Here is a 55,551-nt window from a genome sequence, read left to right on the forward strand (position 1 = left end):
GCGCCTGGCCCCGCGCCTGGGCTACCTGCCGGGAGAACTTCGCCTGTACCCGGAGCTGACCGGTGCTCAGACACTGCGACTGCTCGGCGACCTTCAGGGCGCCGCGACGTCGCGGCGCGCGGAGCTGTGCGAGCGGCTCGGGCTGACGGTCGCCGACTTGGCCCGGCCGGTGCGGGAGTACTCGCGCGGTATGAAGCAGAAGCTCGGCCTGGTCCAGGCGCTCCAGCACGATCCCGAGCTGGTGGTGCTGGACGAGCCCACCGAGGGCCTGGACCCACTGGTCCAGGAGGTCTTCTTCGCGCTGCTGGCGGAGGCGTCGCACGCGGGACGTACGGTCCTGCTGTCGAGCCACGTGCTGCCCGAGGTGCAGCGCGCCTGCGGCCGGGTGGCGCTCGTGCGGGCGGGGCGGCTGGTGGCGGTGCGGGCCGTGTCCACCCTGCGGCAGGAGCGCGCCAGGCGGGTGCGGCTGGTGCTGGCCGACGGACTGGGTGCCCGGGGGCTGGGGTCGGCGGAGCGCTGGTCACCGCGCTGGCACGGGGACGAGGTCGAGTTGCTCGTCCCGCCGGCGGAGTTGGTCGCGGGACTCCGCGAGCTCCTGGTCGCGCTGCCGGTGGCGGACCTGTCGGTGGAGGAGGCCGGGCTGGACGAGGCGTTCCTCGACCTGTACCGGCAGGATGTCGAAGCAGCGGAGGTACGGTCGTGAGAGCCCGGTTCCCCTTGTTCTGGCTGGCTCTGTACCGGCGCCGCCGAATGGTGGCGTTCCTGGTGGCGGGCATGGTCGTCTTCGAGGCACTGATCGTGGCGGTCATCCGGGCGGTGCCGCCGACGCAACTGTTCGCCGGGGCCGGACCGGCCGGACCGGGGGCGTTGAAGGCGTTCTCCGGTTCGACCGGCGATGTCTCCATCGCCAGCTACGCCGGACTGCTCGGGGCCGGTCTGGTGCACCCGTTCTGGATCGCCATGCAGCTGACGGCGATCGGCTCGTTCGCGGCAGCGGCGGTCGCAGCTGACGTCGAGTCCGGCACCGTCGAGCTGCTGATTGTCCGTCCGGTCTCGCGCCTGCGGCTGCTGGCCGAGCGGACCTTCGCCGTGGGCGAGGCCTCGCTGGTGCTCAACGCCGCCGCCACCCTGGCGGTCGCCGGTGGCGTGGCACTCTCCCCCGACCTTCACCACGCGGTCCCGCTGCGCGGCGTGCTCGCGGCCGGCCTGGCGGGCTGCGCTTTCACGCTCTGCCTGTCCGGGCTGGCCCTGGCCGTCTCCGCCGCAGCTCGCCACCGGGCCCAGGTGATCGGCGCAACCATCGGGCTGGGGGCCGTCGGCTTCGCCGTCAACTTCATCGCCATGGCCTGGCATCCGGTCGCACCGCTGCGGTACCTGAGCCCGTTCCACTACTACACGCCCGGTGACGCACTCGCCCACGGGACGATCGCCTGGGGCCCGTTCGCCGTCCTGGTCGCCGTCGGGGCCGCCGGGATCGCCGCCGCGCTCCCGCTGCTGCAGCGCCGCGACTTGGCGCCCTGACGGCCGACCTGCCCGAGCTGCCGGGACCGTTGTTCCGCCACCGGGACCAATGGCCCACAGACCCGCACCTCAGCCGGGAGCAGGCTGGGGTCCACACCCCGATCGGCGCACCGCCGCGGCCGACCGATTCCGAACACCACAGCAGAACAGCAGAGTTGAGGAGCATTCCCATGGCAAAGGCATACCTGGTCGGCGGCGGCATAGCCGCCCTGTCCGCAGCGGCGTTCCTGATCCGCGACGGCGGCTTCACCGGCAGCGACATCCACGTCTTCGAAGAGCAGGAGGAGGCCGGCGGCAGCCTGGATGCGGGCGGCACGCCGGAAGCGGGCTACACGATGCGCGGCGGGCGGATGTTCGAGGCCCAGTTCCGCTGCACGTACGACCTGCTGTCCGGCATCCCGTCGCTGGACGACCCGGCGATCTCCGCCACGCAGGACATCATGAACTCCCACGAGGAGTCCCCGTGGGACGACGCCACCCGACTGGTCGGCGCAGGAGGGGCGATCCGCGACGGCCACACCATGGGCTTCTCCGAGCGCCACCGCCTGGAGCTGGTCGCCTGCCTGGCCACCCCCGAGCGGATGCTGGACGGCAAGCGGATCACCGACTGCTTCAGCGAGGGATTCTTCACCACCGACTTCTGGTACATGTGGTGCACCACCTTCGCCTTCGAGCCCTGGCACAGCGCGATCGAGTTCCGCCGCTACCTCAGGCGCTTCGTCCACCTGTTCCCGGAATTCGAGACCATGTCCGGAATCTACCGCACCCGTTACAACCAGTACGACTCGATCGTCCGCCCGCTGACCGCCTGGCTGCTGGAGCGCGGGGTGCGGATCCACACCGGCCACCGGGTGACCGACCTGTCCTTCCGAGCCGGGCCTGGCACGAGCGTCGAGCGCATCCACTTCACGGGTGCCCACGCCGACCTGCCGGTTGCCCCGGAGGACCTGGTGTTCGTCACCAACGGCTCCATGACCGCCGACTCCACCCTCGGCTCGCACACCGCCCCGCCGGAAGGCCCGCGCACCTCGCGCAGCCCCTCCTCCTTCCTGTTGTGGCACCGACTCGCCCGGGGCCGCGAGGACTTCGGCCGCCCGGAGGTGTTCGACCGCAGCGTCGCCGACTCCACCTGGGAGTCCTTCACCGTCACCGCCAAGGACCCGGCCTTCCTGGACTGGATGGAGACGTTCACCGGCCGTGCCACCGGTCGGGGCGGCCTGCTCACCCTCACCGACTCCCCGTGGCTGCTCACCGTCGTGGTCAACCGCCAGCCGGTCTACCAGCAGCAGCCCGAGGGCGTGTCCGTGTGGTGGGGCTACGGACTCTTCCCCGACAAGCCCGGCACCTACGTCCGCAAGCCCATGCGGGAGTGCAGCGGGGAGGAGATCCTCCAGGAGGTCCTCCACCACCTGGCCGTGGACGCCGCCACCGCGGAGCGCGTCGTCGAGGCGTCCACCGTCATCCCCTGCCTGATGCCCTACATCACCAGCCAGTTCCTGGTCCGCAGCCACGGCGACCGTCCGCAGGTCGTCCCGGAAGGCTCCACCAACCTCGCCTTCATCGGCCAGTACGCCGAGGTCCCCGACGACGTCGTCTTCACCGTCGAGTACTCCGTGCGCACCGCCTGGACCGCTGTGGCGCAGCTCCTCGGCCTGGACCGGCAGCCCCCGGCCGTCCACAAGGGCCACCACGACCCGCACGTCCTGGCTCAGGCCCTGCACACCATGCACCGCAAGTGACGGTGGGAGGTCCGGGCCCCGGGCCCGGACCTCCCACCGAGCCGCCCGCGGCCTCGCGCCACCGCAGCACACTCGCACATCACCAACTCACCATTCCGGCAGCGGAACGAGCGAAGGAACCCACCATGGCCGTCCACCACGCCCGCACCTCCCGGATGCCCCGCCGCTTCACGGCCAGGCTCCACCGCCTCACCGCACAGCCGGCCGACAAAGCCGCCGCCGGCACAGCGACAGCAAGCACGGCCCTGGCCGCCACCCGGGTCGGCCTCGGCTTCGTGTTCCTGTGGGCCTTCCTCGACAAGGCTTTCGGCCTCGGCTACGCCACCACCAGCACCGCCGCCTGGGTCAAGGGCGGCTCACCCACAAGGGGCTTCCTCAGCCACGTCTCGGCCGGCCCGCTCCAGTCCACCTTCCACCACTGGGCCGGACAGGCATGGGCCGACTGGCTGTTCATGCTCGGCCTGCTCGGTATCGGTCTCGCTCTCATCGGCGGGATCGGCCTGCGGATCGCGGCGGCGAGCGGGACCCTGCTGCTGGCCATGATGTGGGCCGCCGAGTGGCCGCCCGCTCGCCACCTGGCGAACGGCGCCGCCAGCGGCTCCAACAACCCCATCGCCGACTACCACCTCGTCTACGCCCTGCTGCTGATCGTGCTGGCCGCCGCCTCCGCCGGCGACGGCTGGGGGCTGGGCCGCCGCTGGGCCGCTCTCCCCGTCGTGCGCGACCACCCCTGGCTGCGCTGACCGCCCACCGCAACGCAGTGGCCGACCGCGACACGATCGCGGTCGACCACTGCGTTTCTCTCCGGCACAGGTTCACAAGCGTCCCGCCACCCGGATCGGCGCTGCCCCGAGCACTGGCACACGCCACGAGCACGACGAAGCTCCCAGGTCGGTCGAGAGTTGTTGGTCTCGACCAACCGGGGAGCGAATGTGGCTTGCGCGATCAGACGGCGTGCAGCCCATGGGCGGCGAACACGGCTCGGGCCGCGGTCAACTGGTCGCGGGTCGGCGTCGGGGCGTCGGCGAGGGCGAACTCCAGGTCGAGCGCGCGCCATTTGGCAGCGCCGAGCCTGTGAAAGGGCAGGATGTCGACCCGGGTGACGTTGCCGAGGGAGGCGGTGAAGGCTGCGACGCCCTCGATGTTCTCGGCGAGGTCGGTAAGCCCGGGAACGAGGACGAAGCGGACCCAGACCTCTGCGCCGAGGCCGGCCAGCCGGCGGGCGAAGTCCAGGGTGGGGGCGAGCCGCTGCCCGGTCAGGTGCCGGTAGAGCCCACGGTCCCAGGACTTGATGTCGAGCAGGACGAGGTCGGTGTCGGCGAGCAGCGTGTCGGTGGCGCGGGCGCCGAGGAAGCCCGAGGTGTCCAGGGCGGTGTGCAGGCCGAGTTCGTGCTTGAAGCGGTGGAGCAGCTCGCCGGTGAGAGCCGGCTGGAGCAGCGGCTCGCCACCGCTGATCGTCGCGCCGCCGCCGCTGGCGTGGATGAACTCGGTGTACTTGGCGGCCTCCTGGACGATCTCGTCGGCGGTGGTGCGTCGGCCGTCGCGCAGGTGCCAGGTGTCGGGGTTGTGGCAGTACATGCAGCGCAGTGGGCAGCCTGCCAGGAAGGCGACGAAGCGCGTGCCCGGGCCGTCGACTCCGGTCGACAGGTCCCAGGAGTGCAGCATGCCGGTCACCGGGCACACCCCCGTCCTGCCCGCGGGCGGACAGGACGGGGGTGTGGCGACGCCGGCCGATCCGGGGACGGAGGCTTCGGTCATTCCGGTTCTCCTTGCGCAAAGGCGCGGTGCCGACACCCGTGGTCGGGGAGGGTGTCGGCACCGCGTGCTGGTGGGCGCGGCTACAGCGCGCCGTGGAAGGTGCGGCCGATCACGTCGAGCTGCTGCTCGCGGGTGAGGCGGACGAAGTTGACCGCGTAGCCGCTGACCCGGATGGTCAACTGGGGGTAGTTCTCCGGGTGTTCCATGGCGTCCAGCAGGGTCTCGCGGTTGAGGACGTTGACGTTCATGTGGAAGCCGTGGCATGTGGTGTACCCGTCGAGCACGCCGACCAGGTTGGCGATCCGCTCCTCCTGCGTGCGCCCGAGCGCGTCGGGGGTGACGGTGTTGGTGAGCGAGATGCCGTCCTCGGCCTGCTGGTAGGGGAGTTTGGCCACGGACAGGGCCGCGGCGACGTACCCGTGGCGGTCGCGTCCGTTCATCGGATTGGCGCCCGGGGAGAACGGTTCGCCGGCCTTGCGGCCGTCCGGGGTGGCGCCGGTCTTCCCCCCGTAGACGACGTTCGAGGTGATGGTCAGGACGGACTGGGTGTGCTCGGCTCCCCGGTACGTGGGGTGCTTGCGCACCTTCGCCATGAACTCCTCGACCAGCCGGACGGCGATCGCGTCGGCCCGGTCGTCGTTGTTGCCGTACGCGGGGTAATCCCCCTCGACCAGGTAGTCCACGGCGAGCCCGGTCTCGTCCCGCACGGGCCTGACCTTCGCGTGCTTGATGGCGGAGAGCGAGTCTGCGGCCACCGAGAGCCCGGCTATCCCGCAGGCCATGGTGCGGCGGACCTCCCGGTCGTGCAGGGTCATCTCGATCCGCTCGTAGGCGTACTTGTCGTGCATGTAGTGGATGACGTCGAGCGCGTGGACGTAGGTCTCGGCCAGCCACTCCATCTGCTGGTCGAGCTTGGCCAGCACGGCGTCGTAGTCGAGCACCTCGTCGGTGAGCGCGCCCGTCTCGGGGCCGACCTGGGCGCCGGACTTCTCGTCCCGGCCTCCGTTGATCGCGTAGAGCAGGGTCTTGGCGAGGTTGACCCGGGCGCCGAAGAACTGCATCTGCTTGCCGACGGCCATCGCGGAGACGCAGCAGGCGATGGCGGTGTCGTCGCCGAAGCGCGGGCGCATCAGTTCGTCCGACTCGTACTGGATGCTAGAGGTGTCGATGGACACCTTGGCGCAGAACTCCTTGAAACCTCGCGGGAGTTGCGTGGACCAGAAGACGGTCAGATTCGGCTCGGGGGCGGGGCCGAGGTTGTAGAGGGTCTGCAGGTAGCGGAAGGAGGTGCGCGTCACCAGCGGCCGTCCATCCGTCGCGATACCGCCGATGGACTCCGTCACCCAGGTCGGGTCACCGGAGAACAGCTCGTCGTACTCTGGGGTGCGCAGGAAGCGCACGATCCGCAGCTTGATGACGAAGTCGTCGATCAGCTCCTGCGCCTGCTCCTCGGTCAACCGACCCGCGTCGAGATCCCGTTGCAGGTAGATGTCGAGGAAGGTGGAGGTGCGGCCGAGCGACATCGCGGCGCCGTTCTGCTCCTTCACGGCGGCCAGATAGGCGTAGTAGAGCCACTGGGCCGCCTCGCGGGCGGTCGTGGCCGGGCCTGAGACGTCATGTCCGTAGCTCGCGGCCATCTGCTTGAGCTCGCCCAAAGCCTTGATCTGCTCGGCGAGTTCCTCGCGCTCCCGAATGGTCTCCTCCAGCCGCGACGGGTCTCGCGGCAGCTGGTCTCTCCCGGGTCAGCGGCTCGGTCGGCCCGACCCGCTCCGTGTCCACCAGGATCACCGAGGTGTCTGCCGGTACCTCGAACCCTGCCGATGCGGCGATCTCCTGGGCGCTGCGGCCCACCACGTCGGCGTTCAGCCGCTCCCCCGCGCAGGAAGTCCCGTCCCCGGCTCCGAACAGGTACCGCTCCAGCAGCGACTTCTCCTCGGCGCTCGCGTGGTACGCCTTCAGCGTGCGGAACTCGGCGAGCGCCGCGTCGCGGATCTCCGCGTCCAGGATGACGGCCTGCTCGGAGGCGCAGATCATGCCGTTGTCGAAGGTCTTCGACAGCACGATGTCGTTGACGGCCCGCCGGATGTCGGCGCTCCTCTCGACGTAGGCGGGGACGTTGCCGGCGCCGACGCCGAGGGCCGGCTTGCCGCAGGAGTACGCTGCCCGGACCATCGCGTTGCCGCCCGTCGCCAGGATGGTGGCCACGTCCGGGTGGTTCATCAGGGCGTGGGTGGCCGCCATCGACGGCTCCTCGATCCACTGGATGCAGGAGCGCGGCGCTCCGGCCGCCACCGCCGCGTCCCGCACGATCCGGGCCGCCTCGGCCGAGCAGCGCTGGGCGGCGGGGTGGAAGGCGAACACGATCGGGTTGCGGGTCTTCAGCGCCAGCAGGCACTTGAAGATGGTGGTGGAGGTGGGGTTGGTGACCGGGGTGATGCCCGCGACCACGCCGACCGGCTCGGCGATCTCCACGATCCCGTCGATCTCGTCCCGGTGCACCACCCCGACGGTCTTCGTCCGGGCCATCACGTGGGTGACGTTCTCGCAGGCGAACACGTTCTTCACGGCCTTGTCCTCGAACAGGCCGCGCCCGGTCTCCTCCACCGCCAGGGCGGCGAGGCCGGTGTGCTGGGCCAGTGCGGCCAGGGACGCCTTCTTGACCATGTGGTCGACCTGCTCCTGGGTGAAGTCGGCGTAGTCCCCAAGAGCCGTCAGCGCGTCGGTGACCAAGGCGTCGACGGCAGTGGCGGGTGCCGGGGCGGGGACGGGAAAAGCCGGCTCCTCGGTCTGCGGGCGGCGGGGCATGGCGGGACCACCTTTCGGTTCTTCGTCCGGGGATCGAGCGCCGGCGGGCGTCGCCCGCGCTTCCACTGAGAGCCTTCCCGAGCGGCGCACCACGGGGAGGCGGCCGTTGGGGTACACCTGCGGGCCGAAGGTCCCTCGTTCACAGGCTGCCGGGGGCCGGCCACGCCCCGGGGCCCACACGCAGGTGGCCGTGGCAGGACCGGGTGTCGGTCCTGCCACGGCCACCATGGCGTCGTCGATCAGTCGTGCGGCACCACCGCGACCGGGCCGTGCGTGTGGTGCAGCACCGCGTGGGCCACGGTGCCCAGCCCGGGCACGGCCGGCCGGTTCCTCGGGGTCCGCCGGCCCACCACCACCAGGGAAGCGCTGCGAGATGCCTCCACCAGCGCCTTTCCGGCCGGCCAGCCGGTCACCTCGGCTTCCACGCTCACCTCGGGGAACTTCTTCTGCCAGGGCGTCAGCGTGTCCTGGAGCCGGACCAGCGCTGCGGCTGCCAACGCGGCCGTGATCTCCGGCGGATCCAGCGGAGCCGCCGTCACGTACCCCCCGGTGGGCAGATCGCGGCTCTCCAACACCCGCAGGTTCGCTCCCCGTTCGGCGGCCTCCTCGAAGGCGAAGGCGAGTACCTCGGCGCCGGGCCGGCTGCTGTCCACCCCGACCACGACGTCACCGGGCGCGCCGCCCTGGCCGTCCGCGCCCGCCCTGACCAGGATCACGGGGCATGCGGCGTGCGCGGCCGCGCGCAGCGCCACCGAGCCGACCACGAGCCCGGTGAGCCCGCCCAACCCTCGCGAGCCGAGCACCAGCTGCCCCTCGCGTTCTCCGGCGGCGATCAGTGCGTGCACCGGGCTGCCGGGGACGTGCTCGCAGGAGACGTCCAGGCCCGGCAGCACCTCCACGAGGTGGCCGCGCAGGGCGAGCACCGCCCGGGGCAACGACTGGGTCTGGTCCACCGGCGCCGCCGACAGCTCCGGCTCGGCTCCACCGGCGTGGATCATCCGCAGCGCCATGCCGCTCCGGTGGGCCTGGTAGGCCGCCCACTCGGCCGCGGCCGCGCTCTGCGCCGATCCGTCGACTCCCACCACCACGGCATGGGACATGATCACGACCTCCTCCGTTCAGCGGCCGCGGCACCGATGCGCCCGACCTCGGGTCTGACAGACAGCCTCGCGGCCGACGAGGGTCGGCCACAGGGGCCGACCAGTCCCCGGCCGGTACCGAAGGTCCCGGCCGGGGCCGCGCTCACGCCTCGGGCACGACCGCCACCGGGCAGGCGGCGTGGTGCAGGACGGCGTGGGCCACCGGGCCGAGGACACCGAACCCGTCCGCCGCCCGGCGGCCCACCACCAGCAGCCGAGCCTTCGCGGACGCCTCCACCAGCACCTGACCCGGTGCGCCGCCCACGGCGTCCTCGACGACCTCGACGCCGGAGTGGGCCGCCTTCCAGGGCTCCAGGACCCGGGCGAGCAGGGCCGCCTCGCCATACCGGCGCTCGCCGGCCCCCACCACCGCCGGACCCGCCCCGGCGTGCACGACCCGCAGCGGCAGGCCGTAGCGTCGCGCGGCGAGGAGGGCGAAGTGGAGTGCCGCCTCGGCGGGGCGGCGGGCGTCCAGCCCCACCACCACGTGCTCGCGCGGGTGCGCGCCCGGCTCCTCCACAGGGAGCAGCACCGTGGGACAGCCCGCCCGCGCGGCGATGTGCAGTGCGGTGGAGCCGACCCGCAGCTCCGGGAAGCCGCCGCTGCCGCGTGCCCCGAGGACCAGCAGTTCGGCGTCCTCGCCTGCGGCGACCAGTGCCGAGGTGACGGCGTCGTGGACCTCGTCGGTGCGGACCGGCAATTGGGGGTGGCGCACCGCGAGGACGTGCCGGACCTCGTGGAGGAGGTCGCCGCTGGGCCGGGCCGGCCGGCTCCAGCTGGGGAGCAGGTGCGGCATCAGGGGAAGGGCGTGCAGTACGCGCAGCGGTCGGTCGCGCAGCAGTGCCTCGCGTGCGGCCCAGTCGGCGGCGGCCAGGCTGGCTTCGGAGCCGTCGACGCCGACGGTGACGGTCAGGTCCATGGTGCTCATCTCCCTTTGGTGGGGGTGCCGGCCGGGCCGGGTCAGCTGCCCGGCTGCCAGTCGGCGATCTCCGGCAGGTCGGTGCCGTGTTCGCGGATCCAGTCGTGGTGCCGGCTGCGCTGGTCGGTCATCGCTTGCCGGACGGCGGCGGCGCGCACCGCGAGGTCAGGGACACGGTCGATGACGTCCATGACGAGGCGGTAGCGGTCGAGGTCGTTGCGGACGACCATGTCGAAGGGGGTGGTCGTGGTGCCGGACTCCTTGTAGCCACGCACGTGCAGCTGCGGGTGGACGGCGCGGCGGTAGGCGAGGCGGTGGATCAGCCACGGGTAGCCGTGGTAGGCGAAGATCACCGGCTTGTCGCGGGTGAAGAGGGCGTCGAACTCGGCGTCGGGCATGCCGTGCGGGTGTTCCTCGGCGGGCATCAGCCGGGCCAGGTCGACCACGTTCACCACCCGCACCGCCAGCTCGGGCAGGTGACGACGCAGCAGCTCGGCTGCGGCGATCACCTCCTGGGTCGGCACGTCCCCGGCGCATGCGAGCACGACGTCGGGCTCGCGGGTTCCGTCGCCGCTGCCGGCCCACTCCCAGATCCCCACGCCGCGTGCGCAGTGCGCCCGGGCCTCGTCCAGGGTGAGCCAGTCGAAGCAGGGCTGCTTGCCGGCAACCACGACGTTGACGTAGTCGCGGCTGCGCAGGACGTGGTCGGCGGTGGCGAGCAGGGTGTTGGTGTCCGGCGGGAAGTAGACGCGGACGGCCTCGGGGCTCTTGTTGAGGACGTGGTCGACGAAGCCGGGGTCCTGGTGGGAGAAACCGTTGTGGTCCTGACGCCAGACGTGTGAGGTGAGCAGGTAGTTGAGCGAGGCGATGGGAGCGCGCCAGGGGATCGTCCGGGTGGTGCGCAGCCACTTGATGTGCTGGTTGACCATCGAGTCGACGATGTGGACGAAGGCCTCGTAGCAGGAGAAGAGGCCGTGGCGGCCGGTCAGCAGGTAGCCCTCAAGCCAGCCCTGGCAGGTGTGTTCGGAGAGGATCTCCAGCACGCGGCCGTCGCGGGCGAGATGTTCGTCGACCGGCAGTGTGGCGGCCTGCCAGGCCTTTCCGGTAACGCCGTAGACGGCCTGGAGGCGGTTGGAGGCGGTCTCATCCGGGCCGACCAGCCGGAAGTCGCGGCGCTCGGCGGTGTCGGCCATCACCTGTTCGAGCAGGTCGCCCAGCACCCGGGTCGGCTCGTGCAGCGTTGCGCCCGGCTCGTCGACGGGAACGGCGTAGTGCTCCAGCTCGGGCAGGGGCAGCTCGCGCAGGAGCAGGCCGCCATTGGCATGCGGGTTGGCGCCGAGCCGGTGACGGCCCTCGGGGACGCAGTCGAGGACCTGGGCGGTGGGCCGACCCTGCTCGTCGAAGAGTTCCTCGGGCCGGTAGGAGCGCAGCCACGCCTCCAGCTGCGCGAGGTGCGCGGGGTTGGTTCGGACCTGGTCGAGCGGCACCTGGTGGGCCCGCCAGGTGCCCTCAACCGGCACACCGTCCACCTCGTGCGGGCCGGTCCAGCCCTTCGGGGTGCGCAGCACGATCACCGGCCACGCCGGGCGCTCGGTGGCCCCGTCCTCGCGGGCGGCTCGCTGGATGGCGGCGATCCGCTCCAGGGCGGTGTCCATGGCGGCGGCCATCGCGCGGTGCACGGCCGTCGGGTCGTCCCCGGTGACGTACAGCGGATCGTGGCCGTAGCCGCGCAGCAGCGCGTCCAGCTCGGCCTCCGGCAGGCGGGCGAGCACCGTCGGGTTGGCGATCTTGTAGCCGTTGAGGTGCAGGATCGGCAGGACCGCGCCGTCGTGCACCGGGTCGAGGAACTTGTCGCTGTGCCAGGAGGCGGCCAGCGGCCCGGTCTCCGCCTCCCCGTCGCCGATCACGCAGGCGACCAGCAGGCCGGGGTTGTCGAAGGCGGCGCCGTAGGCGTGCGAGAGCGCGTAGCCGAGCTCGCCGCCCTCGTGGATGGAGCCGGGCGTCTCGGGCGCGACGTGGCTGGGAACTCCGCCGGGGAAGGAGAACTGCCGGAACAGCTTCGCCATGCCCTCGCCGTCGCGGGTGACGGACGGGTAGGTGTCGCTGTAGCTGCCCTCCAGCCAGGAGCCGGCCAGCACCGCCGGGCCGCCGTGGCCCGGGCCCCAGACGCAGATGGCGTTCAGGTCATGCCGGGAGATCATCCGGTTGAGGTGGGTGTACACCAGGTTCAGGCCCGGTGAGGTCCCCCAGTGGCCCAGCAACCGGGGCTTGATGTGCTCGGGGCGCAGCGGCTCGCGCAGCAGCGGGTTGGCCATCAGGTAGATCTGGCCCGCCGCCAGGTAGTTGGCGGCCCGCCAGTGGGCGTCGAGCGCGTGCAGCTCCTGTTCGGGCAGCTCGCCGGGCGCCGGGCTGACGATTGCGGACATGGCTGGGTCTCCTCGGGATCGGTGGGCTTCGCCGGCCGCCGACGGCGGACCATCCCATCGTCACGCCACGCGTTCGGCCGGGCCCAGGGCCGACCGGGCCACAATCCGGCCGCGTGGGAAGGACGTGCGACCCACCCCGCCGCCTATGTCACCCGGACGGCCGCAGCGTGACGGACCGGGCGGGACCTGCGGCACCGGGGATGTGGTCTGTATGGCCCTGCCCGGATCACTCCGGGTGCCGGAGGCTGGGCGGCGCCTGCCGAGGAGCGTAGGCGAACGCCACAAGGACGGGGAAAGAGCCATGATCGACAGTGGGCGTCACGCGAAGGCCTACCTGGTCGGCGGCGGGATCGCCGCCCTGGCCGCCGCGGCCTTCCTGATCCGGGACGGCGACGTCCCCGGCGAGAACATCCACATCCTGGAGCAGCTGCCCCTGGCGGGCGGCTCACTCGACGGCCGGAGCTCACCGGACCAGGCGTACGTGACCCGCGGCGGGCGGATGCTGGAGGATGAGGCGTACACCTGCCTCTGGAACCTGCTGGAGACGATCCCGACCCTGGACGACCCGGGGGTGTCCGTCCGCCAGGAGATCATCGACTTCAACCGGGCATGGCCGACCGACGCCAGGGCCCGGCTGATCGACCGCGACCACCGCATCCTCGATGCCGCCCGCCTCGGCCTCGACGCGCACGACCGGCTCGAACTGACCCGGCTGCTGGTCATGCCCGAATCGGTGATCGGCGCGCGCCGGATCGACGAGCTGTTCTCCGAGCACTTCTTCGCCACCAACTTCTGGGCGATGTGGCGCACCACCTTCGCCTTCCAGAACTGGCACAGCGCCATCGAGCTCAAGCGCTACCTGCTGCGCTTCCTCCAGGAGTTCCCCCGTATCCACACCCTGGCCGGTGTGCGCCGCACCCGCCTCAACCAGTACGACTCCATCGTCCGGCCGCTCACCGCGTGGCTGCTGGAGCACGGGGTGCGCTTCGAGCACGGCGTCACCGTCACCGACGTCGACTTCACCGAGCGGGACGGGATCCGCCGCGCCAGGCGCCTGCACCTCGACCGCGAGGGCCGCCATGACGAGGTCGAACTCGCCGACCTCGACCTGGCGTTCATCACGCTCGGTTCGATGACCGCCGACGCCGCCTACGGCGATGACCACACCGCGCCCGAGCTGATCCGGGACAAGCGCGACGGCAGCTGGACGCTCTGGGAGACCCTCTCCCGCAAGGCGCCGGACTTCGGCCGACCGGCCGTCTTCAACGGCAGCATCCCCGAGGCCGCCTGGGAGTCGTTCACCCTCACCATGCGCAGCCCCACCCTGCTGAAGCGGATCGAGGAGTTCAGCGGGAACGCCCCTGGCACGGGCGCGCTGATGACCTTCAAGGACTCGCCCTGGCTGATGTCGATCGTCGTTCCCCGCCCGCCTCACTTCGACGGCCAGCGGGACGACGTGTTCACCCTGTGGGGCTACGGCCTGTTCATCGACACGCCGGGCGAGCACACCGGCAAGGCCATGGCCGAATGCACCGGGCAGGAGATCCTCACCGAACTCCTGGGCCAGCTCGGCTTCGCCGACCTCGCCGACGAGGTCCGCGCCACCACGACCGTCACCACCGTGATGATGCCCTACATCACCAGCCAGTTCGCCCGCCGCGACGTGCACGACCGCCCGCGCGTGATCCCGCACGGCGCCCGCAACTTCGCCCTCCTCGGCCAGTACGTCGAGATCCCCGAGGACGTCGTCTTCACCGTCGAGTACTCCGTACGCGGCGCCATGCACGCCGTCCACCAACTGCTCGGCCTCAGCCTGCCCATCCCGCCGGTCCACCACGCCCTGGCCGAACCCGCCACGGCCCTGCGGGCCCTGCGGACCGCCTTCGCCTGAACACCAGGGCCGAGCTGGCGCCTGGTACGGGACCTTCGGGCCGCCCGCCGGGCGCCGGTCGGCCCTGGCCGGGCAGCTCGCGCCCGCGAAGACCGGCCCGACACGATCACCGCATCCCGCCCGTCCCGGAGAGGAAATCCCCCCATGGCCGACTACCTGCTCGCCGCCATCGACGGCTCGGCGCCGAGCATCGCCGCCGCCCGCTGGGCGGCCGACGAGGCCACCCGCCACGACCTGCCGCTGCGCCTGGTCCATGCCCAGACCTGGCTCGACGACCTCCACGCCGACCCCGGCCAGCCGGCCGACGTCCGTGCCCTGACGACGCGCATGCTCTCCGACGCCAAGCAGGCGGTCCAGGTCACCCATCCGAGCCTGGAGATCCGCGCCGAGCTGATCGGGGGTGGCGAGCCTGTCGACGTGCTGATCGACGCGGCCGCCGACGCGCGCACGCTGGTCCTCGGCTCCCGCGGGCTCGGCGGCTTCGGAGGGCTCATGGTCGGCTCCATCGGCCTTGCCGTCGCCGCCCGCAGCGAGGCCCCTACCGTGCTCGTCCGCGCCGGCGAGACCGAGCGCTCCGCCGGGCCCGACGGACCCGAGGTGGTCGTCGGCATCGATACCCGCGAGCCCGCCGCGGACGTCCTCGACTTCGCGTTCGGCGAGGCCGCGCGGCGCGGGGCGGTGCTGCGCGCCGTACACGGCTGGACGCCGCCGCCGGTGTGGGGCTACGCCGGGTGGGTGTCCCCGCAGCCTGAGGCCGAGCAGTTCCGGGCGATCGAGGACGAACTCCTCACTCTGGCGATGACCGGCTGGCGGGAGAAGTACCCCGAGGTCGCGGTGATCCAGGACAGCCGGATCGGCAGCGGCGCCGCAGCACTGGTCGACGCCTGCGCCGACGCGGACCTCCTCGTGGTGGGCCGCCGGCGCCGCCCGCACCACCACGCCGGGATGCGGCTCGGGCCGGTCGCCCACGCCGTAATCCACCACGCCCAGTCACCGGTCGCTGTCGTCCCGCACGACTGACCCGCCCACCACATCGAGGGTGATGAGGATGGTCGGAATTCACCAAGGATCTGGTCGCCTCAGCTCGTCCACTGCGCAATGAAGTGAGGAGTCTGGGCAACGGGCAGCGGCGTGCTGAGGGCAGGACGACCGGAGGTCGTCGCGCCCTGGTGATCGGTGCGCTGGGGAACATTCCGGCTGCTCGGTGCGTCTGATCTCCCTGCCTATGGCGTCGATGCTTGTCGCTTGGCCGAAACTTGGACGGCGGCTGGTCATTGCCCGCCGCCGTCCGTCGCGGCGTCTTAGGGGACATCTCATTTGGATGAATGAGTAGGCTTCACGTGTGACGATCGTGGAGCGTCTCGTCCCAGACCTATGCCGAGACCGCGACTATGCCGAGAAGGATGTGGGCGAGCGTGATCGTGGGCAGCGTGACGGCTGTTCTGCTCGGCATAGTCGACGGCGGGGAGGGTCTATCCGGCCCAGGGGGTCGGTCCCTGCTTGAGGACGTCGAGCTCGCGCGTCTGGTCGGTGGGCCAGAGGTCGATCTGGTAGAGAAAGTGATCGCCGGGGCCGCCGTTGGTGTCGCCGGCCGGTGGGTCGGAGGGGATTGTAGGACACCCGGACTCGCAACAGCCCTGCGGGGACAGTGATGCTTGGCCCGTCCTCCGGGTGGACTCCCGGGCTGGAGACGGCGAGTTGGCCAGTCGGGGCAGCCAGGTCCGCCTCCACGATGTGCTCAGCCGTCGGCTCGATCATGGGCGCGGACGTGTGGATGCTGATCAGCGATTCGACCATGTCGTCCCGCGCGGTGCCGACGGAGATGGAGTGCGGTTCCACCCCGATGCGGTGGATGTGGACTGCTTCCTCGGTCCAGCCGGCTGGCGGGAGATCCGGGTCTGTCGCGTGTTCAGCCATCCACGCGTCATAGGGCTCAAGATCTTGGACATAGAACTGCCCGTGATCGGCATCGATCAGGAACTTCAACGAATCATCAGCCACCACTGCAGGCTATCGAAGCGGACTGTCACTGCCGGCTGGGCTCGCGGCTCACAGGCGGTCGAGGAACGCAAGGACCTTGTCGGTGGGCTGGTAGCGGCCGGGGCGGGCGGTGACCGGTGCGGTCAGGGAGAGTGCCTTCTCCTTGATGGTCATGTCGGCGTGGACGTAGGCGTCGGTGGAGCGGACGCCAGCGTGGCCGAGCCAGAGCGCGATCACTGTGGTGTCGACACCGGCCTGGAGCAGGGACATCGCGCAACTGTGGCGTAGGACGTGGGGGTGGACGCGCTTGTCGAGGAGGGTCGGGCAGGTTGCGGCGGCAGCCTGGACATGGATGGCCAGGCGCTGGGCGACGGCGTCGCGGGTGAGGCGCCGTCCGGTCCGGGTGCAGAACAGCGGTTCGCCGCGCTTGCCGGAGCGTTCTCCGAGCCAGGCCCCAGCAGGTCCTGAACGCTGCGGTCCAGGGGGACGGCGCGGTGCTTGCGGCCCTTGCCCTCGCAGCGCACGGACGCGCCCTCGCCGAGCGTGACGTCGTCGCAGTCCAGGCCGGTGAGTTCGGAGACCCGCAGGCCGGTCTGGACGGCCAGGGCCAGCATCGCCTTGTCCCGTCGTCCCTCCCATCGCCGCGGATCCGGTGCCGCGAGCAGGGCGTCGACCTCTGCTGCCGTCAGGGAGGTGACGTTCCTCTTGTCGCACCGTTTGGGCGGGATGTCCAGGACGCGCTGGATCAGGAGGGCGTGTTCGGGGTGCTGCAGGGCGGCGTAGGAGAAGAGGGAGCGGATCGCAGTCAGCCGGACGTTGCGGGTGCTGTTGCCGCGTTCGTCCTCCAGGTAATTGAGGAAGGCGGAGACAGCGTCGGCGTCCAGGTCGCTCCAGCCCAGTCTCTCCGGGGCGATGCCCGTGCGTTGGTGGACGAACCCGAGGAGGAGGCGGAGCGCGTCGCGGTAGGCGGCGACGGTACGCGGGCTCACCTGGCGCTGGCGGACCAGCCGGTCGGTGAAGAACGACTGGAGAGTGGGGGCGATCGAGGTCACGGCCGTGCCGCCTTTCCGATGCCTTCGCGGCGGTCCGCCGCCAGGGCCAGCAGTTCCGGGGCCGCTGACATGTACCAGTAGGTCGAGGACGGTTCCCGGTGCCCGAGGTAGGTGGACAGGGACGGGATCCTCGCCTGAACATCGGCGCCGTCGCGATACCACGCCAGCAGGGTGCGGACGGCGAAGGTATGGCGGAGGTCATGCAGCCGAGGCGGGTTGGGGGCGTGGGTCCCGACGCCGGCACCGGTCACCATCTGTCGGAACGTGGGGGCGACGACGGCGTAGATCAGACGCTTCCGGGTGCGCGAGACGAAGAACGACGGGTCCGCGGGACGCGGCACGTCCTGGTCGCGGAGGGCGTCGTAGCGGCGGAGCGCGTCGACGCCGCTGGCGTCCAGGGGAACCAGCCGGGACTTGCCGAACTTGGTCTCCCGGATCCGCAGCACGCCCTCGGCCCAGTCGATGTCGTCGTGGTCGAGCTTGATGGCCTCTCCGACCCTCAGGCCGGTGGCGGCGAGCAATCCGACCAGGGTGCGGTAGGTGGCCGCGCGCAAGGGCGGGCCGAGCCTGTCGGCCTGCCCCGTCACCGCGGTGACGTCGGCGTCGGAGTAGATGAACGGCTGCCGCCAGCGCTGCCGGTGCGGCAGCAGGCCCAGCGGCGGGACCTCGGTTGCCGGGTCGATGCCACTGAGATAGCGGGCGAAGCCGCGGACCGCAGTGATCCGGCGCGGGCTCACGGTCGTCACCGCCTCGCCTTCCCGCGCCCGGACCCAGGCCAGCGCGGCGGCGACGGTCACCGTGCTCTGCCCACGTTCGTCCAGGAAGGCGACGAAGTCCGGCAGCAGCCAAGCCGCCTCGGCCAGCTTGTGCCCCAGCGACCGACGGAGCCGCAGGTAGTCATCGAGTGCCTGACGCAGTCCGGTCACGCCGCCTCCGTCCCGGGCCAGGGGCGGGCGACCGCGCGGAGCGCGGTGAAGTCGACCTTCGCGTAGAGCGCGGTCGTGGCCAGGTCCTGGTGGCGCAGGACCTGGCTGATCGCCGTCAGCCCGGAGCCCTGCCGCAACATCTCCCCGGCCAGGGCGTGCCGGAGCCGGTGCGGGCCGACCGTCGGCAGCCCGGCCCGCTTGCAGGCCCGTTCCACCACGTCGCCCACCAGGTCGGCGCGGATCGGTCCGCGCGGCGCCCGGTCGGTGACGAACAGGCGACGGGTGTCGACCTGGGGACGGGCTTCGGACAGGTAGGCGACCAGGGCCTCGCCGACATCGACCGGCAGGGGCAGCCGGTCCTCCCGCCGCCCCTTGCCGCGAATCGCGATCTCCCCCGAGCGCCAGTCCACGTCCTCCAGTCGCAGCCGCGACACCTCGACCGAGCGCAGGCCCAGTCGGGCCAGCAGCGTCAGGATGGCGTAGTCACGGACACCGACACCGCCCGAGCGCGGACAACAGTCCAGGAGCCTCTGGACATCGGCCGCGGACATCGTCGGCGGGACCGCCGCCAGGCGCCAGCCTCCGACCGGCGGCACGGACGCTCCGAGCTTCATCGGGATCAGCCTCCGCAGGTGCAGAAACCGCATCAGCGAACGCAGTTCGGCGACCTTCCCCTTCGCCGAGCCGGCCGAGACCCGCGCGCACTCCCGCAGCAGGAACGCGCTCAGGTCCGCGCCGCTCAACCCGGCCGGGGAGAACACCCCGCCCGGCATGGCCTGCTCGGCCAGGAAGCAGCGGGCGGTGTTCGCATAACGCAGGACGGTGGTCGGCGACAGCCCGCGCTCGCCGGTCATCCAGTCGCGGAACTCCTCCAACACGCCATCCAGTGGCGACACTTCCGCCCTGGGCGGCGGGACGAGCCCGGCCTCACGCAGATAGGCGAGCAGGGGCCGCATCCCACGCGGTCCCGGGAGCCGACGGCGGCCTGCCTGCCTGCCGCTGGTCGGCCAGGAACCGCTCCACGGTTGCCTCGCCGAGATCGCCGATCTCAAGCCCCAGCCCGGACAGCCACACCCCGACCTGGCCCAGATCCTTGAGCATGTTCCGGATGGTCAACGTGGTGTATCCCCGCGCCGTCAGCCAGGACCTGTACCCCTCGACATACGGCGCGAGAGCACCGGCCTTCCTGCGTGTCCCCGCCATTGGGACCCCCTTCCCGCAAGGCGCCCTGCCTCGCGGTCAGGTGCTGCCCACCCTCGGCACTATGCAGAGATCCGAAGGCCCGGATTCACGCGAACGAGGGCGTGGCGTGGCAATCTTCGGCATAGTCGCGGTCTCGGCATAGGTCGATCTATGCCGATATCCGCATAGATCGACGAGTTGTGGGAGCTGTTCCAGTTGGTGGTGCCGGAGGCGCCAACCCGGCCGCAGGGAGGTGGCCGACGGCGCTACGGCGACCGGGAGGTTCTGGCGGCGATCGTGTTCGTCGCCACCTCGGGGTGCACCTGGGCCCAACTGCCGCCCTGTTTAGGCCCGTCCGGGCCCACCGCGCACAGGCGTTTCACCGAGTGGAGCAGGGCGCGGGTGTGGGCCAAGCTCCACCGGGTCGTCCTGGACGAGCTCGGCGCGCGCGGCGAGCTGGACTGGTCGAGGTGCGCGGTCGACTCGGTGAACATGCGGGCCCTGAAAAGGGGGAGCTGACAGGCCCGAATCCTGTTGATCGGGGCAAGTATGGGTCGAAGATCCACCTGCTCACCGAACGTGCCGGTTTACCCCTGTCACTCGCGGTCTCCGGGGCCAACGTCCACGACAGCCAGGCCCTGGTCCCACTCGTCGACGCCATTCCACCGATCCGCTCGCGGCGAGGCCCGAGACGGCGCAGGCCCGGCAAACTACACGGCGACAAAGCCTACGACCACCGCTTCATACGTTCCTACCTGCGTCGCCGGCAGATCCCCGCCCGCATCGCCCGCCGCGGCATCGACTCGTCCAGTCTTCTCGGCCGGCACCGCTGGGTGATCGAGCGCACCGTGGCCTGGCTCGGTGGCTTCCGCCGCCTCCATCGCCGCTACGAACGCAAGGCCGACCACTTCGCCGCCTTCGCCAGCATCGCAGCAGCCATCATCTGCACCCGCAGACTCCCCAAATGAGATGTCTTCTTAGTGGAATTCGGCTGCGTGTTCCTGGCACCACTGGCGGAAGGTCCGCGGGGCGATGCCGGTGAGGTTGGTGATGTCGTCGCTGACGACTCCGGCGCGTCCGGCGCGGAAGAGTTCGTTGAGGTTCTGCACGGCGACGGCCATCTCGGGCGGGGTGCCCTGCTCGATGCTCTGCCGGGCGAACTGCTCGGGGGTGACCGGAACGAACTCGACGGGCCGTCCCAGGACATCGGCGAGGATCTCCACCTGCTCGCGGGCGGTGAGTGCCTGGGGGCCGTTCAGGATGTAGGCGCAACCGGCGTGGTTGTCCTGGGTGAGGGCGACGGCGGCGACGCGGGCGATGTCGAAGGGGTCGACGGGCACGGTCTTGCCGGGGTCGCTCGCGTCGTAGACGCGGCCTTCGTCGCGGATGGTGGGCAGCCACCACGTCGCGTTCGACATCAGGGCGTTGGCGCGCAGGTAGGTGACGTCGAGCCCGGAGTCGCGGAGGATCTGGTCGCGGGCGGCGATCCTGGCTCCGATCACGGGCAGCGGTTCCAGGACGGTGCCGACGGAGGACAGCACCACGAGCTTGTGGACTCCGGCGGTGCGGGCGGCCTTGATCATGTTCTCGGCCTGCGCGGGCAGCGAGGCGAGCTGCATGAAGAAGACGCCGTCGATGTCGCGGGCGGCCCCGGTCAGGCTCTCGGCGTCGTCCAGGTCGCCGACGGCGATGTCGATGCCGGCCGGGAGAAGTTCGGCGCGCGAGGCACTGCGGACCAGGGCCCGCACGTGGTGGCCCTGCTCGTGGAGCTGGCGTCGCCTCCCGCTACCCGGCCGACCGCCAGCTGGCCGCCATGATCCGCGACTTGCGCCGGTCGAACACCGACTTCGCCCGACTGTGGGACGGCTCCGCCGTCGCGCACCACGCCAGCGGACGCAAGACCATCGACGACCCCCAGGTCGGCGCGATCGAACTCGACTGCGACGTTCTCTCCCTCCACGGCGCGGACCTGCGCATCATCGTCTCACCGCCGCCCTCGGCAGCGAAGCCGCCGACAAACTCCGCCTCCTGTCCGTCATCGGTCTCCAGGACATGACCTCGCCAACCCCCAGCCCACCCGCCCACGCGAAGGATCGCGGCCTGGAGACCGCCTGAGCCTTGGGCACCGCGTCACCACCCGAAGGGTGAGGAAGTCAAAGCGCCGTCAAGGGCGGTGGACCCCGGAAACCCCAGGCGTTCACCGCCCTCTTCGTCTGCCCGGCTCGTAGAGGACGGTGGACCCGACGCCTCGGCCGCACTCCGCGGCCCTGTCGGCAGGGCAGGTGGCGCCGTGTAGCCGTATCTCACCGGGCAACCCCAGCACCCGAGTTCGCCACCACGCGCACCCGAGAACGCGAAAGCCGGGGACGGCCCCCACACCGTCCCCGGCTCCGCACTTCCCCCGGTCGAACCCCCACAGCCGCCGGGCAGGCCCGCGCCCCCTACAGCACGGGAGTGATGAGGCCGTAGTGGCCGTCGTAGCGGTGGTACAGCACGTTGCCGCGGCCGGTGGCCGCGTCGGTGAAGAACACGAACGGCAGGCCGCCGAGGTCCAGACGAGCGACCGCCTCGGCGACGGCGAGCCGCGGTGCGCCGAGCGTGCTCAGCGGCAACCCCGGCACCGGTTCGGCATGAGGCTCCGTGGTCGCCAGCCGGTAGCCGCCGTCGGCCGGGTCGCGGTGGACCACGCTGTCGCGGCCGCTCACCGCGTCGGTGAACAGGTGGAAGTCGTAGTCCATGGCTTCGAGTTCGAACACCGCCTCCCAGGCGGTCTGCCGCACCAGGCTGTAGGACTTGTGCCGCACGATCCGCCGCTCCTGCGCGCTGCCGGCGTGGCGCTGCGGGCGGTGCTCGTGCCGAGCGCCGTCCGGCGGGCCGACCGGTGCGGTCGCGTGGTGGCGGTGGTGGTCCCGGTGGTGGCGGACGCGGGCGATCCGGGCGTTCAAGCGGTCCTGGAGCAGGTCGACGGCCTCCTGCATGGTGGCGGCGGCCACGTGGGCGCGCACCGGCCTGCCGTTGAGGTCGACGACGGCTTGGGCGAGCGAGGGCTTCGCCATCGCGTGGTTGGCCTCCTGGATGAGCTTGACCCGGGCGGCGAGGACCGGCTCGTCCAGCCGCTCCAGTACGGCGAGCATCTTCGTCCGTGCGTAGTCGGGCGCGGCCAGGGTGACCTCGCCGCGGGTCTCCACCAGGACGTCGGTGGCGGGCCCGGTCTGCAGACGGTTCATCACAGTTCTCTTTCCTGATGAGTTCAGACTGTCGCGTGCGGTGCGGCCGGACCGTGGGCCGAGTGTCCCGTCGGCAGGGCCGAAGGGCCCCGGTCGCCCGGTGCGGGCAGCGCGCGGACCGTGGTGCCGGTGGTGCCGAGGAGCGCGCCGAGGGCGTTGTCCAGCGGGCCGATGGCGGCGAGGTTGCCGGTGTGTTCGGCGAAGGCGGCGGCGGCTTCGGCCTTGGGCCGCATCGAGCCGACCGGCAGGTCGAGTTCGCGCAGCCGCTGGGGAGTGACGGTGGTCAGCGCCCCCGGGTGGGCGGCGCCGAAGCGGGTGAACACGTGGGTGACGTCGGTGAGGATCAGCAGGGCGTCGGCGTCGAGCTGTTCGGCGAGCAGCGCGGCGGTGCGGTCCTTGTCGACGACGGCCTCGACACCCCGCAGCAGGCCGGTGTCCGGGTTTCGCACGACCGGCACACCGCCACCACCGGCGGCGATCACCACCGAGCCGGTCGCCAGCAGGGCGCGGATGGCGGGCAGCTCGACGATGGCACGCGGCTCCGGCGACGGCACGACCCGGCGGTGGTGGGCCCCGTCGCGGGCCGTCGTCCAGCCGCGGTCGAGTTCCATCATCCTGGCTCGGGGTTCGGTCAGTTGACCGCCGATGAACTTGTCCGGGCGCTGGAAGGCGGGGTCATGGGAGTCGACCTCGGTGTGGGTGACCAGGGCGGTGACGGCGCGGCCGGGCAGTCGGCCGGCGAGCTCCCGGACGAGCAGGGTGCCGATCATGCCCTGGGTCTGGGCGCCGAGGACGTCCAGCGGGTAGGGGACGGTCAGGGCGGGGTCGCTCTCGCTCTCGACGGCGAGCATGCCGACCTGTGGGCCGTTGCCGTGGGTGATCACGAGTTCGTGTCCGGCGAGGACGAGTTCGGCCAGCGAGCGGGCGGCGTCGTGGACATGGTGCTGCTGGACGGCTGCGTCGGGGTGCTCGCCCCGCTGGAGCAGGGCGTTTCCGCCGAGGGCGGCGACGATGCGCATGGTCAGTTGCTCCCGAGGGTGGCGACGAGGATCGCCTTGATGGTGTGCATGCGGTTCTCGGCCTGGGTGAAGACGAGGGAGGCGGGCGACTCGAAGACCTCGTCGGTGACCTCCAGGCCCTCCAGCCCGCGTTCGGCGGCGAGTTCGGCGCCGAGGTCGGTGCGGTGGTCGTGCAGGGCGGGCAGGCAGTGCAGGAAGGCGGTGTCCGGGTTGCCGGTGGCGGCCATGGTCCGGGCGTTGATCTGGTACGGGAGCAGCAGGTCGATGCGCTCCTTCCACCGGTCGTGGTCCTCGCCCATCGAGACCCAGACGTCGGTGTAGAGGTAGTCCGCGCCGCGCACGGCGTCCTCGACCTGGTCGGTGAGGGTGAACCGGGCGCCGGTCTCCTGGCCGAGCAGCAGACACTCGGAGACCAACAGGGGGTCGGGCCACAGCTCCCGCGGGGCGGCGATCCGCACGTCCATGCCGAGCAGGCTGCCCATCACCATCAGGGAGTTGGCGGTGTTGTTGCGGGCATCGCCGAGGTAGCAGAAGGAGATTTCCTCCAGCGGTTTGCGGCTGTGCTCGCGCATGGTGAAGACGTCGCACAGGCTCTGGGTCGGGTGGCACTGATCGGTCAGGCCGTTGTAGACCGGTACGCCGGCGTGGGCGGCGAGTTCGGTGACGGTGTCCTGGGCGAAGCCGCGGTACTCGATGCCGTCGTACATCCGCCCCAGCACCCGGGCGGTGTCGGCGACGGACTCCTTGTGGCCGATGTGGGAGCTGTCGGGGCCGAGGTAGGTGGTGGTGGCGCCCTGGTCGGCGGCGGCGACCTCGAAGGCGCAGCGGGTGCGGGTGGAGTTCTTCTCGAAGATCAGGGCGAGCCGGCGGCCCGTCAGGTGCGCCGCCTCGGTGCCGGCGCGCTTGGCGGTCTTGAGCTCGGCGGTGAGGTCGAGCAGGTAGTGGATCTCGTTGGCGGTGAAGTCGAGTTCGCGCAGGTAGTGGCGGCCGTGCAGGGGGCTGGTCATGGTGGTTCTCCCTTTTCCGGGGGGTCAGTTGGCGGGGTCGCGCTGGATGGGGCAGCTCATGCAGCGCGGGCCGCCGCGGCCGCGGCCGAGTTCGGAGCCGGCGATGGTGACGATCTCGATGCCCTGTTTGCGCAGGTAGGTGTTGGTGGTGGTGTTGCGCTCGTAGCCGACGACGACGCCGGGTTCGAGGGCGAGGAAGTTGCTGCCGTCGTCCCACTGCTCGCGCTCGGCGGCGCGGGCGTCCTGTTCGGCGGAGAGGAAGCGGACTTTGTCGAGGTCGAGGGCCTCGGCGAGGGAGGCGGCGAGGTCGGTGTCGGGGGTGACGTTGAATCCGGCGGGGCGCTCGGGGGCGGGGGTGAGGGTCCAGGAGCGCAGGGCGTCGGCCAGGCCCGGGTAGAGCGCGAAGGTGTCGCGGTCGATCATCGTCATGACGGTGTCCAGGTGCATGAACGCCCGGCTCTCCGGGAGGCGCACCGCGATCAGCCGGTGCGCGGTGCCGGTCAGGAACAGCTGCTGGGCGAGGGCTTCGACGGCTTGGGCGGTGGTGCGCTCGCCCATGCCGACCATCACCACGCCGGGGGCGATCACGTGGACGTCGCCTCCTTCCAGGCTCAGCCCGGGAGCCGTCGTGGTGCTGTCCAGCAGCGGTGGAGCGGTTTCGGCGAACAGAGGGTGGAAGCGGTAGATCACGGCGGTGTGCAGGGTCTCCCGGCGGCGCGCGGCCTTCGCCATCGGGTTGAGGCTGTAACGGGCGCCGATCCAGCAGGAGTTGTCGCGCGGGAAGAGGTGGTTGGGCAGCGGCGGAAGGGCGAAGTCCTGGTCTCCGAGTGTGTGCCAGGCCAGGCTGTGCGGGCTGCGCAGCGGCAGATCGGTCTTGAGGACGCCGCCGATCAGGTATTCGGCCAGCGTCTTGCCGTCGAGCTGGCGGCAGAGCTCGTGGACCGGCTCCACCAGGGCCGGGCCGACGGTGGCCGGGGTGACGACCTGGCCGAGCAGCCAGGACCGGGCCGGCGCCAGGTCGAGGGTCTCGGCGAGCAGGTCGGCGTAGTGGTGGACGTGCACGCGGTGGTCGCGCAGCACCTGGGCGAAGGCGTCGTGCTCCTCGCGGGCGCGCTTGGCCCACAGGATGTCGTCGAAGAGCAGCTCGTCGACGTTGCGTGGGGTCAGCCGGGACAGTTCCAGTCCCGGGCGGTGCAGGATCACCTGGTGCAGGCGGCCCGCCTCGGAATCGACACGCAGGGTGGACATGGGTGGGTGCTCCTTGGGGGTCAGTGCTGGTGACGCGTGGTCAGTGCGCGGCGCAGGATGGTCGGCAGGCCCACTGGGCGGGCGGTGCGGGCCGCCTTCGGCAGTGGCGCGGCGGTGGGGACCGTGGGCTCGACATCGGTGGGTGCCCCCGAGGCGGTGGCCCTGGCCGCGGTGTTGGGGCGCTTGAGCCAGATGTAGACGGGGATGCCGAGCAGGATGGTGAACAGGCCGTAGTAGACGGTCTGGTAGCCGCTGCCCTGGATCGACCAGTACGAGAAGGCGAGGGCGAGCAGCGCGACGGTGACATCGCGGGCGAAGCGCCGCCCTTCCAGCTCCTGGCGGCCGCGCACCACCAGCCAGTACAGCTGCGCCGCCGCCGAGACCAGGTACGGGATGACGGCGGTGAGCACGCTCAGCAGCACGATCTCGGTGAAGACCTTGGTGAACCGTGTGTAGCTGACCACGGTCAGCACCGAGGCCAGGATGGTGGCCGAGACGATGCCGAACGCGGGCACCTCGCTGCGGCCCCGGGTGCCGGTGAAGGCGGCCGGGAAAAGCCCGTCGCGGGCCGCCGCCATCGGCATCTCGGCGCAGATCAGGGTCCAGCCGTTCAGTGCGCCGAGACCGGAGACGATCGCCGCGGCGGCGACCAGGTTCCCGGCCCAGTGGCCACCCGCGATGTTGTTCATCGCGTCGGTGAACGGCGCGGTGGAGGAACCCAGTTCGGCGTGCGGGACGGTGCCGAAGACCGCCAGGGTGCCGAGCAGGTAGATAGCGGCGCAGGCCAGCGTGCCGTACACGGTAGCCCGTGGCACGTTCCGCTTCGACTCCCGGACCCGTCCGGCGGCCACCGAGGCGGTCTCCAGACCGATGTAGCTGAACAGCGCGATCGCCCCCGCTGCCGACACCGCGCCCAGCGCCGAGCCGCCGCTCGCGTTGAACGCGCCGAAGTTCCCGGACTTCACGAACAGCAGGCCGGCCGTCGCCATGAACGCCAGCGGCAGGAACTTCAGCACCGTGGTGACCACCTGGAACGCCCCGATGTTGCGCACGCCGGTCAGGTTGACGACCGCCGGCACCCACAGGCCCACCAGCGCGATCGCGATCGAACCCCAGGTGTGGTGGCCCTTGTCGACGAACACCTCGACGTAGCCGACCCAGGCGACCGCGATGGCCGCGTTCCCGGCCCAGGCGGTGATCCAGTACGACCAGGCGGTCAGGAACCCGGCGAACTCGCCGAACGCCTCCCGGGCGTAGACATAGGGTCCACCACTGCCCGGTACCCGCTCCGACAGCCGCCCGAAGACCATCGCCAGCGCCAGCGCGCCGATCGTCACCAGCACGAACGCCACCAGCGCGATCGGCCCGTACGGCGCGAGCGCGGACGGCAGCGCGAACACGCCGGTGCCGATGATGCTTCCGACCACCAGCGCGGTCGCGGCGGGCAGGCCGAAGCCGCCGCCGGCTCCTCGCGGTCCGTCAACCGCCTTGCCCTGCTGTGGTCTTCCGCGATCGTGTGCGGACATCGGGTGCTCCTTTGCGGTGTGCTCCGGGGAGACGGACACCGGTGCGTCCGTCGCTCACAGTGACGATCCTGGGGTCGCGACCACCGCTCGCCCCAGGGACCATCAGGCCCTGTCGATGGCGCCACCGGTCCCCTCCTCCACGTCCCACTGGTCCCGCGACACCCGCGTGCCCGGGGATCTGGCGCTGCCCGGGACCAGTGGCCCACTCCCCGGTCCCGTCGGTCCCTGGGCCCGCCCGGATCACCTCCGGCAGAGTTCTCCTGGCGAAGGGCCCGAGCCCACGTCCTGAGCAGCCCCCGCCAGCGTCCCCCGGTCGCCCGGTGGTCCCGCACGCCTGAGCCCGCCCCCGTCCGTTCCCAGCCGCGCACCGAAGGGCTGTCCGACCATGACCCGCACTCCCAGCACCCGTCCCATCCGTCCGTGGCGCCGCAGCCTCCGGCGGGCACTCGGCGCTGAGCGCAACGAGCTCGCCCGACCCGAGGACCGGGCCCGCAGCCGAGCCGGACTCCTCGCCACCGTCGCCACCGGCCTGGCCCTCGTGCTCGGTGCCACCGCCGCGTGGACCGACTTCGACACCGCCGAACACCGCGTGGCCGCTGCGTCCTCGCGCCTGCACCACGTGGACGCGCTCCTGCTCAGCGCAACCACCGCGACCGCCGACCGGACCGCCACAGCGGCCGCCCGGTACCAGGCCACGGCCACCTGGGCCTATCCCGCCGGACAACGCCGAACCGGCACGGTCGACCTCAGCCACCAGGCCCGGGCCGGCTCCAGGGTGGGCGTCTGGGCCGACGACACCGGCCGCCTGACCACCGCCCCACCCAGCACCGCCGACCTCGTCTCCGACGCCGTCAGCACCGGCCTGCTCGCCGTGGCCCTCCTGTTCGTCCTCACCGCCGGTGGCGTGGGCCTGCGCCTGCGATCGCTGGACCGCCGTACCGACACGGCCTGGCAGCGCGCCTGGGAGGAACTGGAACCCGCGTGGACCGGACGTGCCGCCCGCCGGCCCGGCACCGACGGCCCTCGGCGCAGCTGAACCCGGCACCCGCCGACCGCCCCAGGCGCCCCGCCCCGCAGGAAGGACAGCACCGTCGTGACGCCCGTAACCCTCGACACCCTCGACGACGAGCTCGGCCAGGCCCTCATCACGGCTGCGAGCGCCGCGCCCTCCCTCCACAACTGCCAGCCCTGGCGGTTCCGCCTCGACCACGCCACGCGCACAATCGACGTGCACGCCTTACCGCAACGCGCCCCCGTGCTCACCGATCCGGACACCCGGGCCCTGCATATCTCGGTCGGAGCCGCGCTCGGCAACCTCCAGGCCGCCGCCGTCCACCTCGGCTGCGAACCCGTCGTCCGCCTGTTGCCCCGGCCCGAGAAGCCCGACCTGCTGGCCACCGTACGACTCGCCGGGCCACCCCGGGCGGCCCTGCTGCGCCGCCCCGACCTCTACCAGGCCATCTGGCGCCGGCGCAGCAGCCGCCTGCCGTTCACCGCCGAGCCGGTGCCCCCGGCCGTCCTCGCTGAACTCGCCGAAGCCGCCCGGCTCGACGGCGCCGACTTGCACCGGCCGGACCCCGCTGAGCGCCGCGCCCTGCTCGACCTCACCGCACGGGCCGAGCGCCGCAACCTCCGCCACTCCGGCCGGCACGCGGAGAACCTGGCCGCCCTCGCCGGCCCCGGCTCCCGCGTCGGCATCCCCGCCTACGCACTCGGCCCCCAGGACACCACCGGCGTGATGCCGTTGCGCACCTTCGCCCGCCCCACCGACGGAGTGTCCCGGGAACGCGCCGCGTTCGAGGCCGACCCCCAACTGCTCCTGCTCACCACCCGGCACGACCGCCGGGCCGACTGGCTGCGCGCCGGCCAGGCGCTCCAGCACGTCCTCCTCGTTCTCACCCTGCACGGACTGCGCGCCTCGGTCCTGCACCAGGCCTTGGAATGGCCCGACCTGCGTACCCGGATGGTTGACCCGGCGCATGGCCGGCGCGCCCCGCAGATGCTCCTGCGCATCGGCTACGGACCGGCCGGCTGCCCGACTCCCCGGCTCCGCGCCGAGCTACCGGAGGCGAACGGCGACACACCGTGTGCGGTCCTGTTGGCCGGTTCCGCCCGCCCGTAACCGGGGAACGGAGAATGGGGCCGTCCGGAACGGAGGATGGGGCCGTCCGGCCCTTTCGCGCGCGCCGGGGCGGGGGGCAGACTGCCCAACGGTCCCACTCGCCCCACATCGGTGGCGGGTCCAGCACGTACGGAGAAGTTGATGGCGGACGGCACGGCGGACCGGGCGAGCGGCCCGGTGAAGGTGTTCCTGCTCGACGACCACGAGGTGGTCCGCCGAGGCGTGCACGACCTGCTGGACGCCGAGCCCGACCTGACCGTGGTCGGTGAGGCCGGCACGATCGAGCAGGCGCTCGCCCGGGTCCCGGCGCTGCGCCCCGACGTGGCGATCCTCGACATGCGGCTGCCGGACGGCGACGGCGTGACCGTCTGCCGCGAGCTGCGCTCGCGCATGCCCGAGCTGGCCTGCCTGATCCTGACCTCCTTCGACGACGAAGAGGCCCTGCTGGACTCGATCATGGCCGGCGCCTCGGGATACGTACTGAAGCAGATCAGCGGCACGGACCTCGTCTCCGCCGTGCGCACAGTCGCCGCCGGGCAGTCCATGCTCGACCCCGGCGCCACCACCCGTCTGATGGCCCGACTGCGCGGCGACGCCGCCCCGCAGACCTCCGACCTCCCCCAGCTCACCGACCGCGAGCGGGAGGTCCTCGCACTGATCGGCGAGGGCCTGACCAACCGCCAGATCGGCCAGCGCCTCTACCTCGCCGAGAAGACCGTGAAGAACCACGTCTCCCGGCTGCTGGCCAAGCTCGGCGTGGAGCGCCGCGTCCAGGCCGCCATCATCGCCACCCAGACCCTGGCCGCCCACGACCAGCCGCCCGGGCGACGCGTCCACTGACACCTGCCCCAGAGGCCCGGCAGTCGGACCGCTCGGCCACGGGCCTGGGGACCAACGGCCTCTCCCGCGCCCACCGGCCTGGGACGACCATCGATGCCATGACACCTGACACCGCGCCGCTGGAGGAGCGGCACTGCCTGCTCCTGCTGGCCGGGGCAGCGGTCGGGCGCGTCGTCTACACCGTCGGCGCACTACCCGCCGTCCTGCCGACCCGCTACCGGCTCGACGATGACGGCAGCGTGCTGCTGCGAGCCACCATCGGCTCCGAATTCCTGCGCGCAGTCGCGGGGGCACTCGTCGCCTTCCAGGCCGACGAGGTCGACGGCAGCGGCTGGAGCGTCACCGTGCTCGGCACCGCCGAAGCCACCGAGGGGAACTCCGTGGCCGATTCCGCCGCGCCGCCGCCCACCGGCCAGGTGACCATCCGGATCCGTCCCGAGTGGGTCACCGGCCGCCGCCTCCTGTCCGTCGCCCCGCCCTGCGCGCCTGGCACCGGGACCACAGCGGCCACGCTCCCCACGTAATGGTCAGCTCTCCAGCGGAACCGACCAGACGAGCCGGGCCCCGCCCTCCGGCGGGCTCGACAGCTCCAGCACCCCGCCCAAGCTCTCGGCACGCTCCATCAGGTTGCGCAGCCCGCTGCGCCGCCCCTGCTCCGGGATGCCCACACCGTCGTCCTGCACGGTCAGCAGCACCTGGGCTCCGGTCGCCCGCAGCGCCACCTCGACCCGGCCGGCCTTCGAGTGCCGGGCCGCGTTGCTCAGCGCCTCGCCCAGCACCGCCACCACGTGATCGGCCACCTCGCCCGGGACATCCGTGTCCAGCAGGCCTTCCATGCTCAGCCGCGGCGCGAAGCCCAGCGCCGCCTGCGCCTCCTCGACCACCCGCACCACCCGGGAACGCAGCCCGTGGGCGACCGAATCCTCACGCGCCCGCAGGCCGAAGATCGTCGAGCGAATGATCTTGATCGTCTCGTCCAGGTCCCCGACCGCCCGCAGCACCCGGTCCGAGGCCCCGGGGTGCTCGATGAACCGGGCCGCGCTCTGCAAAGTCATCCCGGTCGCGAACAGCCGCTGAATGGCCAAGTCGTGCAGGTCGCGAGCGATCCGGTCGCGGTCCTCCAGCATGGCCAGTTGCTCGGCGTCGCGGCGCCGGTCCGCAAGCTCCAGGGCGAGCGCCGCCTGGTCGGCGAACCCGAGCAGCGGACTGATCTCGCGATCGGTGAAGGCCCGCTCCCCCGTTAGCCGGGCAAGCAGCAGCACTCCCTCGCTCTGGCCATCCGCCCGGCCCAGCGGCACGGCCACCGCCGGCCCCAAGCCGGCGAACCGGCGCGGTCCGCCGGTCAGCCGGGGATCCTCAGCCAAGTCCAGGGTCGTGACCGGGGATCCGAGCCTGAACGCCTCCCCCGACAGCGTGCCGGTCAGCGGCAGGTGGATCCCCGACCGTGCAGACGGGTCGCCGCCGAGGGCGAGTTCGACGCGCAGCCCCTCACCGTCGCCGTTGCGCACTGACAGGTCGACCAGCTCGGCACCGGTGATCTCCAGCACCCTGCGCGCGATCAGCTCCATCACCTCGCCGCGCGTGGCACCCGACAGCAGCCCGCGGGTGATCTCCGCGCTCGCGCCCAGCCAGCGCTGCTGGCTCTGCGCCTCCTCGTAGAGCCGGGCGTTGTCGATCGCCACCCCGGCCGCCACTGCCAGCGTCGCGATCACCGACTCGTCGTCGGCGTCGAACTGCTCCCCGTTCCTCTTGTCGGTCAGGTAGAGGTTGCCGAACACCTCCTCCCGCACCCGCACCGGCACCCCTAGGAAGGCCCGCATCACCGGGTGGTGTGCCGGGCAGCCGTACGAGGCCGGATGCGCGGCCAAGTCCTCGAGCCGCAGCGCCTCGGGGTGGCGGATCAGCTCGCCGAGGATGCCCTTGCCCGTCGGGTAGGGGCCGATCCGGGCGATCTCCTCCTCGCCCAGACCCACGGTCAGGAACTGCGACAGCGTCTCGCCGTCCGGGCCGATCACGCCCAACGCCGCGTACCGCGCATCCACCAGCACCGCGGCAGCCTCGACGATCCTCCGCAGCACCTGCGTCAGATCCAGCTCCCGGCCCACCGACAGCACCGCCTCCAGGAGGTTGTGCACCCGGTCCCGCGTACCGCGAGCGGCGTCGATCCGGGCCTGCAGTTCCTCCAGCAGCTCGTCCAGCCGCAGCTGCGGAATCCGCGACCGCACCTCGTCCCCGCCCACGCGTGCCTCCTCGTCTCCAGCCACCTCGACCGGTCGATTCTGGCAGACGGCCGCCTGGACGGGACAGTGGCCGCCACCCCGGCCCACTTCCGGTGACCGGCGAAAGTTTGCAGGTCACGAGCGCCCTCAGGACGATCGGGAACGGCACGTGCAGGCATCGCCCGACATCCGCCAGCGCCCCGCGGAGCGCCCAGCATCGGGAGGGCCGCGGACTCGTAGCGTGGAGTCGTGACCAGAGGGGAAGTTGAGGGTCATGACTCGGAAGAGGCGCTCGTACGACGCGGAGTTCCGTGCGGGGGCGGTGCGGATCGTGACGGAGACCGGGAAGTCGGCGGCGGAGGTCGCGCGGGACCTTGGCGTGCACGAGAGCACGCTGCAGAACTGGGTCCACCGTGCGCGGGCCCGCGCGGACGCGGACGCGGCGGGAGGCCTGAGCGAGTCCGAACGCGACGAGTTGCGCCGGCTGCGCGAGGAGAACATCCGGCAGCGCAAGGAGATCGCCGAGCTCGGGATGGAGCGCGATGTCCTCAAGCGATCGGTGGTCCTGTGGGTGAAGGAGGCGACGAAGTGACGGTTGCGGGCTTCATCGCCGACCAGAGGACCGCGTACGGCGTCCCGCACACGATCGCCTGCCGGGCTCTTGGGGTGTCCGAGTCCTGGTTCTACAAGTGGCGCCGCCGCCAGGCCGAGCCGACGAAGCGCGAGGTTCGACGGGCTGAACTGTCCGTCCGGATAAAGCACTTCTTCGTCACGTCCGGCAACACGTACGGCTCGCCCAGGATCACGCTCGACCTGTGGGCCGAGGGCTGGCAGGTGTCCGAGAACACCGTCGCCGAGATCATGGCCGATCTCGGGCTCCAGGGCCGCAAGCCCCCGCGCCGGCGCCGGTCGCTGACCCGGCAGGGCAAGCGGAAGACCGCCCGCGACCTTGTGCATCGCCACTTCGACGCCGTGGCGCCGAACGTGCTGTGGGTCGGCGACATGACCGAGATCGACACGGGCGATGGCAAGCTCTACCTGGCTACAGTCATCGATCTGTTCTCGCGGCGTCTGCTCGGCTACGCGATGGGCGCTCACCACGACGCCGCGCTGGTCAGCGCCTCGCTGGAGATGGCCGCGGCCACGAGGGGCGACCAGGTGGACGGGGTGATCTTTCACTCGGATCGCGGCAGTGAATACTGCAGCGCGGCCTACAACAACCTGTGCGACAGGCTTGGCGTCGTCCAATCCACGGGGCGGGTCGGGTCGGCTCTCGACAATGCCGCGACGGAGAGCTTCCACTCCACGATCAAGGTCGAGTACATCTACCGGCACCGCTTCGCCACTCGGGCTGAGGCACGGCTGAAGATCGCGACCTGGATCACCGGCTTCTACAACACCCGCCGTCGACACGGCGCGGCCGGCGGACTGCCGCCCGTTGAGTTCGAACGGTCCGTCAGCAAGGCACGAGCCGAGGCCTATCAGGAGGCCGAGGCCGCATAGCGGAGGACTCCACGATTACAGGGGATGGACAGAACCCTGGGTCCGTTTGCTGCGCCGAGAGCAGACGGCGCGCAACATCCATGGCAGCCTTCGAGCCTCTGGAATCACCGCGTCGCTGGACGCCGTCCTCGACCGGTGCAACCTCCCAGTAGAGGCGCACAACGGTGGCTCTTCCCAGCTCCCGCTCGAATAGGCGCTCCATCTCCTCGACGATGCCCGCACATTGCGCCCCTGTGCCGCTTGGTCCGGCCTTCGCTCGGACCGCGCGGCGGACTTCCGGTCGCCCCAGCCGGGTAGGGCTGCTGGCATATCGCGCAGGCAGCGCAGACCCTTACGCGGGGCCTCGCTGTCGTGAACCAGGGGGTGGACTGGGTGGCACGCCGAAAGACCGTGGCAGAAATCCTCGCCGAGGCGTACCGCTTGAAGCAGCAGGCGCGAGCCGCCCAGGCACAGGGCGGGGCCCAACAGGCAACCGGCCGCACTGCCGCCGCGGCGGCTCAACCCCGTCCCAGTGTAGGTTCCGCGTCCCGATGAGCACGGGGTCCTGCGGGAACGCGCGATTCCACGCCCGATGGGCACTGATTCTGTCAGTGTTGCGTGGGCAATCGGCGCGCTCCGAGCGCCGCCGGGGCTACGCCCGTAGGGGCGGTGCTGGCGCACGCCGCAATCATATGAGCGCATACCCGGCGATTGACCCAAGTCTCGTACAAAAGCCGCTTGATGAGTGGCCATCAGCCCTGATCGGTCAACCGACCAAATGAGGCCGGTCAAACCGGTAGTTTGTCGGCTTGACCGGCCTCGTTGTCTTGCGGAAGGTGTTTCGGCCCCCAGCGTCACGGGCGTAATCGGGGGTGGATCGTTATGTCTGGGTCCTGCTGCGGGCTGTGAGGGCGACGTAGCCGAAGGTCGTGCCGATGCCAGGGAGGGTCTTGTGGAGGATGCGGGTGAGGGCGTCGGTGGCCTGGGGTCCGTGGATGTCGTTGAGGTGGGGGCGTCGGCGGTTGAGGTCGGCGTCGAGGCGGTTCAGGGAGCGGTGGAGGTGTTCGTCCAGGTCGGTGATCTTCTCGATCTGGAAGCCGCTGTCCTCGAGGTGGGTGCGCAGGGTGGTCAGCGGTGTGAGTGAGGAGTGGTCGTGCCGTTCGGGGTCGGGAGCGCGCAGGATCATGTCGCTGATGAGCAGGGGGCTGCCGGGGGCGAGTACCCGTCTGAGTTCGGTGAGGGCTCGGCGGGTGTCAGGGATGTGGAGCAGAGACTCGATGGCCCAGGCGCCGTCGAAGGACCGGTCAGGGAAGGGCAGGTCGGTGGCGTCGGCGTACTGGAATCGGGCGAGGTGGCTGAGGCCGGCGGTTTCGGTGCGGGAGTTGGCGAGTTGGACCTGGGTGGTGCTGATGGTGATGCCGGTGACGTGGGCTCCGGTGGTGCGGGCCAGGCGCCTGGCTGGGTGGCCGGTGCCGCAGCCGACGTCCAGGAACCGGTGGCCGGGGTGGAGGGGCAGCTCGCTGAGGAGGAGGTCGGTGAGGCGGTCGCCGGCCGCGGTGACCGCGGCGGTGTCGTCCTCGGCGGGTTCGTCGGTGGCGGGCTCGGACCACAGGCCGATGTGGAGGTTGCCACCCCAGAGGTGTTCCAGGAGGGGGGTGAGGACGTCGTAGTAGGTGCCGATGTGTGCTGTCCGGTTCATGGCTGGGTGTCCTGAGCGCGCGGAGTGGGTGGGGCTTCGAGGGTGACCTGCAGGCTGGCCGGGATGGTCATGGTGGGTCCGTTCTTCACCGTTCGCAGTCCGGGGACGGCCCCGATGAGGCGCAGGCCGGGCGTGCGGGTGAGGCGGGCGAGGGCCAGGGGGAGTTCGAATTCGGCGAGTTCGGCGCCGGGGCAACGGCGGGTGCCGGTGCCGAAGGGGAGGTAGTGGGTGCCGAGGGGTTTGTTGTTCAGGAAGCGTTCGGGGTCGAAGCGCTCGGGGTCGGGGTAGAGGTCGGGGCGGCGGTGCAGGAGGTGGATGGCGGGGACGAGTTCGGTACCGGCGGGGAAGCGGTGGCCGTTCCAGTCGAGGTCGGCGGGCGTGATGCGGGCGAGGCCGGCCGGGACGACGGAGCCGTGGCGCAGGGTCTCGGCGCAGACGGCGTTGAGGTAGGGGAGTTTGACGGTGTCGGCCGGTGTGGGGGTGGGGCCGAGCCGGTCGAGTTCGGTGTGCAGACGGTGGCGTATGGCGGGGTGGAGTTCGAGCTGGTACAGCGCCCAGGCGAGGGCGCTGGCGGTGGTGTCGTGGCCGGCGATGAGCAGGGTCATGATGTGGCCGCGGATCTGCTCGTCGGCGGGGGCCGCTCGGCTGGTGGCGAGGTGGAAGACCAGGTCGTCGCGGCGTGCGGCGGGTGCTTGGCGTGCGGCGGCGGCCTCTTGGGTGACGAAGTCCTGGACCTGCTGGACCAGGCTCCCGATCTGCCGCAGGAGGCCGTCGGGGTCGTTGCCGGAGGTGGCCGTCGGTTCGTACATCAGGTCCATGATGTCGGTGAGCAGGTGGACGCAGTGTTCGTGGCGGTGCTGTGGCAGCTGGCCGAAGGCGGCGCGGACGATCAGCCGCAGTGTGATGTCGCGGGTGACGTCGATCAGGGGCTGCCGGAGTCCGCGCAGGTGGTCCAGGGCGGTGGTGATGATGTCGTCCAGGGCGGAGCCGAGGGCGCGTACGGGTTCGCCGTGCAGCGGCGGGGCCAGCAGGAGCCGGATGGCGCGGTGGGCGTGGCCGGTGAGGTAGGGCAGGGCCTGGGTGCCGATGACGGGGCGGAAGTAGAGGGTGCCTCGGGCGTGCCAGGTGGTGCGGTCGCTGATGAACAGCTGTCGGATCGAGGTGGGGTCGCTGACGTACACGCGGGGTGCGGCGTTCTCGGTGTGGAGGGTGAAGACCGGTCCGTAGGTGCGGGCGTACTCCTCCCAGGAGGTGAGCAGGTGTTCCGTTTCCATGGCGTGCAGCTGGGCGGTGGTGAGCCGGGGGCCCTCAGGCAGGTGCGGGCAGGAGCAGTCGGCCGCCGGCTCGGCCGCGGGCGTGCCGGGGGGGTGCTCGGTCACGAGGGGCTTCCTTCGGAGTTGCGGGCGAACCCTTCGGCCGGACAGCCGCCCGGTGGCAGGCTGTCCAGGCCGGTGTAGCGCGCGCTGGTGTGGTGGTAGGAGTGGTTGCCTCGCACGACGTCGAGGTAGGCGTCGGCGCAGCGCAGGGCGTCGGCGATGCTCGCCCGGGGCAGTCCCGCCTGGTCGAGCTGGCGCGGCAGATCGCGGTGCGCGGCGGTGATGAGGTCTGCGCCGTCGACGATCATCCGGTCGACGTGGGCCGCGGCCTTCCGAGGGGTCCAACCGCGGTGGTGTTCCAGGATGGTGACGGCGTTGTGGAGGTACCCGGTGGCTCGTTCACGGTCGGCGGAGACCCGGTCGTTGCACAGGGCGGTGGTGTCGCAGACCGCGTTGTACAGGGTGCGGAAGGCCGGCAGGCGGTGGACGGCGTCGGGCAGGTCCACGGCGCAGGCGACCTCGCACAGGTCGAGGTACCAGGGCACGCCGAACATCTCGCGGCGGCGCTCGTGGTACTCCGCCGGCTCGGGCAGGCGGTGGACGGCCCGGTCGACGGTCTCGCCGTAGAAGCCCCACAGCCAGTTGGCCAGGTGGGCGCGGAACCGCGAGGTCCAGGCGGGTGAGCGGATCGGCGCCAGCTGTCCCCACAGGTGGGCGGCGGCGTCGGCCATGGCACGGTGGCCGCCGCGGTCGGACGGCTCGGTGCGGGCCGGGCTGTGTGCGGGGGCGGTGGTGAAGGGGGCGAGCAGTGCGGTGACCGCGCTCAGGCAGGCGCCGGGGTCGTTTCGCGCGGGACCGGCGTCGAATTCCTCGTCGATCAGCAGTGACCAGCCGGTGAAGCGGGTGATGAGCACGAGGACGTCCAGGTGTGCAGACGGGTAGTAGAGGCCGATGCAGTAGGCGACTCGGGACCGGCGGACGTTGGCGCGCGCCTCGGGGGATCGGCACAGGCCGAACTCGTCGAGCCATTGCCACATGTCCTGCTCGGCCTTCTCGGTGCCGGGGTTGAGGCGGATGGCGGTCGGGAACAGGGGGGCGGGGCTGCCGTCACCGGTCATACGTCGTGCTCCCCGTGGGGCGTGGACTGAGTGCCGGCGGGAAGTCCGCCGGCAGCGCGGCCGACATCTCGCCCTGCGCGGGCGAAGCCGGCCAACGAGCGCAGGTAAGCCGCCTGCAGGGCCACCTGCGCGATGCCGAGGTACAGGTGCAGCTGTCGGTGGCCGCCCCCGGGTGGAGCTGCGACGGCGCCGACGCTGAGCGCCGTCAAGGCGATCAGCAGGCACGCAGCGCCCGGTACCGACTGGCCCACCGCCGAACCCCGGCGGTGAAGCTGCGCCAGGCACAGCGCGGGCGTCGCCGTCTGCAGGATCATCCCCGTCGTCACTCCGTACTGGTCGCCCAGGGCGCGTCCGGCGAGCTGGAAGGCCGTCGCTGTGACGACGAGCGCGGTCAGCACGGACAGCATGAGGCGCCGGCGCGGGACCTCGGGGTAGTCGGCGGGCCCGTAGCGCCAGAAGAGCCAGAACAGGTAGATCTCGAAGGCGACCAGGAACGGCTCGAAGGCATAGGTCAGGCTCCACGCCGTCGTGACACCGAAGAGCATGAAGCCGTCCCAGGCGAAGATCCCGCACAGGACCAGCGGCGGCAGCGGGGAACGACGGTCCCGGTGGCCCTGCACGACCGACAGAGCGATCCACACCAGACCGAAGACGAACCCGATGAGTCCTGAGACGACGAAGGCAGGCTGCACCGCCCCTCCTCCCCACCGCGCATCACACATGACACCCGGCGCGATCAGCTGAACGGGACCGCCAGGTCCGGCGTGTCTCCGCAGCACGTCGGAGGTTCTGTCCTTCCGGGCCCCCGCGTCAACCCCACCGTGCACCGCGTTCCACCGGACATGGGGGCGCACTGGGGCGCGACGCCGGCGTGCGTAGCGTTGGCGCGGCGCGCGTGACCGGGCGCGCTCCCGGCTACCGTTGCCCACCGCCACCGGACAGGCATCTACTTGTTGGCACCCCCACCGCTCCCTGCCTGATGCACGGGCCGCCTGTCGACGCGGTCCTCGATGCCGTACCCCGGCCAGGCCGAGCGACGACCGGAGCCCCCGATGACGCACGACCCCCAGCCCCCGCCCGCCGTGATCCACGTGATCGACGGCCCGCGCCCCAACTCCTACCGCCCCAAGGTCGAGTACACCTACGACGATCCCGTCTGGATGTGGCAGAAGGCCCTTGGCTCGGACAACCTCCTCTTCCAGTTCGGCCTCTTCGACGCGGACGAACTCACCGAAGGCCCCACCCCGGGCTCTGTCGGCCCTTCCGAACTACGGCACTTCGACCGGCAGTTGACCATCGCCGGCCTCACCGGCCCCGGCCGTCCCCCGGTGCACCGCATCCTCGACCTCGGATGCGGCTGGGGCTACCTCTCCTGCCACCTGGCCCAGCGCTTCCCCGAGGCGCACCACATCGACGCCGTCAACATCAGCCGACGGCAGCTGGAGCACTGCGTTCGGCGGCTCGCCGATCAACCGCAGGCCGCCGGCCGAGTGCGGCTGTTCCTGTGCGACGGCCAGGACGTCGACCTGCTGCCCGAACCGGAGGACCCCTACGACCTGGTGGTCGTGCGCGGGGTGTACACGCATTTCCTCAACGACGTCTTCGAGGCATCGGTGAGCGCCGTGTCGACGCGCATGCGCCCCGGCGCCCTGCTGGTCATCTCGGACACCCTCTACAAGGGCGACCCGGCGCACTACGAATCGGCCATCCCCGATCGCGTCGACCGGCTGGCCTGCGGAAACCGCAAGTCCCCGGCGTACTTCGTCCGCGCGCTGGAGGACCAGGGGCTGCTCTTGGAGGACATGCGGATCATGCCGTCCAACGCGGAGATCATTCACTGGTTCCAGAAGGTCCGGCTCAACATCGAACAGCACTTCCCCGACGGGGCGAGCGGTCCGATCGAGGAACTGCGGGAGATGGCGGTGAGCTTCTCCGCCTCCCTCAGCCAGGACAAGGCATCCGTCTACAGCATCATCACCCGCCGCGCCGATCCATCCGCGTCCTCCTCTTCCCGGGCCGGCGTCTCATGACCGAGCCGACCGCCCCGCGCGCAGCGGCGGCCGGGTTGCTGCTGGAACGCACCCGGGCCGCCGTCGACCCGGTGCTTCGGGACGCCGTCGCGAGCCTCCCCGGCCGCATGAGGCTCGTCGCCGGCTACCAGCTGGCCTGGTGGGACGAGCACGGCATCCCGATCGACGCCTCGCGTGGGAAGGCGCTGCGGCCTGCGCTGGTGCTGGCCGCAGCCCGTGCGACGGGCGGCGAGGACACGGTGGCGCTGCCCGCCGCGGCCGCCGTCGAACTCGTGCACAACTTCACGCTGCTGCACGACGACGTCATGGACCGGGACGAGCTGCGACGGCACCGGCCCACCGCATGGCGCGTCTTCGGAGTCAACGACGCTCTGCTGGCCGGGGACGCCCTGCACGCCCTGGCGTTTCGGGTACTGGCCGACGCGGCGGCCTCGGTACGCCTGGCGGCATGCGTGATCGAGCTGTGCGAGGGCCAGCACGCCGACTGCGCCTACGAGAGTGACAGCGCGGTGACGTTGTCCGACTGCGTCACGATGGCCGAGGCCAAGACTGGTGCGCTGCTGGGCTGTTCCGCCGCGCTCGGCGCCCACGCGGCCGGTGCCCCGCAGCACCAGGTGGTCCAGCTGGACGCCTTCGGCCGCAGGCTGGGGCTCGCCTTCCAGATCACCGACGACCTGCTGGGCATCTGGGGCGACCCGGGGCGTACCGGAAAGCCGGCAGGTGCCGACCTAGCCGTACGCAAGAAGTCCCTGCCCGTGGTCGCCGCCCTCCGATCCGGCACCCCAGCCGGGGAGCACCTGCGCACCGCATACGCTGCCGACAGCGGGGCGACCCCCGCCGAACTGGCCGCTCTGGTGGAGGCCGCCGGGAGCCGCCGATGGGCCCGCACCCAGACCACCCGCCACCGCGAAGCGGCCCTTGCTCTCCTTCGCCACGCCGTACCCGACCCGGCAGCCGCAGCCGAACTCCTCATAATGGCATACCAGTTGACGGAGCAAAGCCGCGAAAGCTGAGATCATCCGAGGACGGCAGCCGCCCCGGGCCGGGGAGCGCCCCGCGAAGAACCTCACCCCCTCCGAACCGCGCGACCCCGGCTGACCCCTGCTCGGCCTGCCCGCCTTCGAGCACATCGAGCTGCCCCGCCTGCTGATGACCACCAGCCGCCCCGACGGCTACCCGTGGAAGCGCGACCACATCGAGACCTGGCCTGCTCCAGATGAACCCCTACGACTTCGAACGCCTGGTGCGCGAACCTTCGAAGCCATGGGCTAAGAGACCTGGCGCACCCAGGGATCCCGCGACGACGGCGTGGACGCCGTCGCGATCCCGGTGGAGACCGTCCGGGCCATGTCCGGCGTCATGGATGACAAGGACGCCGGGCTACGGCATCGTCGTCGCCACGTCGTGGTTCGGCAAGGCCAGCCACGAATTCGCCCACCGCAACGGCCGCATCCGCCTCATCGACGGCCGCAACCTCAAGGCCCTGCTCGCCGAGCACCTGAGCATCGACGCCCTGATCGGACTGCCCAAAGTCCCCCCGGGCTGGCAGACCGGCGACCTCGCATAGGCGCGAACCGCGGCCGTCGCAGCGGGTTGCGGCGACCCTCCTGCCGATCGGCTGTGGTCCCCGGCTGATCCCCAGCAAGATCGCAAGACGGCGGCGCCGAAGCCGCCCATCACCTGCCGATCCATCAACAAAAAGGCCGCTGACCTGGGATCTCTCCCGGCCAACGGCCTTCCGACACAATGTCGGGACGACAGGATTTGAACCTGCGACCCCTTGACCCCCAGATCGCGCCGGAACTCATTCCCGCAGCTCAGCGCGATCCAGCCTCACGTCATGATGCCCGATCGGCCTGCCCGCGTTCCGGCGCGGGCACAACGTGTGGTCCCGCACTGGTCCCGCGAGTCCGCGCCACCATCCGCTGGGATCCACAGTCTTACAGCTGAACCAGCAACCCCTGAGTTCAGCCGTGCATCGTGCGACCCTTGACGCGCCCTTGATCTGAAAGGAACGACCCCGGACCGTCGAAGTTCGGGATCGGCAGACTTTGATCGGGGGACGTATGGGGTCAGCAGCCTTCGCCAGTCCGTGGGCCAGGGAGGTCTTCGGAAGTCTCGCTGCGCAGGTGACGACGATCGTGCCGGAGTGCATCCTCCGGGCACACGAGCGTGCCCGCGGCGGGCATGAGGGTGTCCACACTCAAACTCACGAGGCTTATGGTCATGGCCTCTACGCGGCGCAGTACGAGGAGCTAGTGACGGGACTGGCCGGCCTTCCGGGGGCGGAGCCAGTGCGGCTCCAAGCGCGAACGGTCGTGGTCGTAGCCGGTCATGTCGTCTTCCCGATCCGATATGCGAAGAAGGATGTACCGGTGACGGCTGCCAGACTCCGCCGGGCTTCCGGGCTCCGCGCCGACCTCATCCGCCGGCACGGGCCCGAGCCCCGTCAGTTCACACTGGACCTCGGCATCGAACTCCCCGAGGATGACGAGCCGCACATGGATCTCTTGCGGCTGTCACCAGACACCAAGCTCGTCATAGTCGCCTATGCGTGCGCGCTGGCCAGCGGTGTAGTCCGGCTGGAGTGGGGATCAGCCGAACTCCGCCGCGAAGACCGCGCACTTCTCTGGCACTATCACGAGCCCCTGCCGCTTCCCCGAGTGTCACACGGCGACCGCGCGACCAAATGACCGCTGCTTTGTAAGTTCGATCTTTGAGCTGCCAGACCTCCAACGAGCCTCCGGCTTCGCTCAAGCCTCATCCATGGCGAAGCGCGAACGTCGCTGGCCGTTCAGCTTCGTTGATGTCATCTGTTGATGTCGGCCATCCCGCACCTACAAGCCCGCTCAGGCCGCACTACCCGTCCGCCGCTGCCCCACCCTGCGACGCGCGGAAACCGCCAGGCTGAAGCACGCCGATCGCCTTCCCATAGTTGCTAATCTTGCCGAGCACATAGTTCGCAATTGTCGCCCGGCCAGTCTTAGCTCGCCACATCATTTCGAGACGCAGAGGAGACCCTGCCCTCAGGCAATACAAATCACTGTGATAGACAAGATCTACCCCCAAGGTCTTCTCGGTTTCGAAAGAGTCAATCAACCCGGCATCGACCAATCCCGCGCCAATTGCCTCGTTTAGCAGCCCATCGTTTGTTTGAGAGATGGCAACCAGCTTCATAAAAGCATCCTTTGTATTCTGGCCAGGCTTCGGCCCCCGCTTCCGGGTTCCGAGGTTGTTGCCCTGCAACAGAATGCCAAGGTCGCTCTCGATCAACCTCTTCTTGGCGGACGACTCCCGACTGATCTGCATACCTTGAGCCTGCATGGCTTTGTGCAGTGCGGGGCTTCCGTATGTCCGAGCAACGGCATTGATGCACACCATGTCGAGGTGTGCAATTCGCGCGTCAAGAACAGTTCCGAGGATTCCGATCTTATCGGGGTACTGCTTCAACTCACTGACAACATTTGCCCCGGTTGAGCTAATGAGTCGATCGATGTCGGCCGCCGCCGCACCCCCGCGGGTGAGCGCAGCCACGTCGCCCTCCACATCATTCCCTGCGATCACGCAAGTCCACAGACGATAGCGTTCCTTTGCGAGCAGCTTCTCCACCTGCGCACCGGCCCGAATGGAAGCCCTTCTGATTCGTGCGAGATAGCTACCAATAGTGTCCGACTCGGGGATCATCGACTCGGCAGCCTCTGCCGATACTCCAATCGCGTCGAGCGACGCCCCGTCATTGAGAGCCGAGATGGTCTGCCGAGCAATTCGCAGGTAATCCGCCTTCGGCGGGCCTTGAAACTCCGTTACGGGATCAGAGATGCCAAATAGAGCTTCACCACCAAGACTCTTCCCGAGAGTGACCAAGAGGTCAGTCAGGTCGTTGGTGTTGCACGGCCATACGACCAGGCTATGCCTTCCGACATCCGATCGGACAAACTGATTGATTTCGTGCATGGCGGCTTCGATCTCTTGCTTCGAGACCTCGCCAAGAGCCTCCCGCCCTTCCATGACGATAATTCTCGGAGCTCGACCAGCAGCAGCAACCAACGCTTCCCCGACCTCATCGAGGCGAGAAATACGTGCAGTCGAGACTCCCTCCCTGAAGAAGGAAACCGTGTCTAGAAAAGTCGATTTACCGGCCCCGGACTGTCCCCGCACCACCATGAAGGAGCCACGGTCGGCCGCCCGCATGTCCATGAATCGCTCGTCAAACGCTTCGAGCATCGCTTCCACCGGCACGATGATGGTGGCGAGCGCGCTGTCGTCGAGGTCGCGAAGACGCTCGAACCTGTCCGGAATCCTGAGGTCAGTCACCTTCATGGCGTCATTGTGCACCCCCAGGTGGTACCAGCGGGAGACTGCTGGCGTTCCTCTCAATCAGCTTGACCTGCCGCCAGCAGCACCAGGACCATGGTTAGCTGACTCGCGGCTGGCAACCAGGCCCCGGAATCGTTCATCCTGTCTAGGTAGCTACCTAGGGATGGGAGTGGCCAGTGTCAGAGCGGAGCCCGCGCGGTACGTACTTGCGGATTGCCGACGCATTGCGCGCCGAGATCAGCGGAGACTCCACCATGACGTCGCTTCCATCGGAAGCCGACCTGATGAAGGAGCATGACGTCGCCCGCACCACGGTGAAGCGCGCCCTCGACGTCCTTACGGCCGAGGGCTTGATCCGATCGCAGCCCGGCGTCGGGTGGCTCGTTGTCGGAGCCGCGCCCAAGGTTCCGGTGCTCGACCAGCTCGCCGCCCTGGTTTACGAACTCGGCGTCGACGCCGACTTCCCGTCCGAGAAGGAACTCACCGAGACGACCGGCGCCGCGCGGGGCACCGTCCGGCGTGCCCTCGCTCAGCTTGAAGGCGCTGGCGTCCTCGAAGTCCGCCATGGGAAGGGGCGGCGCGTCCGCGCCCTTCCTGCCAATCACTCCTGACAGCCGCCCCCTAGGAACGGATGCCATCGTGTGGGCCTACGAGCTTGCCGAATCCCTTCTGTCCACCGACCTGCCGCGCCGATGGAACCACTCCAAGGGGGTGGCCAGCAAGGCGCGTACCCTGGCCGGCATCCTCGGCCCGGATGCTGAGCTGCTGGAGTCCGCAGCGGTCCTGCACGACGTCGGATACTCGCCGCGGATCGTCGACACTGGCTTCCACCCGCTCGACGGCGCGCGGTTCCTCCGCGCGGAGAACGTGGACGAGCGCGTCGTACGACTGGTCGCCCACCACTCCTGTGCCCTGCTCGAAGCCGAGGAACGGGGTCTTCGCCGAGAGTTGGAGGCGGAGTTCCCGCTGGAGGAACCCCACTTGGTGGACGCGCTGATCTACTGCGACATGACCACCACTCCGGATGGCACGCCGACAACGACGCCCGACCGGATCGGCGAGATCGTGGGCCGCTACGGCCCGGACAGCGTCGTCGGCCGGTTCATCCGCCGTGCCGAGCCGGAGATCGATGCGGCCGCGCGACGCATCGAAGGTCGGCTGCTCCAGATCGGCACGTCGGCCTAGCCGATGTAGGGCTCGGCATGGTCCGATGCCAAGCCGTGCTTGATCCGCAGCCGCATGGACGGGTGAATGTCCAGGTCGTCGAGGTCCGCTGGGTTCACCCAGCGGACCTCCTTCGACTCCGAACTCGTCCGCAGGTCGCCACCGACAGGACGCGCCCGGAAGCAGATGGAGAACTGCTGCCGGACCTCCCCGTCGTCGTAGGCCATGACGTGGCCGGGGTCCGTGTAGAGCCCGACGACCGCAGCCACCTCGACGTCGATCCCCGTTTCCTCCCGGACCTCGCGGATCACAGTGTCCGCCACGGACTCCCCGATGTCGTGCCCGCCTCCGGGGAGGGCCCACAGGTTGTTGTCCGTCTTGTGGATCAGCAGCAACCGCCCTTCGACGTCGGTCACGACTGCAGTAACGGAGGGCACAACGGAGTTCGCCAGCGGGGCGGCCGGATCGTGGAAGTAGTCGACGCGGCTCATACGGCCTCACTTTCAAGATGTGGCGAGGTGATGGCGCGGGAGCTTTCCCAGATCCGGTCGATGCTCGCCGCGTACGTGCTGAACAGCTCTCCGCCGGGCACCTGGGAAAGGTGCATCACCGGTGCCAGGTAGGCGCCAACACCGTAGACGTGTCCGTTGACGAGCAGGTCGTCATCGGCTCGATAGAGCGAGTTGTAGAGCGTCGTCGAGTGGAGCCGAAACTCGACTCCGGAGACGCCGAACAGCGGCGCGTAGTTGGCGAGAGCGTTGCGAATCTTGCCCGCCATCGCCGGGCCGATCCCCTCATCCTCGCCCCGCTGAGCCACACCCCCGCAGTCGGGGTCACCCAGCATGAGCCGTACCGGTACGCCGGCCTGCGCCTTCTCTCGGACGAGGCGAAAGAAGAGCGGGTCCTCCGAGAGCCAGAAGCCGGCATACACCACCAGGTCGAAGTGCCGCGTGGACTTCGCATAGAGGGACGTCCACAGCTCCTTCGGCACGACCGCGCGGTGTGGGTACAGCTTCACCAGCTCGGCCCGGCCGGCTTCCGCCGTCACGCTGCTGGTCTGCTCGTCCGACCAGAGTTCCGACAGGTCCCGCTGCAACAGGTTGGCGAGCGCGTACTGGAAACGCCGATACGGCCGGCGCTCGTCCTTGGCCTCCACCCATCGCTCGACGGTTCGCGGGCTCACGCCGAGCCGTTCTGCGATCTGCTCAATCGTCAAATTGCTGGCGAGGATTGCCCCTCGCAGCCTCTCGTTGGCCATCTCGCCCTCCCCTGGACGATGGTGCGGCGCTTGGACGATCCGGGACGACTTCGACCGTACCGAAGTCGGACCGTAGCCGTCCAGATGCGCCGTGTTCCGGCAGGGCCGGAGAGCCGAATCTATAGATGCGCGGCCGGGACTCACCGGCCAAACCAAACGGCGGACTTGACGAAGCGTCGGCTTCTCGGCATCGTAAGAGACATGTTCAACATGTCTCGCATGGCGAGGCTGGCGAACTAACAGCCCTCCTTTGGGCTGCTCTGAACTGCGCAAACGTGTCTTGGGGGCGGTGCATTAACCGCTCTGAAGGGGCGTCTGTGAGCTGAGGCGGAGGACGCTGCAATCTCCGCAAAGGCCAGGGGACAGGGGCTTCGGCCCCGACTGGCGAGGTGGCCCGGTGACCGCGAGCAACGGCCGGAGAGTGGGGGCGTGGCCCCCCTTGCAGTGAGTTTCCCTGTCCGCTCGACCGAAGGAGGTGCCCGATGAACCCGATCGACCGCAAGAGACATAGGTCGCCTCGCCGGGCCATCTGCCGGTGAGGCATCGACCAGCGATCACGGTTCCCGGCGTCCCGCCGCCTCGGCGGAGGTACGTCGGGTCCGCGCGGACGCTCGTCGATCGTCCGATCCGCCATTACGGCTGCGGCTCCGGTGCTGCAACACCGGAGCCGCTCAGGGCCGTCCGAGTGAAGGACACCGACCCATGAAACTGATTGTCGCAGGCCAGGACGCCGCAACGCCGGACGAGTTCGCGGAACTCGCCTTCGGCTTCGGTATCGACGCCGAGCTGTTCACCGGCAGCGAGGACGAGACCGCCGAGGAGCGGCGGGTCCGGCTCGACGCCGCGCGGGACATCCTGCGGGACCTGGACCCGCCGGCCGCCCGCTTCGCCTCCGCGCTGATGCGCACGGCCGAGCGCCGCCGGGTGCAGACCTGGAGGGCCGCCGCATGACCGCCCGCCGAACGCTCCACCTCGCCGGCACCCGCGCCCCGCACCGGGCCGCCCGCCCGGCCGCCGCGGTGCTCGCCGAGTTCGCCCCGGCGCCGGACGGTGGCCTGCCTGGCGCCGAGTGCGCCGGCGCCGACACCGAACTGTTCTTCCCGGACCCCGACGAGATCGGGACCGATGCCGCGGAGTGGGCCGAGCGGCGGGCGCGGATGATCTGCGCCGGGTGCCCGGTCCGGCTGATGTGCCTGGCCCAGGCGCTGGAGCGAAACGAGCCGCACGGCATCTTCGGCGGCCTGAACGCCGACGAGCGGCGCCGGCTCGGCCGCCGCATGAACCGCCTGCGGGCCCGGGTGAACGCCGGGGGTGCCGGGTGAGCGCTCACCGCTCCGGCCCGGCTGAACACGGGCTGTTCACCGAGGTGCCCACCCCGGCCCAGATCCGCCGCACGTCGGCCGTCATCTCCCTCGGGACGTGGGTGCTGACGGGGGCGGTGGTCCCGGTGAGCATGTCCACCGCCGCACCGTTCATCGACGCCCATTCACCGGGGTTCGGCACCGGCCCGGTGATGGCCATGGCCACCGACGGCTGCTTCATCCTCAGCCTTCAGTCGGACAGCACCCTCGCCCGCTACGGCGTGAGCGGCGGGCGCTGGCCGGCGGCCTTCCGCTGGGTCACCGGCCTGGCCACGGTGTGGCTCAACATCGGGGCCGCCGCCCTGGCAAAAGACCTGGTCGGGGTGGTGGTCCACCTGATCCCGCCGTTGCTTTTGCTGCTGGTTGCGGAGGCCGGACCGGCCTACCGCCGGGCCCTGGCCCGCCTCGCGAAGCGGCCGCACCCGCCGCTCCGCACCCGCCCGGCAACGGTCCCGCAGGCCGCACGGCAGGTGGTGAACGTGCCGCTGTTCACCCTCCCGCAGGGCCCGTTCACCCCCGCCCCGCCGCCCGTCGCGGCCCTGCCGACCGGGCCCGTGCCGACAGCCCGGGAGGCGCTCCCGGCGGGGCCGGTGAACGCGGTGAACACCGAGCCCGTTCACCCGGCGCCCGCACCCGTTCACCCCGCCCCGGCCGAGCCCGCCGAACCGACCCCGGCGGCCGACGACGACCCGGCCGACGGCCCGGTGCACACCGACCAGCCGGACCCGGTGAACACCCCGCAGCCCGAGCCGTTCACCACCCGGCACGAGGTGAACGCCAGCGCCGACCGGGTGAACACCGACCCGCAGGAACCGCCCCGGCTGGACGAGAGCGAGGCCGCCCGCGTGATCGAAGAGCGCTGGCGCGAGCGCCTCTCGCAGCGCGAGGCCGCCCGCCGCTCCACCCGCTCCCCGGCCTACGTCAACAGCCTCTACAAGCGGCTCAACGAGCAGCACGCCGCCGACGCTGAGCGGGTGGCCGCATGAGCCGGCCCCGGCGCTGGGACCCGGAGGGCCGCCACCACGGCGGCATGCCCACCTACCCGTGGCGCATGGCGCCGGGTGGCCTCTTCACCCGCCGCCAACTCCGCGCCAAGGGCCTGCGGCCCGGCGGCCAGCCCGTCGCCGGACAGGTCATGTGGCGCTCCCGCTTCGGCGGCACCCGCCCCGCCTACCTCTACCGCCTCGCGCTGGCCAAGCCGGTCAGGCCGATGACCCCCGCGAGGGCCGTCGCCCTCGAAAAGGCCAACGCCGCGCGCCGCACCTGCCCGCTCTGCCACGCGGATGCCGGCTACGTCCTGCCCGCGTACCTCGGCACCTGCCTGACCTGCGCCGCCCCCGACTCGATCGCCGCCTGACCCCTGGGAGATCCGATGAGCACCGACCGCGTCCCGGCCCCGCAGCCGGAGTTCGAGCAGACCCGCGTCGTGGACGTCTTCCCGCTCCACGGCTTCACGTGCGCCCACACCAGCAACGACGACGGCACCGCCCACTGGTGGCACCTGTTCACCTCCGCCGGCCGCTCGCTCGGCGCCACCAACCGCCCTGAGCTGATCGGCTCCCTCATCCAGCAGACCCGCTGACGAAAGGGCCAGTCATGTCCGTGACCGACATTCGCCTGGTCAGCTTCGGCTACCTCCACGGCGCCCCTCCGGTCTTCGCCAACCTCGTGCTCGACCTGCGGCGCCACTTCCGCGACCCGCACGTCTCCCCGGACCTGCGCCACATGACCGCCGAGGACCTGCCGGTGCGCCGGGCGGTGCTGGAGACCCCCGGGATCCAGGAGCTGATCGGGGCGACCGCGCTGCTGGCCGAGGCGTTCGACGCCGGCCCGGCCGAGGCTCCGCTGAACATCGTCGTCGGCTGCGCGGGCGGCCGGCACCGCGCCCCGACCGTGGCCATGGCGCTGGCCAAGCGCCTCGGCAAGACCGGCATCACCGTCCACCTGGGCCACCGCGACCTGGCCAAGCCCGTCGTCGACCGCTGAGCAAGGAGTTCTGCATGAACCGCACCGAAGCCAACGCCCTCGCCGCCGCCCTCGACCGGGGCGCCGTCGACAATCTGGCCGCCGCCCGCTCCGGCGACGCCTTCGCCGGTGACGCGCGCAACGGCGAACTGCCCCGCCAGCAGGCGGCGGCTGCCGCCCTCATCCTGCGTGTCCAGGCCCGCGCCATGCTCGCCGACGCCGCCGCGATCCTCGACGGCGCCGACCCCGCCGAACTCGGCTACACCGACTGACCCACCACCACCCGGAACAGGAGGAACACCATGACCAGCACGGACAGGTGGACGTCGGACCACCTCACCGCCCCGGGCGGCACCGCCATCTACGCCGCCCAGCAGCGCGAGCGGCTGCGGCAGATGGCCGACGAGGTCCAGGCCCTGCTGCGCGAGTACCGCGCCGACCTGGAGTCGGTCCGCATCGACGGCGACCGGCTGTTCCAGCCGCGCATGCGCGCCTACTTCGCCACCCGGCCGCTCGCCAATCTGGAACGGCACCTGCGGGAAGCGGTGAACGCCGCCGGAAAGCTCGACGCGGAATACAACCGCCGGTTCGTCGAGCTGCCGAAGAAGCGCGCGGCCCGCGCCGCCGAGAAGTCCCTGGAGAAGGACCGCAAGGCCGCTCTCCAGACGGCCCGGAGCACGGACGCGGTGAACACCGCCGCGACCCTTCACGGAATTTCCTCCGCGCTTTCTGAGAAGGCGGACGGGAATTCCGGTGAGAAGCAGTCTCCGGCGTTCCTCGACTTCCTCAAGGAGAGTGCCTGATGCCGCTTTCCCCCGGTCAGGTCGCCTACTGGCAGAAGCGCCTGGCGGCGACGGCGACGAACGCGGAGCGGGCGCGGGAGCTGTGGGACCTGGCCCGCACGCTGGCCGGCGCCGACGAGGAGTCCTGGGCCGACCTGGTGCGGATGCTCAGCGCCTGGACCCAGCAGCACGCCGCGTCCTGACGCGCGCTCCTCCCGGTGACGCTTCGCGCTCATCATCATCACGCCGCTCCGTGAATCCGGGGGTCCCACGTACGCGTGCACGCGTACGCGTGAAGGGCCCCCGGATGCGTGACGGAGCGTGACATCCCGATTGGAGGCCCGATGGCCGACAACGACGGGGGGACCGTGCTCGGGTTCCCCCGGCTGACGGTGCCCGGGGTCGTGGCCGAGGACCAGCCGCCCGGCGACGCCCCGGCGCTGGCCCCGCTCGCCACCGACCTGGCACCGCCCGCGTCCCTGTCGATCCCCGAAAACCCCGAGCTTTCCCGCGAAAGCGAATACGCCGCACCGGCCGCACCGCCCGCCGAAAGCGGCGGCCTGGCGAATGTCGCCGCCATGTCGGCGGTCATGATGGCAGGGATCACCGTGGCCGCGCTGCGGGGCGCCGCCCATTTCGTCGCCTACATGAAAGCCCGCGCCGAACACCAGAAAGCAGCGGAGCGGCAGCAAAAACCCTCCGCCGCGTTCGGGAATCCACAGACTGTGGATTCCCGAACGCCCATTCCCGGAGCTGCACCCCGGGGCAGGGTGCAGTCCGGTCCGGAATTCGGGCGGAGCGCGCGCCATCAGGCGCAGAATCCGCCCCGCACCGGCCCGCACGTCCCCGCGACGTTCCGCCAGAGCCCCACCACCCCGGGCGGCACGCCGGGCACCAAGGCACCCGAGAAGGCCCGCCATGGCCGCTCTGACGGTGCGTCAGGTGGAGGTGGCAGTCCGGGGCTGGATCGGGTGCGGGAGGCCCGCAGGAGGGCCCTGGAGGCCTCCGGGTCGACTGGGCGGCCGAATCGCCTTTCCGGTGGCGGGAATTCGGGCGGCGGCGGGGTGGCCTCTTCCCCCTCCTCGGACCGAAACCGGGACCGGTCGGCGGGGCGTCCGTTGCGGCAGACCGCCGGGCCGGACACGATCCGGGGCGCGGCCCGTCGTCGGATGGCCGACCGCATCACCCATGGCCCCAAGGACGCCCCGGCCAAGCCGCAGCGGTCGCCGGCCGGGCCGGACACGATCCGGGGGGCCGCCGGCCGCCGGGTCGCCGACCGGATCACCAGCGGGTCATGGAAGCCGACGGGGGCGCACAAGTCCGCTTCCGGCTCGACGCCGACGACGATCCGCTCGGCGCTCCGGGCCAGGGCCGCCGACCGGATCCTCAACGGCCGCAAGCCCAAACCCGGCACCACGGACAACGCCGCCGACCCGAAGGAGCAGGCCGCGCCGACCGGGCAGCCCGGCACCGACATCGCCGTCCCGCCCGACGCCACGACCGGCCCGAAGCCGGACGGCGGCCGTGCCCGGGGCGCCCGGGTGAAGCCGCCGAAGCGTCCGCGCCGGAAGCGGCGCCTCGTGACGCCGGGCGGCGCGACCGGGGCCAGGCCCTGGCGAAGCCGCCCCGGGCAGGGCCGCTCCAGCCGCGAACACCGAAGCCGCAGGGATGACCGCTGGCGGCAGCACGCGCAACGGGCCCGGTGGCGGTTCCGTCGGTCCCGGAAGCCGCGGGCTGAAGAGGCCACCCCGCCCGCCGGTCACGGGGCGTCCGCCGGACCGGACGGCGGGTTCGCCCCGCCGCCGGGCTGGGCCTGGACCGAGGGCGAGACGATCACAGTCGAGCGCGCCGACGGCGGCCCCCGCAAGCCCCGCCCACCCGCCGCCCTCGGCCGGGGCCAGGCAGCCCTGCCCCGCGCACCCCACCGCTCGTCCCACACCCGGCCCGGCACCATCAAACCCCCGTCTCCCCCACCGTCAAAGCCCGTTGGAGGACAGCCAGTGACCATTCCCCCGCCGCGCACCATGCACGGCACGCAGTACGCCGACGCCGAGCTGACGATCTACGACGTCATCGAGGCGGACGCCGACATGGGCGAGGAGATCACCCAGGGCGCCGCCGAGGCCAAGCAGGCCGCCGCCGACTGCGAGGAACTCGCCGAGCAGCTGGAGACGCTGCACACCAAGGTGCTCGCGTTGAAGGTGCCCGGCATCCTGGCGACCGCCGTCGCCAAGCTGATCGAGAAGACCGCGCAGGTCAAGGCCCGCGCTGAGGCGGTCGCCGAGAAGATCCCGGCCGCCGCCGAGGCCATCACGGCCGCTGGCGACAACGCCGCCGCCCGCCACAAGCCCCTGGCGGACGCCGTGCGCGACGCCGGCCACACCGCACCCGCCGAGCGCGACTACCACAACGAGTAGGGAGGACGTCCGTGTCCGACACCACCAGCGAGCAGGTCACCGGCAGTCAGCCGCTCACCACGTCCACCGCGCCGTCCACCCCGGACGGCGCCCCGGGCAGTGCCGGGGCGGTCCTCGCCACCGCCGGCCGCGGTCTCACCGAGGCCGTGCGCTACGGCATCGTCATCGCCCAGCTCACCGCGACCGGCGTGAAGTTGGCCCTGGTGGCCGACGTGGTCACCAGCGCCTACAAGTACGTCGAGAAGTGCGCCGCGTCGGTGGACCGCCTCGCCGACCAGGCCGCCGCGCTAGCCGTCGACCGCGACACCGTCGGCGAGCACCACGACGCCGCGGCCGTCATGCGCTCGGTCCTGGAAGAGGCCGAGGCCATGGCCGCCGACCTCGCCGACCTGTCCACCGCGTTCCACGCCACCGCCGCCGAGCACGAGGCCGACTACGGGTCGGTCGCCGAGGCCGCGAACGCCATGCCCGTCGAGATGGCCGACCGGACCTTCTACAGCAACCGCTGACCCGAACGGGGCGGCGGCGCAGCCCCGTTGACGCGGTGCCGCCGCCCCTTCGCCCCGCCACGCAACGCGAAGGAGAGCACGCTGATGATGTCCCTCGGCCCGATCCGCGGGCGTGTCGCCACCGCCCGCAACCACCTCGGCCGCGCCGCCACCCTCACCGGCACCGCGGGCCTGGCGGCCGGCGCATTCACCGCCGACTTCTACCCGGCCACAATCGGCGGCGCCGGAACCGCGATCCTCTACGGCCTCGCCTGGTCCGCCACCCTCCCCAAGGACCCTGTCCGGGACACCGCCACCGCCCTCTACCTCACTCCGGCCGTCACCTTGGCCGGGGTGCTCGTCGTCGAGCGGCTGGTGCCTGGCGTGCACTGGTGGGAACTGGCGGCCGACGCCGCCTGGACCGCCGCCGTGTGGCTCATCCGCCCCGCCCGCATGGCCCGCGTCCTGGCCGGCCGCGAACCCTCGCTCACCCCCGAGGCCGTCGAGCAGGCCCAGCAGGACGCGCCGACCGGCCTGGAACCGGCCGCCGACCGGCACCCGCTCGCCGCCTGGTGGTCCGAGCACGCGGCCGTCGACGGCGGCGTCGCCCCCGGCACCGTCCTGGAGCACATCGAGCAGACCGGCCCGCAGTCCATGAGGGCCGTCATCCGCTCCGCCCACCACGGCACCCCGGTCCCCACGATCTCCACCACCCGCCTGTCCGCCCTGATCGACTGGGACGAGGAGGAGATCAGCGTCACGAAGATGCCCGGACGCGGCGCCGGGGTCCGCCGCCTCACCGTCGGCCGCGCCCCGCAGGACGCCGCCGACCTGTACGCGCACTGGACCCAGAACATCGCCCCCAAGGGCATGCCCGGCACCACGATCACCGCGATCCGCGTCGTCGACACCGACACCGGGCGGGAGATCGACGCGTGAACCGGATCTACGAACTCACCCTCGAAGCGCCGCCGGGCGACATCATCACCTACGACCCGGTCCGCCTCGCCGACGCCATGCGCATCGACGACCCCTCCCGCCTCGCCATCGAAGCCATGGGCAGCCAGGCCCTGGTCACCATCTACCCCACCGACCCGCTCGCCGACGTCCGCCTCCCCGGACCCGAGGCGCTGGTCATGGACGAGCGCGGCCGGATCTGGATCGGGCTCTACCACAACGGCCGCAAGGTCTGGATCCAGCTCTACGACCCCAAGTCCGGATCGGCCCAGCGCCTGCTGCTGTTCGGCACCACCGGCGCCGGGAAGTCCACGCTCGGCCAGATCATCCTGGCCGCGATGAAGCGCTCCGGGATCGCCACCTTCTACGGCGACCTGAAAGAGGGCCAATCCGCCCCCGAAGCGCGCGGGAACGTCGACTGGGCGGTGTACTCGCAAGAGGGCGTGATGGCCCAACTGCACACCACCTGGTGCGTCATGCGCGAACGCGCCGCCCGGTACGCGGCGGCCGGCCGCTCCAAGTTCCTGCGCGACCGCCCCGACCCGCTGCTCTACATGGTCGTCGACGAGGCCAACCGCCTGCTGGAGAAGGGCGCCCCCTACCGGGACCTGGCCACCTTCTACATCAAGGACATCGGCCGCACCGGCCGCT

At 71.1% G+C, this 55,551-nt stretch carries 53 protein-coding genes and 5 pseudogenes (1 of these 58 only partly in view); 33 read left to right on the top strand and 25 right to left on the bottom strand.

From position 1 onward, the window contains the following. The 4 genes from ACFWIS_RS18770 to ACFWIS_RS18785 all read left to right on the top strand — a co-directional run. On the top strand, window positions 1-703 hold a 703-nt coding region (locus ACFWIS_RS18770), incomplete at its 5' end, for an ATP-binding cassette domain-containing protein (protein ID WP_380523911.1). Next, entirely contained in the window at window positions 700-1,521 is an 822-nt protein-coding gene (locus ACFWIS_RS18775; protein ID WP_380457266.1) for an ABC transporter permease subunit, read from the top strand. The genes ACFWIS_RS18770 and ACFWIS_RS18775, both read left to right, overlap by 4 nt. Before the next feature lie 170 nt (window positions 1,522-1,691). After that, on the top strand, window positions 1,692-3,260 hold the full coding sequence (locus tag ACFWIS_RS18780) for an oleate hydratase (protein WP_380457264.1): 1,569 nt from the start codon (window positions 1,692-1,694) through the stop codon (window positions 3,258-3,260). Between the two features lie 125 nt (window positions 3,261-3,385). Beyond that, entirely contained in the window at window positions 3,386-4,003 is a 618-nt protein-coding gene (locus ACFWIS_RS18785; RefSeq protein ID WP_380457262.1) for a hypothetical protein, read from the top strand. Window positions 4,004-4,205: 202 nt separating this feature from the next. Here the strand turns inward: ACFWIS_RS18785 and pflA are convergent, their stop codons facing one another. The 6 genes and pseudogenes from pflA to ACFWIS_RS18815 form a co-directional block, all read right to left on the bottom strand. After that, window positions 4,206-5,018, bottom strand: coding sequence for a pyruvate formate-lyase-activating protein (gene pflA, locus ACFWIS_RS18790; RefSeq protein WP_380457260.1), 813 nt, complete (start codon window positions 5,016-5,018; stop codon window positions 4,206-4,208). Window positions 5,019-5,098: 80 nt separating this feature from the next. Continuing rightward, a pseudogene (locus tag ACFWIS_RS18795) lies at window positions 5,099-6,718 on the bottom strand (pyruvate formate lyase family protein); the annotation flags it as partial. Between the two features lie 31 nt (window positions 6,719-6,749). Then, window positions 6,750-7,823 (bottom strand): annotated as a pseudogene (locus ACFWIS_RS18800) (aldehyde dehydrogenase family protein); the annotation flags it as partial. Between the two features lie 239 nt (window positions 7,824-8,062). Next, on the bottom strand, window positions 8,063-8,923 hold the full coding sequence (locus ACFWIS_RS18805; protein ID WP_380454993.1) for a universal stress protein: 861 nt from the start codon (window positions 8,921-8,923) through the stop codon (window positions 8,063-8,065). A gap of 142 nt (window positions 8,924-9,065) precedes the next feature. Further along, entirely contained in the window at window positions 9,066-9,890 is an 825-nt protein-coding gene (locus tag ACFWIS_RS18810) for a universal stress protein (RefSeq protein ID WP_380454991.1), read from the bottom strand. Window positions 9,891-9,922: 32 nt separating this feature from the next. Beyond that, window positions 9,923-12,307, bottom strand: a complete 2,385-nt coding sequence (locus ACFWIS_RS18815) for a phosphoketolase (RefSeq protein WP_380454989.1) — start codon at window positions 12,305-12,307, stop codon at window positions 9,923-9,925. Between the two features lie 301 nt (window positions 12,308-12,608). Between ACFWIS_RS18815 and ACFWIS_RS18820 the strand changes: the two genes are divergently transcribed. Both ACFWIS_RS18820 and ACFWIS_RS18825 read left to right on the top strand, forming a co-directional pair. Next, window positions 12,609-14,198 carry an oleate hydratase gene (locus ACFWIS_RS18820; RefSeq protein ID WP_380454987.1) on the top strand — a complete coding sequence of 530 codons (1,590 nt, stop codon included), beginning with the start codon at window positions 12,609-12,611 and terminating at the stop codon, window positions 14,196-14,198. 144 nt (window positions 14,199-14,342) lie between these two features. Continuing rightward, window positions 14,343-15,218 carry a universal stress protein gene (locus tag ACFWIS_RS18825; RefSeq protein ID WP_380454986.1) on the top strand — a complete coding sequence of 292 codons (876 nt, stop codon included), beginning with the start codon at window positions 14,343-14,345 and terminating at the stop codon, window positions 15,216-15,218. A gap of 1,029 nt (window positions 15,219-16,247) precedes the next feature. On the opposite strand, the gene ACFWIS_RS18830 is transcribed toward ACFWIS_RS18825, so the two are convergent. The 5 genes and pseudogenes from ACFWIS_RS18830 to ACFWIS_RS18850 form a co-directional block, all read right to left on the bottom strand. Next, window positions 16,248-16,736, bottom strand: a complete 489-nt coding sequence (locus ACFWIS_RS18830; RefSeq protein WP_380523919.1) for a tyrosine-type recombinase/integrase — start codon at window positions 16,734-16,736, stop codon at window positions 16,248-16,250. Beyond that, window positions 16,694-17,230 (bottom strand): annotated as a pseudogene (locus tag ACFWIS_RS18835) (tyrosine-type recombinase/integrase); the annotation flags it as partial. The gene ACFWIS_RS18830 and the pseudogene ACFWIS_RS18835, both read right to left, overlap by 43 nt. Then, on the bottom strand, window positions 17,227-18,156 hold the full coding sequence (locus ACFWIS_RS18840) for a tyrosine-type recombinase/integrase (RefSeq protein ID WP_380454985.1): 930 nt from the start codon (window positions 18,154-18,156) through the stop codon (window positions 17,227-17,229). The pseudogene ACFWIS_RS18835 and the gene ACFWIS_RS18840, both read right to left, overlap by 4 nt. Then, window positions 18,153-19,034 (bottom strand): site-specific integrase, encoded by an 882-nt coding sequence (locus ACFWIS_RS18845; protein ID WP_380454984.1) that lies wholly within the window; start codon window positions 19,032-19,034, stop codon window positions 18,153-18,155. Before ACFWIS_RS18845 ends, ACFWIS_RS18840 begins: the two co-directional genes overlap by 4 nt. Before the next feature lie 49 nt (window positions 19,035-19,083). Continuing rightward, a complete protein-coding gene (locus tag ACFWIS_RS18850; protein ID WP_380454982.1) occupies window positions 19,084-19,257 on the bottom strand; it encodes a hypothetical protein in 174 nt (57 codons plus the stop codon). Window positions 19,258-19,527: 270 nt separating this feature from the next. Between ACFWIS_RS18850 and ACFWIS_RS18855 the strand changes: the two genes are divergently transcribed. Further along, window positions 19,528-20,306 (top strand): IS5 family transposase gene (locus ACFWIS_RS18855; protein WP_380455001.1). Its coding sequence is split into 2 segments (ribosomal slippage): window positions 19,528-19,855 and window positions 19,855-20,306, totalling 780 coding nucleotides; the frame shifts between segments, so codons are not numbered across the junction. A gap of 9 nt (window positions 20,307-20,315) precedes the next feature. Here ACFWIS_RS18855 and ACFWIS_RS18860 read toward each other — a convergent pair. Beyond that, a pseudogene (locus ACFWIS_RS18860) lies at window positions 20,316-21,131 on the bottom strand (NAD(P)H-binding protein); the annotation flags it as partial. On the opposite strand from ACFWIS_RS18860, the pseudogene ACFWIS_RS18865 reads away from it, so the two are divergent. Continuing rightward, a pseudogene (locus ACFWIS_RS18865) lies at window positions 21,128-21,394 on the top strand (hypothetical protein); the annotation flags it as partial. The pseudogenes ACFWIS_RS18860 and ACFWIS_RS18865 overlap by 4 nt on opposite strands. A gap of 385 nt (window positions 21,395-21,779) precedes the next feature. Here the strand turns inward: ACFWIS_RS18865 and ACFWIS_RS18870 are convergent. Genes ACFWIS_RS18870 through ACFWIS_RS18890 form a run of 5 tightly spaced genes read right to left on the bottom strand, consistent with a single transcriptional unit; the run spans window position 21,780 to window position 27,266 of the window. After that, window positions 21,780-22,565 carry an HPF/RaiA family ribosome-associated protein gene (locus ACFWIS_RS18870; protein ID WP_380454980.1) on the bottom strand — a complete coding sequence of 262 codons (786 nt, stop codon included), beginning with the start codon at window positions 22,563-22,565 and terminating at the stop codon, window positions 21,780-21,782. 23 nt (window positions 22,566-22,588) lie between these two features. Beyond that, window positions 22,589-23,584, bottom strand: a complete 996-nt coding sequence (locus tag ACFWIS_RS18875) for a carbamate kinase (protein WP_380454978.1) — start codon at window positions 23,582-23,584, stop codon at window positions 22,589-22,591. Between the two features lie 2 nt (window positions 23,585-23,586). Then, on the bottom strand, window positions 23,587-24,591 hold the full coding sequence (gene argF / locus ACFWIS_RS18880) for an ornithine carbamoyltransferase (RefSeq protein ID WP_380454977.1): 1,005 nt from the start codon (window positions 24,589-24,591) through the stop codon (window positions 23,587-23,589). Between the two features lie 24 nt (window positions 24,592-24,615). Continuing rightward, window positions 24,616-25,839, bottom strand: a complete 1,224-nt coding sequence (locus tag ACFWIS_RS18885) for an arginine deiminase (protein WP_380454975.1) — start codon at window positions 25,837-25,839, stop codon at window positions 24,616-24,618. 20 nt (window positions 25,840-25,859) lie between these two features. Beyond that, window positions 25,860-27,266 carry an amino acid permease gene (locus tag ACFWIS_RS18890; protein WP_380454999.1) on the bottom strand — a complete coding sequence of 469 codons (1,407 nt, stop codon included), beginning with the start codon at window positions 27,264-27,266 and terminating at the stop codon, window positions 25,860-25,862. A gap of 484 nt (window positions 27,267-27,750) precedes the next feature. Between ACFWIS_RS18890 and ACFWIS_RS18895 the strand changes: the two genes are divergently transcribed. From ACFWIS_RS18895 to ACFWIS_RS18910, 4 genes are all read left to right on the top strand, one after another. Then, the gene (locus ACFWIS_RS18895; RefSeq protein ID WP_380454973.1) at window positions 27,751-28,401 is read left to right on the top strand and encodes a hypothetical protein; all 651 of its coding nucleotides are present in this window, start codon (window positions 27,751-27,753) and stop codon (window positions 28,399-28,401) included. A 57-nt stretch (window positions 28,402-28,458) separates the two neighbouring features. Further along, window positions 28,459-29,487 carry an Acg family FMN-binding oxidoreductase gene (locus ACFWIS_RS18900; protein WP_380454971.1) on the top strand — a complete coding sequence of 343 codons (1,029 nt, stop codon included), beginning with the start codon at window positions 28,459-28,461 and terminating at the stop codon, window positions 29,485-29,487. Window positions 29,488-29,628: 141 nt separating this feature from the next. Continuing rightward, on the top strand, window positions 29,629-30,327 hold the full coding sequence (locus ACFWIS_RS18905; RefSeq protein ID WP_380454969.1) for a response regulator: 699 nt from the start codon (window positions 29,629-29,631) through the stop codon (window positions 30,325-30,327). Between the two features lie 98 nt (window positions 30,328-30,425). Next, window positions 30,426-30,851: a pyridoxamine 5'-phosphate oxidase family protein gene (locus ACFWIS_RS18910; RefSeq protein WP_380454967.1), complete on the top strand. Its 426-nt coding sequence runs from the start codon at window positions 30,426-30,428 to the stop codon at window positions 30,849-30,851. 3 nt (window positions 30,852-30,854) lie between these two features. Here ACFWIS_RS18910 and ACFWIS_RS18915 read toward each other — a convergent pair whose 3' ends face one another. Beyond that, entirely contained in the window at window positions 30,855-32,567 is a 1,713-nt protein-coding gene (locus tag ACFWIS_RS18915; protein ID WP_380454965.1) for a GAF domain-containing protein, read from the bottom strand. Window positions 32,568-32,820: 253 nt separating this feature from the next. Between ACFWIS_RS18915 and ACFWIS_RS18920 the strand changes: the two genes are divergently transcribed. Next, window positions 32,821-33,138 carry a transposase gene (locus ACFWIS_RS18920; protein WP_380454963.1) on the top strand — a complete coding sequence of 106 codons (318 nt, stop codon included), beginning with the start codon at window positions 32,821-32,823 and terminating at the stop codon, window positions 33,136-33,138. Continuing rightward, window positions 33,135-34,049, top strand: coding sequence for an IS3 family transposase (locus ACFWIS_RS18925; protein WP_380454961.1), 915 nt, complete (start codon window positions 33,135-33,137; stop codon window positions 34,047-34,049). The genes ACFWIS_RS18920 and ACFWIS_RS18925 overlap by 4 nt, the downstream gene beginning before the upstream one ends. A gap of 859 nt (window positions 34,050-34,908) precedes the next feature. Here the strand turns inward: ACFWIS_RS18925 and ACFWIS_RS18930 are convergent. Genes ACFWIS_RS18930 through ACFWIS_RS18945 form a run of 4 tightly spaced genes read right to left on the bottom strand, consistent with a single transcriptional unit; the run spans window position 34,909 to window position 38,853 of the window. After that, window positions 34,909-35,727, bottom strand: a complete 819-nt coding sequence (locus ACFWIS_RS18930; RefSeq protein WP_380454959.1) for an SAM-dependent methyltransferase — start codon at window positions 35,725-35,727, stop codon at window positions 34,909-34,911. Next, window positions 35,724-37,106 (bottom strand): cytochrome P450, encoded by a 1,383-nt coding sequence (locus ACFWIS_RS18935; protein WP_380454957.1) that lies wholly within the window; start codon window positions 37,104-37,106, stop codon window positions 35,724-35,726. Before ACFWIS_RS18935 ends, ACFWIS_RS18930 begins: the two co-directional genes overlap by 4 nt. Next, on the bottom strand, window positions 37,103-38,161 hold the full coding sequence (locus tag ACFWIS_RS18940; protein ID WP_380454955.1) for a terpene synthase family protein: 1,059 nt from the start codon (window positions 38,159-38,161) through the stop codon (window positions 37,103-37,105). Before ACFWIS_RS18940 ends, ACFWIS_RS18935 begins: the two co-directional genes overlap by 4 nt. Next, window positions 38,158-38,853, bottom strand: a complete 696-nt coding sequence (locus ACFWIS_RS18945; protein ID WP_380454953.1) for a hypothetical protein — start codon at window positions 38,851-38,853, stop codon at window positions 38,158-38,160. The genes ACFWIS_RS18940 and ACFWIS_RS18945 overlap by 4 nt, the downstream gene beginning before the upstream one ends. A 360-nt stretch (window positions 38,854-39,213) precedes the next feature. On the opposite strand from ACFWIS_RS18945, the gene ACFWIS_RS18950 reads away from it, so the two are divergent. The 4 genes from ACFWIS_RS18950 (at window position 39,214) to ACFWIS_RS18965 (ending at window position 42,884) form a co-directional block, all read left to right on the top strand. Further along, window positions 39,214-40,191 (top strand): SAM-dependent methyltransferase, encoded by a 978-nt coding sequence (locus ACFWIS_RS18950; RefSeq protein WP_380454951.1) that lies wholly within the window; start codon window positions 39,214-39,216, stop codon window positions 40,189-40,191. Then, a complete protein-coding gene (locus ACFWIS_RS18955) occupies window positions 40,188-41,204 on the top strand; it encodes a polyprenyl synthetase family protein (RefSeq protein ID WP_380454949.1) in 1,017 nt (338 codons plus the stop codon). Before ACFWIS_RS18950 ends, ACFWIS_RS18955 begins: the two co-directional genes overlap by 4 nt. Before the next feature lie 350 nt (window positions 41,205-41,554). After that, on the top strand, window positions 41,555-41,758 hold the full coding sequence (locus tag ACFWIS_RS18960) for a restriction endonuclease (RefSeq protein ID WP_380454947.1): 204 nt from the start codon (window positions 41,555-41,557) through the stop codon (window positions 41,756-41,758). Between the two features lie 562 nt (window positions 41,759-42,320). Further along, window positions 42,321-42,884: a hypothetical protein gene (locus tag ACFWIS_RS18965; protein WP_380454945.1), complete on the top strand. Its 564-nt coding sequence runs from the start codon at window positions 42,321-42,323 to the stop codon at window positions 42,882-42,884. 166 nt (window positions 42,885-43,050) lie between these two features. Here the strand turns inward: ACFWIS_RS18965 and ACFWIS_RS18970 are convergent, their stop codons facing one another. Continuing rightward, window positions 43,051-44,511, bottom strand: coding sequence for a hypothetical protein (locus tag ACFWIS_RS18970; RefSeq protein WP_380454943.1), 1,461 nt, complete (start codon window positions 44,509-44,511; stop codon window positions 43,051-43,053). Window positions 44,512-44,684: 173 nt separating this feature from the next. Between ACFWIS_RS18970 and ACFWIS_RS18975 the strand changes: the two genes are divergently transcribed. Together ACFWIS_RS18975 and ACFWIS_RS18980 are read left to right on the top strand one after the other, a co-directional pair. After that, window positions 44,685-45,119 (top strand): GntR family transcriptional regulator, encoded by a 435-nt coding sequence (locus ACFWIS_RS18975; RefSeq protein WP_380523913.1) that lies wholly within the window; start codon window positions 44,685-44,687, stop codon window positions 45,117-45,119. A gap of 28 nt (window positions 45,120-45,147) precedes the next feature. Continuing rightward, a complete protein-coding gene (locus ACFWIS_RS18980; protein ID WP_380454939.1) occupies window positions 45,148-45,693 on the top strand; it encodes an HD domain-containing protein in 546 nt (181 codons plus the stop codon). On the opposite strand, the gene ACFWIS_RS18985 is transcribed toward ACFWIS_RS18980, so the two are convergent. Both ACFWIS_RS18985 and ACFWIS_RS18990 read right to left on the bottom strand, forming a co-directional pair. Next, window positions 45,690-46,163, bottom strand: coding sequence for an NUDIX domain-containing protein (locus tag ACFWIS_RS18985; protein WP_380454937.1), 474 nt, complete (start codon window positions 46,161-46,163; stop codon window positions 45,690-45,692). The genes ACFWIS_RS18980 and ACFWIS_RS18985 overlap by 4 nt on opposite strands. After that, window positions 46,160-46,930 (bottom strand): helix-turn-helix domain-containing protein, encoded by a 771-nt coding sequence (locus ACFWIS_RS18990; protein WP_380454935.1) that lies wholly within the window; start codon window positions 46,928-46,930, stop codon window positions 46,160-46,162. Before ACFWIS_RS18990 ends, ACFWIS_RS18985 begins: the two co-directional genes overlap by 4 nt. A 702-nt stretch (window positions 46,931-47,632) precedes the next feature. Between ACFWIS_RS18990 and ACFWIS_RS18995 the strand changes: the two genes are divergently transcribed. From ACFWIS_RS18995 to ACFWIS_RS19055, 13 genes are all read left to right on the top strand, one after another. Further along, window positions 47,633-47,881, top strand: coding sequence for a hypothetical protein (locus ACFWIS_RS18995; RefSeq protein ID WP_380454933.1), 249 nt, complete (start codon window positions 47,633-47,635; stop codon window positions 47,879-47,881). Beyond that, window positions 47,878-48,252 (top strand): WhiB family transcriptional regulator, encoded by a 375-nt coding sequence (locus tag ACFWIS_RS19000; RefSeq protein WP_380454931.1) that lies wholly within the window; start codon window positions 47,878-47,880, stop codon window positions 48,250-48,252. The genes ACFWIS_RS18995 and ACFWIS_RS19000 overlap by 4 nt, the downstream gene beginning before the upstream one ends. Beyond that, the gene (locus ACFWIS_RS19005; protein ID WP_380454929.1) at window positions 48,249-49,277 is read left to right on the top strand and encodes a hypothetical protein; all 1,029 of its coding nucleotides are present in this window, start codon (window positions 48,249-48,251) and stop codon (window positions 49,275-49,277) included. The genes ACFWIS_RS19000 and ACFWIS_RS19005 overlap by 4 nt, the downstream gene beginning before the upstream one ends. Next, the gene (locus tag ACFWIS_RS19010; RefSeq protein ID WP_380454927.1) at window positions 49,274-49,648 is read left to right on the top strand and encodes an RRQRL motif-containing zinc-binding protein; all 375 of its coding nucleotides are present in this window, start codon (window positions 49,274-49,276) and stop codon (window positions 49,646-49,648) included. Before ACFWIS_RS19005 ends, ACFWIS_RS19010 begins: the two co-directional genes overlap by 4 nt. Window positions 49,649-49,663: 15 nt before the next feature. Continuing rightward, window positions 49,664-49,873 carry a hypothetical protein gene (locus ACFWIS_RS19015; RefSeq protein WP_380454925.1) on the top strand — a complete coding sequence of 70 codons (210 nt, stop codon included), beginning with the start codon at window positions 49,664-49,666 and terminating at the stop codon, window positions 49,871-49,873. 14 nt (window positions 49,874-49,887) lie between these two features. After that, window positions 49,888-50,277: an ATPase gene (locus ACFWIS_RS19020; RefSeq protein ID WP_380523915.1), complete on the top strand. Its 390-nt coding sequence runs from the start codon at window positions 49,888-49,890 to the stop codon at window positions 50,275-50,277. Window positions 50,278-50,291: 14 nt separating this feature from the next. Continuing rightward, complete coding sequence (locus tag ACFWIS_RS19025; RefSeq protein ID WP_380454921.1) at window positions 50,292-50,528, top strand: hypothetical protein; 237 nt, start codon at window positions 50,292-50,294, stop codon at window positions 50,526-50,528. 30 nt (window positions 50,529-50,558) lie between these two features. Next, window positions 50,559-51,059 (top strand): hypothetical protein, encoded by a 501-nt coding sequence (locus ACFWIS_RS19030; RefSeq protein WP_380454919.1) that lies wholly within the window; start codon window positions 50,559-50,561, stop codon window positions 51,057-51,059. Continuing rightward, on the top strand, window positions 51,059-51,241 hold the full coding sequence (locus tag ACFWIS_RS19035) for a hypothetical protein (protein WP_380454917.1): 183 nt from the start codon (window positions 51,059-51,061) through the stop codon (window positions 51,239-51,241). The genes ACFWIS_RS19030 and ACFWIS_RS19035 overlap by 1 nt, the downstream gene beginning before the upstream one ends. A gap of 966 nt (window positions 51,242-52,207) precedes the next feature. After that, window positions 52,208-53,455 carry a hypothetical protein gene (locus ACFWIS_RS19040; protein ID WP_380454915.1) on the top strand — a complete coding sequence of 416 codons (1,248 nt, stop codon included), beginning with the start codon at window positions 52,208-52,210 and terminating at the stop codon, window positions 53,453-53,455. Between the two features lie 11 nt (window positions 53,456-53,466). Continuing rightward, on the top strand, window positions 53,467-53,964 hold the full coding sequence (locus ACFWIS_RS19045; RefSeq protein ID WP_380454914.1) for a hypothetical protein: 498 nt from the start codon (window positions 53,467-53,469) through the stop codon (window positions 53,962-53,964). Between the two features lie 84 nt (window positions 53,965-54,048). Further along, window positions 54,049-54,882 (top strand): hypothetical protein, encoded by an 834-nt coding sequence (locus ACFWIS_RS19050; RefSeq protein WP_380454912.1) that lies wholly within the window; start codon window positions 54,049-54,051, stop codon window positions 54,880-54,882. Then, on the top strand, window positions 54,879-55,551 hold the 5' portion of the coding sequence (locus ACFWIS_RS19055; RefSeq protein WP_380454910.1) for a transfer protein. The gene runs 707 nt beyond the window's last position; 673 of the gene's 1,380 nt are visible here — the first part of the coding sequence; the start codon lies at window positions 54,879-54,881; its stop codon lies beyond the right edge, outside the window. Before ACFWIS_RS19050 ends, ACFWIS_RS19055 begins: the two co-directional genes overlap by 4 nt.

It is taken from the genome of Kitasatospora sp. NPDC127060 (assembly GCF_042724935.1).
Classification (GTDB): domain Bacteria; phylum Actinomycetota; class Actinomycetes; order Streptomycetales; family Streptomycetaceae; genus Kitasatospora.

What these genes read in the sequence shown, in the direction of transcription:
- ACFWIS_RS18875 (WP_380454978.1), bottom strand. Translation starts at nt 23,584, where the DNA reads ATGCGCATCGTCGCCGCCCTCGGCGGAAACGCCCTGCTCCAGCGGGGC.
- ACFWIS_RS18820 (WP_380454987.1), top strand. Translation starts at nt 12,609, where the DNA reads ATGATCGACAGTGGGCGTCACGCGAAGGCCTACCTGGTCGGCGGCGGG.
- ACFWIS_RS19025 (WP_380454921.1), top strand. Translation starts at nt 50,292, where the DNA reads ATGAACCGCACCGAAGCCAACGCCCTCGCCGCCGCCCTCGACCGGGGC.
- ACFWIS_RS18815 (WP_380454989.1), bottom strand. Translation starts at nt 12,307, where the DNA reads ATGTCCGCAATCGTCAGCCCGGCGCCCGGCGAGCTGCCCGAACAGGAG.
- ACFWIS_RS18895 (WP_380454973.1), top strand. Translation starts at nt 27,751, where the DNA reads ATGACCCGCACTCCCAGCACCCGTCCCATCCGTCCGTGGCGCCGCAGC.
- ACFWIS_RS18870 (WP_380454980.1), bottom strand. Translation starts at nt 22,565, where the DNA reads ATGAACCGTCTGCAGACCGGGCCCGCCACCGACGTCCTGGTGGAGACC.
- ACFWIS_RS18780 (WP_380457264.1), top strand. Translation starts at nt 1,692, where the DNA reads ATGGCAAAGGCATACCTGGTCGGCGGCGGCATAGCCGCCCTGTCCGCA.
- ACFWIS_RS19000 (WP_380454931.1), top strand. Translation starts at nt 47,878, where the DNA reads ATGACCGCCCGCCGAACGCTCCACCTCGCCGGCACCCGCGCCCCGCAC.
- ACFWIS_RS18920 (WP_380454963.1), top strand. Translation starts at nt 32,821, where the DNA reads ATGACTCGGAAGAGGCGCTCGTACGACGCGGAGTTCCGTGCGGGGGCG.
- ACFWIS_RS19030 (WP_380454919.1), top strand. Translation starts at nt 50,559, where the DNA reads ATGACCAGCACGGACAGGTGGACGTCGGACCACCTCACCGCCCCGGGC.
- ACFWIS_RS18785 (WP_380457262.1), top strand. Translation starts at nt 3,386, where the DNA reads ATGGCCGTCCACCACGCCCGCACCTCCCGGATGCCCCGCCGCTTCACG.
- ACFWIS_RS18960 (WP_380454947.1), top strand. Translation starts at nt 41,555, where the DNA reads ATGACAAGGACGCCGGGCTACGGCATCGTCGTCGCCACGTCGTGGTTC.
- ACFWIS_RS18805 (WP_380454993.1), bottom strand. Translation starts at nt 8,923, where the DNA reads ATGTCCCATGCCGTGGTGGTGGGAGTCGACGGATCGGCGCAGAGCGCG.
- argF (WP_380454977.1), bottom strand. Translation starts at nt 24,591, where the DNA reads ATGACCAGCCCCCTGCACGGCCGCCACTACCTGCGCGAACTCGACTTC.
- ACFWIS_RS19035 (WP_380454917.1), top strand. Translation starts at nt 51,059, where the DNA reads ATGCCGCTTTCCCCCGGTCAGGTCGCCTACTGGCAGAAGCGCCTGGCG.
- ACFWIS_RS19050 (WP_380454912.1), top strand. Translation starts at nt 54,049, where the DNA reads ATGATGTCCCTCGGCCCGATCCGCGGGCGTGTCGCCACCGCCCGCAAC.
- ACFWIS_RS18970 (WP_380454943.1), bottom strand. Translation starts at nt 44,511, where the DNA reads ATGAAGGTGACTGACCTCAGGATTCCGGACAGGTTCGAGCGTCTTCGC.
- ACFWIS_RS19020 (WP_380523915.1), top strand. Translation starts at nt 49,888, where the DNA reads ATGTCCGTGACCGACATTCGCCTGGTCAGCTTCGGCTACCTCCACGGC.
- ACFWIS_RS18930 (WP_380454959.1), bottom strand. Translation starts at nt 35,727, where the DNA reads ATGAACCGGACAGCACACATCGGCACCTACTACGACGTCCTCACCCCC.
- ACFWIS_RS18985 (WP_380454937.1), bottom strand. Translation starts at nt 46,163, where the DNA reads ATGAGCCGCGTCGACTACTTCCACGATCCGGCCGCCCCGCTGGCGAAC.
- ACFWIS_RS18940 (WP_380454955.1), bottom strand. Translation starts at nt 38,161, where the DNA reads ATGACCGGTGACGGCAGCCCCGCCCCCCTGTTCCCGACCGCCATCCGC.
- ACFWIS_RS18950 (WP_380454951.1), top strand. Translation starts at nt 39,214, where the DNA reads ATGACGCACGACCCCCAGCCCCCGCCCGCCGTGATCCACGTGATCGAC.
- ACFWIS_RS18955 (WP_380454949.1), top strand. Translation starts at nt 40,188, where the DNA reads ATGACCGAGCCGACCGCCCCGCGCGCAGCGGCGGCCGGGTTGCTGCTG.
- ACFWIS_RS18990 (WP_380454935.1), bottom strand. Translation starts at nt 46,930, where the DNA reads ATGGCCAACGAGAGGCTGCGAGGGGCAATCCTCGCCAGCAATTTGACG.
- pflA (WP_380457260.1), bottom strand. Translation starts at nt 5,018, where the DNA reads ATGACCGAAGCCTCCGTCCCCGGATCGGCCGGCGTCGCCACACCCCCG.
- ACFWIS_RS18825 (WP_380454986.1), top strand. Translation starts at nt 14,343, where the DNA reads ATGGCCGACTACCTGCTCGCCGCCATCGACGGCTCGGCGCCGAGCATC.
- ACFWIS_RS18910 (WP_380454967.1), top strand. Translation starts at nt 30,426, where the DNA reads ATGACACCTGACACCGCGCCGCTGGAGGAGCGGCACTGCCTGCTCCTG.
- ACFWIS_RS19010 (WP_380454927.1), top strand. Translation starts at nt 49,274, where the DNA reads ATGAGCCGGCCCCGGCGCTGGGACCCGGAGGGCCGCCACCACGGCGGC.
- ACFWIS_RS18810 (WP_380454991.1), bottom strand. Translation starts at nt 9,890, where the DNA reads ATGAGCACCATGGACCTGACCGTCACCGTCGGCGTCGACGGCTCCGAA.
- ACFWIS_RS18850 (WP_380454982.1), bottom strand. Translation starts at nt 19,257, where the DNA reads ATGCTCAAGGATCTGGGCCAGGTCGGGGTGTGGCTGTCCGGGCTGGGG.
- ACFWIS_RS18905 (WP_380454969.1), top strand. Translation starts at nt 29,629, where the DNA reads ATGGCGGACGGCACGGCGGACCGGGCGAGCGGCCCGGTGAAGGTGTTC.
- ACFWIS_RS19015 (WP_380454925.1), top strand. Translation starts at nt 49,664, where the DNA reads ATGAGCACCGACCGCGTCCCGGCCCCGCAGCCGGAGTTCGAGCAGACC.
- ACFWIS_RS19040 (WP_380454915.1), top strand. Translation starts at nt 52,208, where the DNA reads ATGGCCGACCGCATCACCCATGGCCCCAAGGACGCCCCGGCCAAGCCG.
- ACFWIS_RS18885 (WP_380454975.1), bottom strand. Translation starts at nt 25,839, where the DNA reads ATGTCCACCCTGCGTGTCGATTCCGAGGCGGGCCGCCTGCACCAGGTG.
- ACFWIS_RS18995 (WP_380454933.1), top strand. Translation starts at nt 47,633, where the DNA reads ATGAAACTGATTGTCGCAGGCCAGGACGCCGCAACGCCGGACGAGTTC.